Origin of the sequence: uncultured Ruegeria sp., assembly GCF_947500045.1 — a bacterium.
In the GTDB taxonomy this organism is placed as follows: Bacteria; Pseudomonadota; Alphaproteobacteria; order Rhodobacterales; family Rhodobacteraceae; genus Ruegeria.
The window spans coordinates 228,735-279,513 of record NZ_CANMQQ010000005.1 but is presented as its reverse complement, the minus strand read 5'-3'; the positions used below and the strand labels follow the sequence as shown (position 1 = coordinate 279,513).

General features: G+C 56.3%; 51 protein-coding genes and 3 tRNA genes (1 of these 54 running past the window's edge). 21 read left to right on the top strand and 33 right to left on the bottom strand.

Annotated features, from left to right (window positions below; all coding sequences use genetic code 11):
* Nucleotides 1-77, bottom strand: a tRNA-Asp gene (locus Q1B46_RS11385).
* A gap of 52 nt (nt 78-129) precedes the next feature.
* A tRNA-Asp gene (locus tag Q1B46_RS11380) sits at nt 130-206 on the bottom strand.
* A 213-nt stretch (nt 207-419) separates the two neighbouring features.
* Here Q1B46_RS11380 and Q1B46_RS11375 point away from each other — a divergent pair.
* Together Q1B46_RS11375 and Q1B46_RS11370 are read left to right on the top strand one after the other, a co-directional pair.
* Nucleotides 420-494: transfer RNA gene (locus Q1B46_RS11375), tRNA-Val, on the top strand.
* 127 nt (nt 495-621) lie between these two features.
* Nucleotides 622-2,208 (top strand): APC family permease, encoded by a 1,587-nt coding sequence (locus Q1B46_RS11370; RefSeq protein ID WP_299948007.1) that lies wholly within the window; start codon nt 622-624, stop codon nt 2,206-2,208.
* A 56-nt stretch (nt 2,209-2,264) separates the two neighbouring features.
* Here Q1B46_RS11370 and lon read toward each other — a convergent pair whose 3' ends face one another.
* From lon to Q1B46_RS11350, 4 genes are all read right to left on the bottom strand, one after another.
* Entirely contained in the window at nt 2,265-4,673 is a 2,409-nt protein-coding gene (lon, locus tag Q1B46_RS11365) for an endopeptidase La (protein ID WP_299948005.1), read from the bottom strand.
* Between the two features lie 233 nt (nt 4,674-4,906).
* The gene (locus tag Q1B46_RS11360) at nt 4,907-5,317 is read right to left on the bottom strand and encodes a DUF6636 domain-containing protein (RefSeq protein ID WP_299948003.1); all 411 of its coding nucleotides are present in this window, start codon (nt 5,315-5,317) and stop codon (nt 4,907-4,909) included.
* 92 nt (nt 5,318-5,409) lie between these two features.
* The gene (gene tgt / locus Q1B46_RS11355; RefSeq protein WP_299948001.1) at nt 5,410-6,540 is read right to left on the bottom strand and encodes a tRNA guanosine(34) transglycosylase Tgt; all 1,131 of its coding nucleotides are present in this window, start codon (nt 6,538-6,540) and stop codon (nt 5,410-5,412) included.
* A 63-nt stretch (nt 6,541-6,603) separates the two neighbouring features.
* Nucleotides 6,604-7,515, bottom strand: a complete 912-nt coding sequence (locus Q1B46_RS11350; protein WP_299947999.1) for a nucleoside hydrolase — start codon at nt 7,513-7,515, stop codon at nt 6,604-6,606.
* Nucleotides 7,516-7,689: 174 nt separating this feature from the next.
* Here Q1B46_RS11350 and Q1B46_RS11345 point away from each other — a divergent pair, with 174 nt between their 5' ends.
* From Q1B46_RS11345 to Q1B46_RS11335, 3 genes are all read left to right on the top strand, one after another.
* Entirely contained in the window at nt 7,690-8,580 is an 891-nt protein-coding gene (locus tag Q1B46_RS11345; protein ID WP_299947997.1) for an SPFH domain-containing protein, read from the top strand.
* Entirely contained in the window at nt 8,580-8,858 is a 279-nt protein-coding gene (locus tag Q1B46_RS11340) for a hypothetical protein (RefSeq protein ID WP_299663548.1), read from the top strand. Before Q1B46_RS11345 ends, Q1B46_RS11340 begins: the two co-directional genes overlap by 1 nt.
* Before the next feature lie 96 nt (nt 8,859-8,954).
* On the top strand, nt 8,955-9,317 hold the full coding sequence (locus Q1B46_RS11335) for an SUF system Fe-S cluster assembly protein (RefSeq protein ID WP_299663547.1): 363 nt from the start codon (nt 8,955-8,957) through the stop codon (nt 9,315-9,317).
* A gap of 219 nt (nt 9,318-9,536) precedes the next feature.
* Here the strand turns inward: Q1B46_RS11335 and Q1B46_RS11330 are convergent, their stop codons facing one another.
* Nucleotides 9,537-9,863, bottom strand: a complete 327-nt coding sequence (locus Q1B46_RS11330; protein WP_299947995.1) for a hypothetical protein — start codon at nt 9,861-9,863, stop codon at nt 9,537-9,539.
* Between the two features lie 174 nt (nt 9,864-10,037).
* Here Q1B46_RS11330 and Q1B46_RS11325 point away from each other — a divergent pair, with 174 nt between their 5' ends.
* A complete protein-coding gene (locus Q1B46_RS11325) occupies nt 10,038-10,403 on the top strand; it encodes an iron-sulfur cluster assembly accessory protein (RefSeq protein ID WP_299663543.1) in 366 nt (121 codons plus the stop codon).
* Here Q1B46_RS11325 and Q1B46_RS11320 read toward each other — a convergent pair.
* Complete coding sequence (locus Q1B46_RS11320; protein WP_299947994.1) at nt 10,400-11,314, bottom strand: 2-oxoglutarate and iron-dependent oxygenase domain-containing protein; 915 nt, start codon at nt 11,312-11,314, stop codon at nt 10,400-10,402. The two genes, Q1B46_RS11325 and Q1B46_RS11320, sit on opposite strands and share 4 nt — an antisense overlap.
* A 121-nt stretch (nt 11,315-11,435) precedes the next feature.
* Here Q1B46_RS11320 and tpiA point away from each other — a divergent pair, with 121 nt between their 5' ends.
* Complete coding sequence (gene tpiA, locus Q1B46_RS11315; RefSeq protein ID WP_299947993.1) at nt 11,436-12,185, top strand: triose-phosphate isomerase; 750 nt, start codon at nt 11,436-11,438, stop codon at nt 12,183-12,185.
* A gap of 6 nt (nt 12,186-12,191) precedes the next feature.
* Here tpiA and Q1B46_RS11310 read toward each other — a convergent pair whose 3' ends face one another.
* The 6 genes from Q1B46_RS11310 to Q1B46_RS11285 form a co-directional block, all read right to left on the bottom strand.
* Nucleotides 12,192-12,503, bottom strand: coding sequence for a multidrug efflux SMR transporter (locus Q1B46_RS11310; RefSeq protein WP_299947992.1), 312 nt, complete (start codon nt 12,501-12,503; stop codon nt 12,192-12,194).
* A 159-nt stretch (nt 12,504-12,662) separates the two neighbouring features.
* A complete protein-coding gene (locus Q1B46_RS11305) occupies nt 12,663-14,039 on the bottom strand; it encodes a TRAP transporter large permease (RefSeq protein ID WP_299947991.1) in 1,377 nt (458 codons plus the stop codon).
* The gene (locus Q1B46_RS11300) at nt 14,039-14,716 is read right to left on the bottom strand and encodes a TRAP transporter small permease (protein ID WP_299947990.1); all 678 of its coding nucleotides are present in this window, start codon (nt 14,714-14,716) and stop codon (nt 14,039-14,041) included. Before Q1B46_RS11300 ends, Q1B46_RS11305 begins: the two co-directional genes overlap by 1 nt.
* A 114-nt stretch (nt 14,717-14,830) precedes the next feature.
* Nucleotides 14,831-15,832 (bottom strand): DctP family TRAP transporter solute-binding subunit, encoded by a 1,002-nt coding sequence (locus Q1B46_RS11295; protein WP_299947989.1) that lies wholly within the window; start codon nt 15,830-15,832, stop codon nt 14,831-14,833.
* 369 nt (nt 15,833-16,201) lie between these two features.
* Entirely contained in the window at nt 16,202-17,431 is a 1,230-nt protein-coding gene (locus Q1B46_RS11290; RefSeq protein WP_299947988.1) for a sigma-54 dependent transcriptional regulator, read from the bottom strand.
* Nucleotides 17,428-19,209, bottom strand: a complete 1,782-nt coding sequence (locus Q1B46_RS11285; protein WP_299947987.1) for an ATP-binding protein — start codon at nt 19,207-19,209, stop codon at nt 17,428-17,430. Before Q1B46_RS11285 ends, Q1B46_RS11290 begins: the two co-directional genes overlap by 4 nt.
* Between Q1B46_RS11285 and Q1B46_RS11280 the strand changes: the two genes are divergently transcribed.
* Complete coding sequence (locus tag Q1B46_RS11280; protein ID WP_299947986.1) at nt 19,208-20,389, top strand: cytochrome P450; 1,182 nt, start codon at nt 19,208-19,210, stop codon at nt 20,387-20,389. The genes Q1B46_RS11285 and Q1B46_RS11280 overlap by 2 nt on opposite strands.
* 120 nt (nt 20,390-20,509) lie before the next feature.
* Here the strand turns inward: Q1B46_RS11280 and Q1B46_RS11275 are convergent, their stop codons facing one another.
* A complete protein-coding gene (locus tag Q1B46_RS11275; RefSeq protein ID WP_299947985.1) occupies nt 20,510-20,989 on the bottom strand; it encodes an Lrp/AsnC family transcriptional regulator in 480 nt (159 codons plus the stop codon).
* Between the two features lie 245 nt (nt 20,990-21,234).
* On the opposite strand from Q1B46_RS11275, the gene Q1B46_RS11270 reads away from it, so the two are divergent.
* The 6 genes from Q1B46_RS11270 to infC all read left to right on the top strand — a co-directional run bounded on the left by Q1B46_RS11270 (nt 21,235) and on the right by infC (nt 26,082).
* On the top strand, nt 21,235-21,549 hold the full coding sequence (locus Q1B46_RS11270) for a DUF2849 domain-containing protein (RefSeq protein ID WP_299947984.1): 315 nt from the start codon (nt 21,235-21,237) through the stop codon (nt 21,547-21,549).
* Between the two features lie 66 nt (nt 21,550-21,615).
* Nucleotides 21,616-23,280: a nitrite/sulfite reductase gene (locus tag Q1B46_RS11265; protein WP_299947983.1), complete on the top strand. Its 1,665-nt coding sequence runs from the start codon at nt 21,616-21,618 to the stop codon at nt 23,278-23,280.
* The gene (locus Q1B46_RS11260; protein ID WP_299947982.1) at nt 23,270-24,031 is read left to right on the top strand and encodes a phosphoadenylyl-sulfate reductase; all 762 of its coding nucleotides are present in this window, start codon (nt 23,270-23,272) and stop codon (nt 24,029-24,031) included. The genes Q1B46_RS11265 and Q1B46_RS11260 overlap by 11 nt, the downstream gene beginning before the upstream one ends.
* Nucleotides 24,028-24,435, top strand: a complete 408-nt coding sequence (locus tag Q1B46_RS11255; protein ID WP_299663518.1) for a DUF934 domain-containing protein — start codon at nt 24,028-24,030, stop codon at nt 24,433-24,435. The genes Q1B46_RS11260 and Q1B46_RS11255 overlap by 4 nt, the downstream gene beginning before the upstream one ends.
* A 106-nt stretch (nt 24,436-24,541) precedes the next feature.
* On the top strand, nt 24,542-25,375 hold the full coding sequence (locus Q1B46_RS11250; protein WP_299947981.1) for a ferredoxin--NADP reductase: 834 nt from the start codon (nt 24,542-24,544) through the stop codon (nt 25,373-25,375).
* A gap of 158 nt (nt 25,376-25,533) precedes the next feature.
* A complete protein-coding gene (gene infC / locus Q1B46_RS11245) occupies nt 25,534-26,082 on the top strand; it encodes a translation initiation factor IF-3 (RefSeq protein ID WP_366871503.1) in 549 nt (182 codons plus the stop codon).
* A 74-nt stretch (nt 26,083-26,156) separates the two neighbouring features.
* Here the strand turns inward: infC and Q1B46_RS11240 are convergent, their stop codons facing one another.
* The gene (locus Q1B46_RS11240; RefSeq protein ID WP_299947979.1) at nt 26,157-27,473 is read right to left on the bottom strand and encodes an aspartate aminotransferase family protein; all 1,317 of its coding nucleotides are present in this window, start codon (nt 27,471-27,473) and stop codon (nt 26,157-26,159) included.
* Nucleotides 27,470-28,231: a 3-keto-5-aminohexanoate cleavage protein gene (locus Q1B46_RS11235; RefSeq protein ID WP_299947978.1), complete on the bottom strand. Its 762-nt coding sequence runs from the start codon at nt 28,229-28,231 to the stop codon at nt 27,470-27,472. The genes Q1B46_RS11240 and Q1B46_RS11235 overlap by 4 nt, the downstream gene beginning before the upstream one ends.
* Nucleotides 28,232-28,339: 108 nt before the next feature.
* On the opposite strand from Q1B46_RS11235, the gene Q1B46_RS11230 reads away from it, so the two are divergent.
* Nucleotides 28,340-29,239: a MurR/RpiR family transcriptional regulator gene (locus tag Q1B46_RS11230; RefSeq protein ID WP_299947977.1), complete on the top strand. Its 900-nt coding sequence runs from the start codon at nt 28,340-28,342 to the stop codon at nt 29,237-29,239.
* Between the two features lie 46 nt (nt 29,240-29,285).
* Here the strand turns inward: Q1B46_RS11230 and Q1B46_RS11225 are convergent, their stop codons facing one another.
* From Q1B46_RS11225 to Q1B46_RS11205, 5 genes are all read right to left on the bottom strand, one after another.
* Nucleotides 29,286-30,077 carry a xanthine dehydrogenase family protein subunit M gene (locus Q1B46_RS11225; RefSeq protein WP_299947976.1) on the bottom strand — a complete coding sequence of 264 codons (792 nt, stop codon included), beginning with the start codon at nt 30,075-30,077 and terminating at the stop codon, nt 29,286-29,288.
* Between the two features lie 95 nt (nt 30,078-30,172).
* Entirely contained in the window at nt 30,173-32,533 is a 2,361-nt protein-coding gene (locus tag Q1B46_RS11220; protein ID WP_299947975.1) for a xanthine dehydrogenase family protein molybdopterin-binding subunit, read from the bottom strand.
* Nucleotides 32,534-32,584: 51 nt separating this feature from the next.
* Nucleotides 32,585-33,070, bottom strand: coding sequence for a (2Fe-2S)-binding protein (locus Q1B46_RS11215; protein ID WP_299947973.1), 486 nt, complete (start codon nt 33,068-33,070; stop codon nt 32,585-32,587).
* A gap of 154 nt (nt 33,071-33,224) precedes the next feature.
* A complete protein-coding gene (locus Q1B46_RS11210) occupies nt 33,225-34,226 on the bottom strand; it encodes a molybdopterin-binding protein (RefSeq protein WP_299947971.1) in 1,002 nt (333 codons plus the stop codon).
* Nucleotides 34,223-35,191 (bottom strand): XdhC family protein, encoded by a 969-nt coding sequence (locus tag Q1B46_RS11205; RefSeq protein ID WP_299947969.1) that lies wholly within the window; start codon nt 35,189-35,191, stop codon nt 34,223-34,225. The genes Q1B46_RS11210 and Q1B46_RS11205 overlap by 4 nt, the downstream gene beginning before the upstream one ends.
* Before the next feature lie 206 nt (nt 35,192-35,397).
* Between Q1B46_RS11205 and Q1B46_RS11200 the strand changes: the two genes are divergently transcribed.
* Complete coding sequence (locus tag Q1B46_RS11200; protein ID WP_299947967.1) at nt 35,398-35,898, top strand: hypothetical protein; 501 nt, start codon at nt 35,398-35,400, stop codon at nt 35,896-35,898.
* 3 nt (nt 35,899-35,901) lie between these two features.
* On the opposite strand, the gene Q1B46_RS11195 is transcribed toward Q1B46_RS11200, so the two are convergent.
* From Q1B46_RS11195 to Q1B46_RS11185, 3 genes are read right to left on the bottom strand one after another with little or no spacing between them, the layout of a single operon-like run.
* The gene (locus Q1B46_RS11195; protein WP_299947965.1) at nt 35,902-37,158 is read right to left on the bottom strand and encodes a VWA domain-containing protein; all 1,257 of its coding nucleotides are present in this window, start codon (nt 37,156-37,158) and stop codon (nt 35,902-35,904) included.
* Nucleotides 37,158-37,682, bottom strand: a complete 525-nt coding sequence (locus tag Q1B46_RS11190; protein ID WP_299947963.1) for a hypothetical protein — start codon at nt 37,680-37,682, stop codon at nt 37,158-37,160. The genes Q1B46_RS11195 and Q1B46_RS11190 overlap by 1 nt, the downstream gene beginning before the upstream one ends.
* Nucleotides 37,679-38,587: a MoxR family ATPase gene (locus Q1B46_RS11185; protein WP_299947961.1), complete on the bottom strand. Its 909-nt coding sequence runs from the start codon at nt 38,585-38,587 to the stop codon at nt 37,679-37,681. Before Q1B46_RS11185 ends, Q1B46_RS11190 begins: the two co-directional genes overlap by 4 nt.
* 146 nt (nt 38,588-38,733) lie before the next feature.
* Here Q1B46_RS11185 and pyrC point away from each other — a divergent pair, with 146 nt between their 5' ends.
* Nucleotides 38,734-39,771, top strand: a complete 1,038-nt coding sequence (gene pyrC / locus Q1B46_RS11180) for a dihydroorotase (protein ID WP_299947959.1) — start codon at nt 38,734-38,736, stop codon at nt 39,769-39,771.
* On the opposite strand, the gene Q1B46_RS11175 is transcribed toward pyrC, so the two are convergent.
* Complete coding sequence (locus tag Q1B46_RS11175) at nt 39,768-41,063, bottom strand: MmgE/PrpD family protein (protein WP_299947957.1); 1,296 nt, start codon at nt 41,061-41,063, stop codon at nt 39,768-39,770. The genes pyrC and Q1B46_RS11175 overlap by 4 nt on opposite strands.
* A gap of 38 nt (nt 41,064-41,101) precedes the next feature.
* Nucleotides 41,102-41,545 (bottom strand): type II toxin-antitoxin system RatA family toxin, encoded by a 444-nt coding sequence (locus Q1B46_RS11170; protein WP_299663488.1) that lies wholly within the window; start codon nt 41,543-41,545, stop codon nt 41,102-41,104.
* A gap of 72 nt (nt 41,546-41,617) precedes the next feature.
* Between Q1B46_RS11170 and hpt the strand changes: the two genes are divergently transcribed.
* A complete protein-coding gene (gene hpt / locus Q1B46_RS11165; RefSeq protein ID WP_299663486.1) occupies nt 41,618-42,160 on the top strand; it encodes a hypoxanthine phosphoribosyltransferase in 543 nt (180 codons plus the stop codon).
* Between the two features lie 168 nt (nt 42,161-42,328).
* On the opposite strand, the gene Q1B46_RS11160 is transcribed toward hpt, so the two are convergent.
* Together Q1B46_RS11160 and lipA are read right to left on the bottom strand one after the other, a co-directional pair.
* Nucleotides 42,329-43,474 carry an amidohydrolase gene (locus Q1B46_RS11160; RefSeq protein WP_299947954.1) on the bottom strand — a complete coding sequence of 382 codons (1,146 nt, stop codon included), beginning with the start codon at nt 43,472-43,474 and terminating at the stop codon, nt 42,329-42,331.
* The gene (gene lipA / locus Q1B46_RS11155) at nt 43,471-44,421 is read right to left on the bottom strand and encodes a lipoyl synthase (RefSeq protein WP_299947952.1); all 951 of its coding nucleotides are present in this window, start codon (nt 44,419-44,421) and stop codon (nt 43,471-43,473) included. Before lipA ends, Q1B46_RS11160 begins: the two co-directional genes overlap by 4 nt.
* Nucleotides 44,422-44,685: 264 nt before the next feature.
* Here lipA and Q1B46_RS11150 point away from each other — a divergent pair, with 264 nt between their 5' ends.
* Complete coding sequence (locus Q1B46_RS11150; RefSeq protein WP_299947950.1) at nt 44,686-45,234, top strand: peroxiredoxin; 549 nt, start codon at nt 44,686-44,688, stop codon at nt 45,232-45,234.
* Nucleotides 45,235-45,286: 52 nt separating this feature from the next.
* Here Q1B46_RS11150 and Q1B46_RS11145 read toward each other — a convergent pair whose 3' ends face one another.
* Both Q1B46_RS11145 and Q1B46_RS11140 read right to left on the bottom strand, forming a co-directional pair.
* The gene (locus Q1B46_RS11145) at nt 45,287-46,210 is read right to left on the bottom strand and encodes a hydrogen peroxide-inducible genes activator (protein WP_299947948.1); all 924 of its coding nucleotides are present in this window, start codon (nt 46,208-46,210) and stop codon (nt 45,287-45,289) included.
* 59 nt (nt 46,211-46,269) lie between these two features.
* Nucleotides 46,270-47,367, bottom strand: coding sequence for a DUF6456 domain-containing protein (locus tag Q1B46_RS11140; RefSeq protein ID WP_299947946.1), 1,098 nt, complete (start codon nt 47,365-47,367; stop codon nt 46,270-46,272).
* A gap of 241 nt (nt 47,368-47,608) precedes the next feature.
* Here Q1B46_RS11140 and Q1B46_RS11135 point away from each other — a divergent pair, with 241 nt between their 5' ends.
* Complete coding sequence (locus tag Q1B46_RS11135) at nt 47,609-47,908, top strand: DUF6477 family protein (RefSeq protein ID WP_299947944.1); 300 nt, start codon at nt 47,609-47,611, stop codon at nt 47,906-47,908.
* On the opposite strand, the gene Q1B46_RS11130 is transcribed toward Q1B46_RS11135, so the two are convergent.
* Both Q1B46_RS11130 and Q1B46_RS11125 read right to left on the bottom strand, forming a co-directional pair.
* Nucleotides 47,909-49,453 (bottom strand): trimethylamine methyltransferase family protein, encoded by a 1,545-nt coding sequence (locus tag Q1B46_RS11130; RefSeq protein WP_299947942.1) that lies wholly within the window; start codon nt 49,451-49,453, stop codon nt 47,909-47,911.
* Between the two features lie 133 nt (nt 49,454-49,586).
* On the bottom strand, nt 49,587-50,027 hold the full coding sequence (locus tag Q1B46_RS11125; protein ID WP_299947940.1) for a GNAT family N-acetyltransferase: 441 nt from the start codon (nt 50,025-50,027) through the stop codon (nt 49,587-49,589).
* Between the two features lie 91 nt (nt 50,028-50,118).
* Here Q1B46_RS11125 and guaA point away from each other — a divergent pair, with 91 nt between their 5' ends.
* Nucleotides 50,119-50,779 carry the 5' end (the start) of a glutamine-hydrolyzing GMP synthase gene (guaA, locus tag Q1B46_RS11120; RefSeq protein WP_299947938.1) on the top strand. Its footprint extends 899 nt past the window's final position, so the window shows 661 of its 1,560 coding nt (coding positions 1-661); it begins with the start codon at nt 50,119-50,121; its stop codon lies off the right edge, out of view.

Genomic DNA, 50,779 nt, shown 5'->3' with positions numbered 1-50,779 from the left:
TGGCGCGGTTGACGGGGCTCGAACCCGCGACCCCCGGCGTGACAGGCCGGTACTCTAACCAACTGAGCTACAACCGCGCATTTAGGGTCTATGTGCGATCCGTTCACCTGGACCAAAGGCTGACAGTGATGGCGCGGTTGACGGGGCTCGAACCCGCGACCCCCGGCGTGACAGGCCGGTACTCTAACCAACTGAGCTACAACCGCCCACTGCCCATTCATCTCTGAATGTTGGGGTGTATTATGGCTACGGCTGATCAGGGTCAAGCGGCGTTTGCAAGTTTTTTGCCTAATCGCGAATTTTTCCAATGCCGTCAACTTTGAACATGGCAATAGCATCAGAGAAATCTTTCAACATCCCTGACGAACAGCGATTTATGCTTGCGAACAAAACTTGGGTTCTATAACAGCGCCCGTCATGGGTGATTAGCTCAGTGGTAGAGCGCTTCGTTCACATCGAAGATGTCAGGAGTTCAAATCTCTTATCACCCACCATTCCCCTTCCTCAGACCCAACGCCTTCTAACGCTTTGAAACTACAAAGCTTGCCAGCCCGCGTTTCGGCTGCGTATCGTTCGTACATCTGCCGTGTGATCAACCGGCGCTGAAGCACGGGGTTTCGCATGGCCAAATTGAAACGGGATATTGGCCTTGTTGGCCTGACCTTCATTTCGGTCGGTGGAATTATTGGTTCCGGCTGGTTGTTCGGACCGCTTCTCGCTGTTCAACACGCGGGACCTGCTGCAATCCTGTCGTGGATCATTGGCGCGGTGGCCATGTTCATCCTTGCGATAACCTTCGCCGAAATTTCAGCAATGCTACCAATTCCCGGAGGGATCGCTCGGGTCCCCCAATTTTCGCACGGGAACATCGTTTCGATGGCAATGGGGTGGACGGCTTGGATTGGGTACAACACCACCGCCCCGATTGAGGTCGAAGCAATGCTGAAATACCTCGGGCCTTATGCTCCGTGGCTGCACACAGCTGACACGGGCGGCTTGACCGGCGCAGGTATCGCCGTGGCGCTATTTTTCATGTTGTTGTTCGTGGTCATTAACGCGCTGGGTGTAAAATTCTTCACGCAAGTCAACGCGGCTCTGACATGGGCTAAAATTGCCATTCCCATCGTGCTGTCAGTTTTGCTAATCGCAAGTCGATTTAACACCGGGAATTTCACCCAACCGGGTGGTTTTGCGCCGTACGGCTTGCAGGGTATCATGGCGGCCGTTTCGACCGGGGGCGTCATCTTTTCCTTCATCGGTTTTCGCCATGTGGTCGATATGGCTGGTGAGGTTCGAAATCCCAAGGTAGCCATTCCTGCGGCGCTGGTGCTGTCCATCATACTGTGTGCAGCCATCTATGTCGGATTGCAGGTCGCGTTTATCGGCGCGCTTGATCCGGAGATGCTAAAGAACGGTTGGGCAAATCTGAATTTCAGCGGCCAGGGGCCACTGGACGGGGTCATCCTATCGGTTGGGATCGTCTGGTTCCTAAGTGTTTTGAACATAGGCTCGGTTATCGGACCTTTCGGCAACGGTTTGGTGTCGACCGGCTCGAACGCACGTATCGCGCTGGCTTTGTCACAAAACGGATTCCTGCCAAAGCGCCTGCAAATGCTGTCCTCATTCGGGGTGCCTCTTTGGGCCTTGGCTCTGAACTTTCTGATCGGAGTTCTGTTCCTTCTCACGATCCCGTTCACCACCGTTATTGCCCTGAATGGTGCCGCAATCGTGGTGTCTTTTGCCGTTGGGCCAATCGCAGTTGTTTGCCTGCGTCGGCTGATGCCGGACCACCCGCGCTCGATTCGTATCCCCTTCGTCAACGTGGTGGCCATCACAGCCTTCGCTGTCGCTACCCTCATCGTCTATTGGAGCGGATGGGACACCGTTTGGCGGCTTGGCATAGCGTTAATCGTCGGGTTTGTTCTTCTTCTGGCTCGGTTCCACAATCGGCTGGACGAAATGGACGTGACCGAGGCCCTGTGGCTGGTTCCCTATTTCGGTGGGATCGGCGTGATCTCGTTCCTGGGCCAGTTCGGAGAAGGTGCGCTAAAGCAAATCCCCTTTGGTTGGGATATTTTGCTGTGCGTCCTGTTCTCAGCCGTCATTTTCGGCCTTGCGGTCCGATCCTCCCTGTCCAACAAAAAGTTTCAGACTTACATCGCCGAGGAAGAGGTACTGGACCCGAAGAAACCCGTTATCGGCTTCTGAAAAAGAAAAAGGCGGGGAAATACCCGCCTTTTTCTTTGTCTATTGCAGAACGCGTATTAGTGCGTCGTAGCTGACGGGCTCTTGCTTTCAGTGGCCTTCGCAGCGGCGGCAGCGGCCTCTTCGGCGGCCTCATCCCACTCAATCGCTTCCGGTGCACGCACAAGCGCCTCTTTGAGGACCTCGGACACGTGCTCGACCGGAATGATCTTCAGGCCTTCTTTCACGTTGTCTGGAATCTCGGCCAGATCCTTTTCGTTCTCTTCCGGGATCAGAACCGTCTTGATGCCGCCGCGCAGGGCTGCCAGCAGTTTCTCTTTCAGTCCACCAATCGGCATCGCATTTCCGCGCAACGAAACCTCACCGGTCATCGCAATGTCCTTGCGAACCGGAATACCGGTCAGCACGGATACGATCGAGGTCACCATAGCCAGACCAGCCGATGGCCCGTCCTTCGGAGTCGCACCATCCGGCACGTGGACGTGTATGTCCAACGCGTCAAACTTAGGCGGTTTCACCCCGATCTGTGGCGAAATTGACCGCACATAAGACGACGCTGCATCGATGGATTCCTTCATCACATCGCCCAGCTTTCCGGTGGTCTTCATCCGGCCCTTGCCCGGCAGTTTCAGCGCCTCGATATGCAGCAGATCACCACCGACCGATGTCCACGCCAGACCGGTGACAACACCAACCTGATCGTCCTGTTCAGCCAGGCCATAGCGGAACTTGGGCACGCCCAGAAACTCATCCAGATTGTCTGGCGTCACCGTTACCGATTCAGCTTGTTTCTTGATGATCTTGGTCAGCGACTTCCGCGCCACCTTGGCGATCTCACGTTCAAGGTTCCGCACACCGGCTTCACGCGTGTACGTGCGGATGATCGATTGCAGCGCCTCATCGGTCAGCTCAAACTCTTTGTCTTTCAAACCGTGGTTCTTGACCTGCTTGGCGATCAGATGCTGTTTGGCGATCTCGCTTTTTTCGTCCTCGGTGTAACCGGCCAGCGGAATGATCTCCATCCGATCCAGCAACGGCCCAGGCATGTTGTAGCTGTTCGATGTAGTCAGGAACATCACGTTCGACAGGTCATATTCCACTTCCAGATAGTGGTCCATGAACGTGCTGTTCTGTTCCGGGTCCAACACCTCAAGCATCGCCGAAGCCGGGTCACCACGGAAGTCCTGCCCCATCTTGTCGATCTCATCGAGCAGGATCAGCGGATTCGTGGTCTTTGCCTTCTTCAGCGCCTGAATGATCTTGCCGGGCATCGAGCCAATATAGGTCCGACGGTGGCCCCTGATCTCGGATTCATCACGTACGCCGCCCAGCGAGATGCGGATAAACTCACGGCCCGTCGCACGCGCGACAGACTTGCCAAGCGAGGTTTTACCAACACCCGGAGGGCCGACAAGGCACATGATCGGGCCTTTCAGCTTTTTCGAGCGCTGCTGTACCGCCAGATACTCAACGATCCGCTCCTTGACCTTCTCAAGGCCATAGTGATCAGCATCCAGAATAGCCTGCGCGCGTCCCAGATCCTTTTTGACACGGGATTTGGTGCCCCATGGCAGCGACAGGATCCAGTCCAGATAGTTGCGCACAACAGTGGCCTCAGCCGACATGGGCGACATGTTCTTGAGCTTCTTCAGCTCGCCTTCAACTTTCTCGTGCGCCTCTTTCGACAGCTTGGTCTCGGCGATCTTAGCTTCCAGTTCGGCAACTTCGTTGCTGCCATCTTCGCCGTCGCCAAGCTCCTTCTGAATGGCCTTCATCTGCTCATTCAGATAGTACTCACGCTGCGTCTTCTCCATCTGAGATTTGACGCGGGTCTTGATCTTTTTCTCGACCTGCAGAACCGACATCTCGCCCTGCATCAGACCATAGACTTTCTCAAGCCGCTCGCTGACGCTGAGGGTTTCCAGCAGTTCCTGCTTTTGTTCAACCTCAATGCCCAGGTGACCTGACACCAGATCAGCCAGTTTGGCGGGCTCGGTGGTTTCCCCCACTGCGGCCAGCGCCTCTTCTGGGATGTTCTTGCGCACTTTTGCATAACGCTCGAACTCATCCGCGACTGTGCGCAACAGCGCTTCGGTCGTTGTCACATCGCCCGGCATTTCGGTTAGATATTCGGCCCGCGCTTCGAAAAACTGATCGTTTTCAAGGAATTCCGTGATCTGCACACGTGCCTGCCCCTCAACCAGCACCTTCACGGTGCCATCGGGCAGCTTCAACAGTTGCAGTACATTGGCCAAAACGCCCGCACGGTAGATCCCATCAATTTCGGGATCATCCTCACCGGGATCGATCTGGCTGGACAACAGAATTTGCTTGTCATCCTGCATTACCTCTTCCAGCGCGCGGACCGATTTGTCACGGCCCACGAACAGCGGCACAATCATGTGTGGGAATACCACAATATCGCGCAGCGGCAGGACGGGGTATGAGGAATTCAGAGGCTCTTGCATGCTCTATCCTTATCATTGGCAAGACGGCACCAGTCCCTGTTTCAGGCAACCTTTGGCCATCTCCTGTCTTGGACGATAAAGGTGGGGCACCTGTTCCCCCATTTCAACCTCACCGCCGTTTGTCGTGATGCAGCATGAACCGTTGATTTGGGGACTTCAAGGCGTCCGGCAGACATATCCACCGATTTTAACTGCTCACAGCGGCAAGACGCATGATTAATCATCAACGCGGATCAGAAAATCCTCTGTTTGGCGCGTGACAAAAAGAAGCCGTGGCCGACCTCATTTTTACATTCCAACCCTTTTTTCGTGGAATGGCAGACAAATCCGCCAAACCTTCCCGTAATGCCATAGTCGGCCCGGTCAAAACCGTCGCGATTCAGACTTACCGGCTGGCACAGCATGCGAACCGCACCCGTGTTGGTCATGAAAAAATCATGCCCCCAATCAGACCGGCAATCCGCTGGTCGCGGCAAAGCGGGCGCGCCGTTACGCTCGATAATGGTGCATGACAGGTCCGAGTCACCGGCCCCTTCTCCGACAACACACTGGATGTTCTCGGACGGGGTCTCAAACGTCCAGACATCCGCAAGCGATGGCGATGCACAAAGTACTATTGCGAAAAAAACAAACAAACGAGGCATAGAATCCTCCTGAACAAAACAGATGAAATTGGTAAAAATAATGGGAACAGTTTAGCAGAAAATGCTGTAGTTGTCACCGGCGTGGCCACAATCTAGAGTGGCTCGATATCGCCTTGTTCCCGTTGCGCGTGGAAATGCGCTTGCCAATCGGCAAATGTACCGTCCGTGATCGCATCCCGCATGCCCTGCATGATTTCCTGAAAATAGTGCAGGTTATGCCAGGTCAGCAGCATGCCCGAGATCATCTCGTTCGAGCGGAACACATGATGCAGATAGGCACGGGAATAGCTTGAGCACGCCGGGCATGTGCACTGTTCATCCAGTGGTCGCGGATCATCAGCATGGCGCGCATTTTTGATGTTAACGACCCCATGCCGCGTGAAAACCTGCCCTGTGCGGCCCGAACGCGACGGCAGAACGCAATCCATCATGTCCACACCACGGGCAACTGCTCCAACGATGTCGTCGGGCTTGCCGACACCCATCAGATAACGCGGTTTGTCTGTGGGCAGAAAATCAGGCGCGTAGTCGAGGCAGCTGAACATGCCTTCCTGCCCCTCACCCACGGCCAATCCGCCAATGGCATAGCCCTCAAAGCCGATCTGTGTCAGCGACTTGGCGCTTTCTTCGCGCAAATCCTGCTCAAGCCCGCCCTGCATGATGCCGAACAGCGCATACCCCGGGCGATCCCCGAACGCATCCCGGGATCGTTCAGCCCATCGCATCGAAAGGCGCATGGATTCGGCAATCCGGTCGCGATCTGCCGGAAGTGCGGGGCATTCATCAAAACACATGACGATATCCGACCCCAGCAGGCGCTGAATTTCCATTGAGCGTTCCGGAGTTAGCTCATGCCTTGACCCGTCAATGTGAGATTTGAATGTCACGCCCTTTTCGGTCAGATTGCGCAACCCCGCCAACGACATCACCTGAAACCCACCCGAGTCGGTCAGGATAGGGCGTTCCCAATTCATGAACTTGTGCAAACCACCCAGCCGATCAATCCGCTCGGCCGTTGGGCGCAGCATCAGGTGGTAGGTATTGCCCAAAAGGATATCCGCACCAGTTGCACGCACGCTTTCGGGCATCATCGCTTTTACCGTCGCAGCCGTGCCAACGGGCATAAACGCAGGCGTGCGCACCGCACCGCGCGGCGTGTTGATCACGCCGGTACGGGCCTTGCCATCGGTGGCTTTCAGGTCAAACGAAAAACGGTCAGTCATTTTTGGGCCTCGGGTCGCGGAACCGGGCAGGCTTTGCCCGATCTGCAGGTGCAATGCAAGCCGTCAGGGCAGCGAAGCAACCCGCTGGGTAAACAAGCGCACAACCCCTGCTCCATCCACGTCGCGGCATACGCGCACCGGAGGCCGCATTGGATCAACCCGTGTGGCACCGATTTCGGGCCCATCAAGCACCACGTGCAAACCTGTTTCGACCATCTCGAACATCGGTTCATGCGTACAGGCGATCACAGCGGTCGAGTCGTGCAAACCGCATCCTTCCAGTCCGCCGATCTCTTTGTAGAATTTCAGATAAAACCGGGAGATGTCGCACAGAAAACCACCCATTTCTGGGGATTTCTGGGCCAAATTTTCGAAATCTGCGGTCTCGTACAGGGTTTTCAGCGTGACATCCAAACCGACGAGAACAGTGGGCAGAGGCGCGGCAAATACTTCATTTGCGGCTTTGGCATCATGGTAGATATTTGCCTCGGCATGTTCGGTAATATTGCCAGGGCAGAACACCGCCCCTCCCATGATAACTAGATTAGCCAGATTGCCCGCAAATTCCGGGTCCAGTTTGATTGCATCCGCAATGTTAGTCAGCGGACCAATGGCACAAATGACCAGTTCTCCGCGATGCTTGCGCGCCATCTCGACAAGAAACTCTGCCGCCGGCTGCACGTGGTTCTCTCCGATCTGGGGGATTTCGGTTATATCACCAAATCCTTCAGGCCCATGCACATGTTCAGACGGCGCGTGGCGATCTTCACCGCGTGCAAATGGCGCACCTTCTGCGACCGGAATTTTCAAGCCCAGTTTATCGACCAGAAAACGTGCATTCCGGCTGGATTGATGGACATGCGTATTGCCGAAGATGGTCGTCAGGCCAATCAACTCAATATCGGGCGCGGCGGCGGCATAAGCGATGGCCATCGCATCATCGATGCCGGGATCAGTATCAATTATCAGTTTCATCCGTGCCCGATACCGCAAACATCACGGGATGCAAAGCGGTCACAGGCCGAAAATTACACACCGCATTAACAGTTTCAAAGATTTGCATTCCTGTCCGCTCAATCCATACCAGAGTTGAAATCGGGCGACTCAATCCCTAAATGTATACCATAGTACACAAAAATGAGGACAGTTATGACAGAAGACCAGATTATCGGACTACTTACATCAAACATCATTTATCTGCTGGCGGCAGCGCTTATCGCGATTGTCATTTTCAAGGGCATCAAGATCGTGCCCCAATCCGAGAAATACGTCATTGAAAGGTTCGGACGCCTGCATTCCGTACTTGGACCGGGAATAAACTTTATTGTTCCTTTTCTTGACGTTGCGCGCCACAAGATATCCATTCTTGAGCGTCAGTTGCCGAATGCGACCCAAGATGCAATCACCAAGGACAATGTTCTGGTGCAGATCGATACATCGGTGTTCTACCGCATTCTGGAGCCTGAAAAGACCGTTTATCGTATCCGCGATGTAGACGGCGCGATTGCAACAACAGTTGCTGGTATCGTCCGTGCCGAGATCGGTAAGATGGATCTGGATGAGGTGCAGTCGAACCGCGCGCAACTGATTGATCGCATTCAGGAAAGCGTTGAAACCGCGGTCGATGACTGGGGCATCGAAGTAACCCGCGCCGAGATTTTGGACGTGAATCTTGATCAGGCCACACGCGACGCGATGTTGCAGCAGCTGAACGCCGAACGTGCGCGCCGCGCGCAAGTGACTGAAGCTGAAGGCCAAAAGCGCGCAGTGGAACTGAACGCCGATGCCGAGCTTTACGCCGCGGAACAGACCGCCAAAGCCCGCCGTATTCAGTCCGACGCCGAAGCCTACGCGACCCAAGTCGTGGCAAAAGCCATTCAAGACAATGGACTGGAAGCAGCACAATATCAGGTGGCGTTGAAACAGGTCGAGGCGTTGAACGCTTTGGGCAATGGTACAGGTTCGCAGACCATCGTCGTTCCCGCAAATGCGCTTGAAGCTTTCGGCAATGCCTTTAACATGCTGAAAGGAGGGAAATGATGGCCGATCCTTTCTGGCTAACTTGGTGGATTTGGCTGGCCGGAGCACTCGCTCTGGCCATTCTCGAGGTCGCCCTGCCCGGATTTATCTTTTTGGGCTTTGCCATCGGCGCGGCCATCACTGGCCTGGCTTTGCTGATCCCCGGACTAGCGCCATCCCTGCCAGTTTTGCTGTTGATCTTCGCGGTTCTGTCACTGATTGCATGGCTGGTTCTGCGCCGAATGTTTGCTTTGCCGCACGGACAGGTCAAAACCTTCAACCATGATATCAACGAGTGATCTTGCGCTGGCGCTCGTCATGGGCGCCACGGCCCCTCTGGACGCTGCTTGGCGGATTCCCTATATAAATTCTCAGGTAACAGACCCGAGGCATCAATGACCCACCCCAGCGAACAGTTTGAAGGCAGCCCTCTCATCGCACCTTCAACCATCGAGCACCCTTTGTACGAACCCGTGGTGGACGCGTGCCGGACGGTCTTTGACCCCGAGATTCCGGTCAATATCTATGATCTGGGCCTGATTTACACGATCGACATCAACACCGAGAACGCGGTCAAAGTCATCATGACCCTGACAGCGCCCGGCTGCCCGGTTGCCGGAGAGATGCCGGGTTGGATCATGGAAGCGATCGAACCAGTTGCCGGAGTCAAAGAGGTGGACGTCGAACTGACCTGGGAACCGCCCTGGGGTATGGAAATGATGTCAGACGAAGCCCGGCTTGAGCTTGGGTTCATGTAACGCGCTTCTATCCACACGTTTTTTGCAGTTTGTCATGAAACGGTTGTGAAACCGTAACCGTTCCGTTTGGATTTTGACACAAAGCACTGGCACCATTGCCGCATAGGCGCAGGCAATCCCCGCTGCGCCTGCGTTCCGGGCAAGAAACCGATTGCCGTCCCCATTGATCTGGCCTGGACTTTAGGCCGCCCTTGCCCGAGGGCGGTCTTTTTACGAACCTTACTTAACGCCGCAGGTGGATTTGATTTCGGCAGCTCTGGCATCCAACTGTTTGACGTAGTCGCCAGACAACATTTCAAGATGCTTGTTTTCGGTCCCGGTAACCAAACCCAGCAGCGCCCCCGCTGGCAGGATCGCAAACACACTTTCGGCCTGCTGGTCTTCCGCGTGTTTTTTCTCGGCAGCAATCGCACGTAGATCACCTGGGGCCGTGGCGCAGTTCACTGGGTGCCGTTTCGCATCATCTGCGGCCATTGCCGAACCAATAAGGGCAACGAAAAGCACACTCACCACCGCACCACCTCTAATCAAGCTCTGTGCAACCATTGATCCCTACCTCATTTGAAAATTCGACTGTGATTTTGGACTATGACAGCACGCTAATACCTCGTGGCCCTGTATTACAACCCAGCTCGACTACAGCTTTTGTACGCACACTCCCTTGAGCCCGGCGCGTGTCGGCCTTAGATTAGACCCAACGCGCGAATACGGAGCCCACCCATGTTTGGCATTCCCGGCAAACAAGCCGTGACCATAACACCCAAAGCCGCCGAACAGATTGTTCGGCTGATGAAATCTGGCAGTCATGCTGGTCTGCGCATTGGCGTCAAGAAAGGCGGCTGCGCAGGTATGGAATATACCATGGACTATGTTGATGAGGCCGATCCGAATGATGAGGTGGTCGACCAGGATGGCGCATGTGTGATGATTGCACCTATGGCGCAGATGTTCCTGTTCGGAACCGAGATCGATTATGAGGTCTCGCTGCTGGAATCAGGATTCAAGTTCCGCAACCCCAATGTGGTCGATGCCTGCGGATGTGGAGAATCGATCAAATTCGACGATACCCTAGCGACGCAGCGTTAAGACGCTGCGTTCAAGTGTAGATACGTCTCGTTAAACCGTTGTGTCAGATGCTCACCTGCCCGGATCACTTTACCTGATGCCGGCGGCGCGACATTCGTGTCAAAAGAGGGATTGAAGAACAGCGGAACTGATATCCTTTCGTCCGAGCTGCCTTTGACCCTGTGTTCGGTCGCTTTGACCTCTCCTTCGGTCCAGAACTCAAGCATTTCGCCGAAATTGATGATGAACTGCCCCGGTGCCGCGTTCACGGCCTGCCAATCACCACTTGGCATTCGAACCTCCAGACCGGGCGTGCCGTCAGTGGCCAACAAAGTCAGGCAGCCATAGTCCGTGTGTGCCCCGATGCCGAAATCATTTTCCCCTGCCCAATCAGGACGTTGCGGATAGAAGTTGCCACGCAACAGCGCCATCGGCGTTTCAAAGGCTGCATCGAAACTTTTGGCCTCGCGCCCGATGGCGACGGCAATCGCACGTAAAACCCGTATAGCGACGGCACAGGCGTCAGCGTAATAGGTCTGGATTGTCTCCCGAAACGCATCAGCCCCTTCGGGCCATAGGTTTGGGGCATATACGCTTAGCCCGCATCCTGCATAGGGATCATCGACCTGCAGTTCATAGCCGCAATCAAAGACCTCTTTGTAATCCGGGTTCGCCTTGGGGTCGACCTGTTCCGAGCCTGACGCGCCCCAGCCACGGTTGGCACCAGTAGTGGCCATATCGACGCTCTGCTTGATTTTGTCAGGCTGTAGAAAGAACGTGCGATAAGTGTCGATCACCTGTCGTACCCGGTCTGCATTGAGCCCGGTGTTGGAAATCGTCAGGAATCCAATCTGGCCGACGGCATCTTTCAGCTTTTTCATTTCTGCCGGATCGCACTGATCCAGCTTGGCGAGGTTAAGGTTATCGATCATGCCGTCCTCTGAGTTATCGCGCGCAATGTGTCCGCACGCCTCGCAGTCTTCAACCGGAATTGTCAGCCCTGCCTGCGGGTGATATCCGGGGTGGATAACGCATAAAATTGGAGGGACAGCAATGCGGCGCAAGTTAGCGGCAGGCAACTGGAAAATGAATGGAACCGGAGTTGCGCTGAGCGAGCTTAAAGACCTAAGCGCTTTGCATCCGACATCCCCCGTTGAAATCCTGATCTGCCCACCTGCCACATTGCTCCATCGTGCCGCAAACACGGTTGAAAGTTCAGAAATTACGATCGGTGGACAGGATTGCCACGCGGCACTTTCGGGCGCACACACCGGTGACCTGAGTGCCGAGATGCTGCTGGATGCCGGCGCAAACGCGGTGATTCTGGGCCATTCCGAGCGTCGCGAAGACCATGACGAGCAGAATGAAGACGTTCGCGCCAAGGCGCGCATCGCAATGGATGCGGGCATGAAGGCGATCATCTGTGTCGGTGAAAGTCTTGAACAGCGTGAGGCCGCAAACACGCTGGACATCATTGGCGGCCAGATGTCAGGCTCGATCCCAGATCAAGCGACGGGTGAGAACCTGATTGTCGCCTACGAACCGATCTGGGCCATCGGCACTGGCAAGGTCCCTACCCTCGAAGAAATCGGAGAAGTCCATGATTTCATCCGTGCACGCCTTGAACGGCGCTTTGGTGAGGGTGTGGGGCGCTCGGTCCGCTTGCTTTATGGTGGTTCGGTCAAACCCAGCAACGCGGCAGAAATTTTCGGAGTTTCCAATGTCGATGGCGCTTTGGTTGGGGGCGCAAGCCTGAAAGCCCAAGATTTTTCGGGCATCATCCGCGCGCTTGAAGAGGCCTGAGCACACTCAGGCCAATTTCATAACAACCAGACCAGACACAATCAGGACCGCTGCGAAAACCCGCATCGGCGTCAGCGCTTCACCAAGGAACAAAATCCCGACGGTGAACGCACCAACCGCGCCAATCCCCGTCCAAATGGTATACGCAGTACCCAACGGCAGATCGCGCATGGCCAGCGCAAGCAGGCCAAAGGAGCCGACCATCGAAACTCCCATGATCGCCGCTGGCCAAAACCGTGTGAAACCAGCGGTCTGTTTCATTGCCACCGCCCAGACAATCTCAAGCAGGCCAGCGAACAACAGAAAAATCCAGGGCATAAGAACACCTCACCTTGGGTTCGGGTCGTCCCGAGTAATCATCCATGACGGCGAGGTCGTCCTCTGCCCGTAACATAAGAGAAATTTTGCCCAAGACAAGCTGCCAAAGAAAAACCGGGCGGATTATGCCGCCCGGTCCTGTTGATCGATATGTCTGATCTAGTTGGTAATGATCTCTGGACCCATGAAGGTATTGGGCAGGAAAGTGGATATCCAGGGGATATACGTCACCATGATCAGGAAGACGAAGAGAACGGCCAAGAACGGCAACGCCGCTTTCACTACGCTCATCATCGGCATACCTGCCACACCTGAGGTCACGAACAGGTTCAAACCGACCGGCGGCGTGATCATCCCGATCTCCATATTCACCACCATGATGATGCCCAGATGGATCGGATCGATCCCAAGCTCAATCGCAATCGGGAAGACCAGAGGTGCCACGATCACCAGCAGACCCGAGGGCTCCATGAACTGACCGCCGATCAGCAGGATCACATTGACCACGATCAGGAAGGTTACCGGCCCCAGACCCGCTGACAACATAGCACTGGCGATATGCTGCGGAACCTGTTCGTCGGTCAGAACATGTTTCAGGATCAACGCGTTGGCGATCACGAACAGCAAGGTGACGGTGAGTTTCCCCGCCTCAAACAACGTGTGCTTTGTGTCTGGGTGAACAAAAGCTGTGATCAGCGCATAGGGCTTCTTCAGCAGTGAGATATTCTGAGCATCGCCTTCTGTGCTGAGCGGCCCCATATCCTTGTAAACAAAGCTCGCGATCAGGAAGGCATAGATGGCGGCAACCGCCGCAGCCTCGGTCGGTGTAAAGATACCGCCATAGATCCCGCCCAGAATGATCACGATCAGAAACAGGCCCCAACCAGCTTCGCGCGCCGAGGTGAAGACCTCGCCCCAACCTTTCCAGTCGCCTTTAGGAAGATTCTTAACCTTGGCCATGACATAGATCGTGATCATCAGCATCAGACCCGCCATCAGGCCGGGGATGACGCCCGCAAGGAACATACGTCCGACCGAAACCTCGACGGCCGCGGCATAGACCACCATCACGATTGATGGCGGGATCAGAATGCCCAGCGTACCAGCGTTACAGATCACACCGGCGGCGAATTCCTTGGAATAGCCCACCTGACGCATTCCGGCGATGACAATCGAACCGATGGCTACAACAGTCGCTGGCGACGATCCTGAAAGCGCGGCAAACAACATACAGGCAAAGACACCCGCTATTGCCAATCCGCCCGGCAAATGCCCCACACAGGCGATCGAGAATCGGATGATCCGCCGCGCCACCCCGCCTGTCGTCATAAAGGATGACGCGAGGATAAAGAACGGGATCGCAAGAAGGGTAAAGTGCCCCTCGAACGCCTCGAACAGCGTTCCCGCGACCGATGCCAGCGAGCTATCGGAATAGATCAGCAGGAACAGCGTCGAGCTGAGGCCCAGGGAAACCGCAATTGGCACACCGATCAGCAGCAGGCCGATAACCATCGAAAAGAGAAGAATAACATCCATCAGTCATGCTCCCCTTGCTGAGCGCGAACTTCTTCGATCTCGTCCTCGACCTCGTGGCTGGCAACAAGGCGGTCGGTTTCACCGCGCCAGATTTGCACGGCGACTTGCGAAAAACGGATCACCAGCAAAAGCATAGAGACAGGCAGCACCAGATACGGCACGACCTTGGGCAGTTTTTCATACCCTTCGCCATAGTTGATCAAATCCTCAAGAAACCGCAGCGGTGCGACCATGGGAATGTCGTCAACCTCGTAAAAGCTCTGGCTGCGCGCGCTCATGTCAAACCCGGTCGGGAACCAGCGGCCCGAAGTCGGCGGCAGATCCGCAAACACGGCCCAGTAGTCATACGAACCTTTGAGCAAGAGCAGTGAAAACACCAGACAGCAGCCGACTGCAATCAGCGCCAAGATGCGGCGCGGCGCGGGGGCCAACATGTTCAAAATCGCATCCACACCCAAATGGGCATGTTTCTTCACCGCATAAGACGCGCCCATAAGGACCAGCCAACCAAAGGCAAATACCGTCAATTCCAATGCCCAAAGAATGTTAGAGTTAAACACGAACCGCGCGATCACGTTGGCAAAGGTGACGATGGTCATCAGGCCCAACAGGCACGCGATCATGGTTTCTTCGATATGGTCGACCAGCCCGCCTTGGCCGGGTTTCGCACCAGACATCTCTCTGTCCCCGCATTTTTAATGAGATTTGAGGGAGTGTGGCGGGCCATCAAGGCCCGCCCAGCCAGCGCGTCCATAACTCCCCAGTCCCCGGACGCGCGGCTTGTTCCGGGATCAGAACCCGGCGTTGATCGCCTGTGCGGCGTCAATCTTGTCTTGGCCGACATCACCTGAGAACTGATCCCAGACCGGCTTCATCGCATCAACCCAAGCCTGACGCTGCTCGGGGTTCAGGTCACGAATGATCCCGCCCGCATCTGTGATCGAGGCTTTGGCAGCTTCGTTCACGTTAAAGGCTTCCTTGTTCCGGGTCTCGGTCACTTCGGTCAAAATCGTCACGAACTGATCGCGCACTTCCGGGTCCAGGCTGTCCAGCCAGTCAACCGAGGTAACGACGAGATAATCAATGATACCGTGGTTGGTCTCGGTGATACCGTCCTGCACCTCGAAGAACTTCTTGCCGTAGATATTCGACCAGGTGTTCTCTTGCCCGTCCACAACACCCTGCTGTAACGCACCATAAACTTCCGAGAACGCCATCTTCTGCGGGCTGCCACCGATTGCTTCCATCTGCGCCACCAGCACGTCCGAGGACTGGACGCGGAACTTCAGACCATCGGCATCCGACGGATCCACCAGAGGTTTGTTCGCCGACATCTGCTTCATACCGTTGTGCCAGAACGCCAGCCCCTGCAGGCCACGGCGCTGCATGCTGTCCTTCATCGCCTGGCCGTCGGCGGAAGCCTGGAACGCATCCACAGCTTCGATGTTCTTGAACATGAACGGCAGGTCAAACAAGCGGAACTGCTTGGTGAACTTCTCGAACTTTGACAGCGACGGCGCTGCCAGCTGCACATCACCTTGCAGCATCGCCTCTAGCACCTTGTCATCGTTATAGAGGGTCGAGTTCGGATAGACCTCCATGCACATCACACCGTTCATCTCGTCATTGACGCGTTGCTCTAGCAGCGAGGCAGCGATACCCTTGGGGTGCTTGTCAGTGTTTGTTACATGCGCGAACTTGACGACAATCTCGCCATCTTCGCAGGCTGCCATACCAGCGGTTGCCGTGACGGACAGTGCAATTGCCGTGGCTGCCGTTGTTAGGAATTTCATCAGTCATTTCCTCCCAGACTTCTCTTAAACTTCCATCGGGCGCCCGATCAGCGCCGTATGTTGCGAAGTGAACCGAATCGGAACTTTACTCTCAATACTTTGTTCACTTATAACTATGAGAGATATTTTATTATTTAATTCAACGACCTAAGGGCCGTCAGACATCAAACTCCTGCAACACGATTGATGCCTTGTGCGGTTTTCCGCACATCCTCGAGCCGCCCTGTGCGGGTTTTCGCACAATTTCCGAATCGAATCGGGCGATTCGAACTTACCCGCATCGTACAACCGCAGCCCGCCTTGGCGGGCTGCCCGGCCCAACGGTTTTGACGGTATGAAAATACCGGGGAAACTGGCGAGAGTATTTCGCTACCGGCGGTAATCTTCGGGCCGAATGCGGTAGCGCGCCAGCTTGTCGTAGAACGTCTTGCGCGGCAGTTTCAACGATTTGGCCGCCTCTGCAGCTTTGCCATTATGACGTCCAAGCGCCGCTATCAGCAATGACCGTTCAACCCGCGCCAACTGTTCGCTCAACCCCTGATCTGCAGCCTGTGCAACCTCTTCCGGCATCCCCAGCACAAACCGCATCGCAGCAGACATCAAAGAGCGCGCATTGCCCGGCCAATCCTGCGCCATCAGCGCGGCCAGATGCTGCGGTGTGATCTCAGGCTCTGCAATGCCGGCCTGCTCTGCCGCTTGCGCCACATAGCGGCGAAATATGATCGGTATGTCCTCGGGGCGCTCGGATAACGCAGGGATTCGGACCCGCATCACATCCAGCCGATAAAAAAGATCGGCATTAAACTGCCCTTGTGTGGAAAGCGCTGAAAGATCAGCGGTCGTTCCCGCAATGATCCGGGCATCGGTCCCCTGCTCCATCAATTCCATTGCAGCGTATTGAGTGGCATCCGACATTGCTGAAACTTCATCGAGGAACAGCGAACCGCCCGTTGCATCCTCGCACATGCGCTGCAGGTCTTCGGGGCTCAGGCTGGAGGCAGGCCTTTTTACAAACGGCCCCTGCCCGACCGGAGACATCAAGTGAACAACCTCCGCAACCTTGGAAATACCGCTGCCAGCTGGTCCGGTTACCAGCACTTCAGCATGCTTCAGGGCGACATTACGCACACGCTCACGCAATATCTCGGCTTGCTCTGACAAACCAAACAGCATGCGGGCCGCTGGATCACCCCGCTCAAGCTCGCGCCGTTGTTCCCGGTCGTGCAAAACCTCTGATCGGGCAACACTGGCGCGTTCCAATACGGCAAGGAGATCAGCCGCTGCGCAGGGTTTTTCCAGAAAATCAAATGCCCCTTGCCCCATGGCCTGCACAGCCATCGGTATGTCGCCTTCGCCGGTCAAAAGTACCACCGGCAACTCGGGGTCAATTTCGCGCGCGTAAGCAAGCAGATGAAATCCATCCCGCCCCGGCATCCGAATATCCGAGATGATCACCCCATCAAACTCACGATGGATATGATCTTTGGCTGCAACGAAGGATCCGGCGGTAACAGCTTCGAAATCTGCCAATTCGAGCGTCTGCGCCAGCGCCTCACGCACAGCAGCGTCATCGTCAACCAAAAGCACTTTGCGGATCATGCTGCTTGATCCTCTTCAAAAGGTTCCAGCTCGACCGTGAATTCTGCACCGTCGTCCGTGTTGGCGCCGCGAATATCGCCACCAAAGCTCTGAACCAGACCATAAGAGATTGACAAACCAAGACCCATCCCTTCCGAGGTGCCAACCGTTTTCGTGGTGTAGAAAGGTTCGAATACGCGATCCGGATCTTCGATGCCCGGGCCGGTGTCTCGAACCGAAACACGAATGGGTTGCCCCTCTGCAACGGCTATGGATATCCTGCGAATGGGCCGGTTGGCCATAGCATCCGCCGCATTGTTGATAAGGTTGACAAAAACCTGCACCAATCGCACTTCGCCTCCCCAAGCGTAGACTGCGGTGGTCGGCGGTTTCCATTCCAGCTCAATACATTCATCGCGCAACCTGGCCTCAGTCAGTTCTGTGGCGGTGTTCAGGACCTGCACAAGATCAACGCGACCCATCGGTTCGCTTTCATTTCTGGCGAATGCACGCAGGTTCTTGATGATTCGCGCCATGCGCGCGGCCATATCGGAAATACGGCCCAGATTTTCACCGGCTTTCTGGTCCTTACCGCGCTCCAAAAATTCAGAACCATTGTCAGCGAATTGCCTTATTGCCATCAAAGGTTGGTTCAGCTCATGGCTAATCCCCGCCGACATCTTGCCCAATGCACTCAATTTGCCAGCCTGAACCAGATCGGCCTGAGCCTGCTTGAGCGCCGCCTCGGCGTCCTGCCTCTCCACGACTTCGCGACGCAACGCAGAGTTCGCTGCGGTCAAGGCACGTGTTCGTTGCGCAACACGGCTTTCCAACACGGCGTTGGCATCCGCCAACGTCCGCCGACGTTCCGAAGCTAAAAACAGCAGCGCGCCAAACGCAAAACAGATCGCCGCAACGGCTGCAGCCTGCAATCCCGCCAAACGGCGGGCGGGGGCGACGTCGACCAGCATTTCGGCAGTCATCGCAATTACGGGCAGATCAAGTGTCAAATGCAAGGCACGGCGCGGAAGGTAGCGCCCCCAATTCAAACTCCAAACCTCATGGCCTGCCACCATGGTCGACGCAAAATCAACGGTCTTACCCTCAGGCAACACCAGACCCTGCTGGCCGACGCCCCGACGCCATAACAACAAATCTGAACGGTTCGAAATAAAAACAACCCCTTCGGCATCGATGAAAAACACCGCATCAGTGCTGCCGCGCCAAGTCTGTTCCACATCCTGCACATCCGCCAAGACCATAAGCACGCCCTGAATTTGGCCGAAGTCACCAAACGCCGGAGCGGCATAAGAATAGATACGATCACCACTCGCTTCTTCGACACCATGCGCACTGCCTAACGCGCCCTGCATGGCGCGCTGAAAAGCGGGATGTGCGGACAAATTGCGCGGCGTCACAGGTTGTGCAGATACCAGAACCCGACCAATTGCATCCAGATACATCACGTTAACCGCAGCCGTCTTGTCAGCCACGTCTAGCAACACTTTCTGGGCTGTCCGCTTCTGAGCCAGGCCTTCAAGCGTTTGCAATGCTGGATGGTCTGCTACTAAGGCGGCCACTTCCTGATAGACCTGCATCTGCGTGCTCAACCGGTCGGCCGCCAATTCCAGATCAGCCTCGGCCTTTTCGCTCAGCTGTGACAAGGCCTGACGATAGCCATACGTCCAGACCCCCGCCGACAGCAATCCGACTGCACATAAAAAACCTGCAATGATCCAAACCCGTTGCATGTCTAGGGTCTTGCATTCAGCGACGCCCATGGCAAGTGTGCACCACATGAAGACGCTGTCCCAATCCCCGATCGACCCGGCATTCGTGCAAAACCCCTATCCATTTTATGACAGCGCTCGCCGGAAGGGCGATCTGTTCTATTGGGAAGATTACAGCCTGGTCGCTGCTGTTTCACACAAAGCGGTGCATACGCTTTTGCGTGATCGGCGTTTCGGACGCGAAGTCCCCGCGGAGCTTGCTCAACCGGGCCATCAACATCTTGCACCCTGGCTTGCGGTCGAAGCGCATTCGATGCTAGAACTCGAACCGCCCCGGCACACACGACTGCGATCGTTGGTCCTGCGGGCCTTCACATCCCGTGCGATCACCGCGCTGCAACCTTCGATCGAACAGATGTGCCACGATTTGATTGATGAATTCCCTGACGGTCCTTTCGATCTGCTACAGGCCTACTGCACGCAGGTTCCCGTTATCACGATCTGCCGCTTGCTGGGCGTTCCGGAAGAAATGGCCCCACACCTTCTGCATTGGTCGCACGCAATGGTCGCGATGTATCAGGCAAACCGCACCCGCCAGACCGAAGATGACGCCGTCCGCGCCACGCAAGAATTCACTTCCTATCTTGAAAGCTACATCGAAAAACGCCGCAGCGACCCACGCGACGATCTGATCACCCGATTGATCGTGGCAGAAGAAGATGGCGAGAAGCTTTCGCGCGAAGAGTTGATCACAACCTGCATTCTCTTGCTGAACGCTGGTCACGAAGCGACGGTTCACGCCATCGGCAACGGTGTAAAAACGATCCTAACCACAAGAACTCAACACTGTGTCACGTCTCCAGACACCATCGATGGCGTCGTCGAGGAAATACTGCGCATCGACCCACCGCTCCACATGTTCCGAAGGTTTGCTTATGAAGACGTCGAAATCTTTGGGCACCGCTTCGCCCGTGGCGATGAAGTTGCGCTGCTGCTTGGGGCTGCCAATCGCGACCCTGCCATCTGGCCCCGGCCTGACACATTCGATCCTGTGCGAGATATCAGCGCCAACACCAGCTTTGGTGGCGGCCTTCATTTCTGCGTGGGTGCCCCATTGGCGCGCCTCGAGATGCGGATCGCGCTTCCGGTTCTCTTCCAACGATGCCCAAATCTAAGGCTTTCGGATGCCCCTCAATACTCGGGCAGCTACCACTTTCATGGCTTGACCAAGCTCATGATCGTAACCTGACACCACATTCCTCACGTAATACCAACCGATCAATGAAACCCGGATCCGTTCTTCATCTGGCTAATAATACCTCGGGGGAGCCGCCCCTGGGCGACGGGGGCAGCGCCCCCCTAATTTACTTCACTCTGCCCCAACTGCTTTCAGAGGCAGCATCGTGGTCGACTTGATCTCTTCCATCGACAGCAGGGCCGTGACGTTATGCACCCGCACCTCTGAGATCAGCGCTTGGTAAAACGCATCATAGGCACGTGCATTCTTGACCCGAACTTTCAGGATATAGTCAATGTCGCCCGCCAGCCGATGCGCTTCCTGCACTTCCGGTCGATCGCGCAGCGCTTTCAGGAACTTCTGCTGCCACTCAGCTTCATGCTCGGATGTGCGGATCAGCACAAAGAATGTGGCCTCAAACCCCAGCGCCTCAGCATCCAGCAACACCGTCTGCTGGCCAACGACCCCGGCGCCTTTCAACTTGCGAATGCGATTCCAAACAGGTGTCTTTGAACTCCCTACACGAGCCGCAATTTCGTCAAGTGACTGGCTGGCATCCCGTTGTAGCTCGGCTAGAATTTTCCGATCTGTGTCGTCTATCCGCACCGACATTCCAATATTCCTTCCATTTCAGGACAAAAGCTTCGATCGCAATACTCATTAGAACATATGTTCTTATTTAACGCCGCATATAGCGACATGTTGGGAATATTTCCTATATTGGCATTCAAGTCAATCAAGTCACGAGATGATCCGATGCAGGTCTTACAATCAAATGAACACACTCATAAGCCTGGCTTTATCAGCGCCGCACGCCGCCTGCAGACCGTCTCGGTTTTCAACAAGGAGTTTGCCTGATGGCCCGCGCTTTTTCCCCCAAAGTCGTCACCGCCAATGACTTGCTTGAAGGCGATGTGATCTACCAGACCGAAGATGACCGCTGGTCGCGTGAGCTGTCCGAGGCCGAGCTGATCACAGACGAAGCCCACGCTCAGGTTCGGCTGCTGGATGCCTCACGTCAGGCCAACAAGATCGTTGGCGCTTATCTCGCTGACGCCATTGCTGGTAACAACGGCCCCGAACCCACCCATTTTCGAGAGGATTTCCGCCGGACTGGCCCGTCCAACTATGCCCATGGCAAACAGGAAACCTCCCCGCAGCCCCGGACCTGACCTCTGGCCCACCTCTCTCCCCTTCAAGGCCCCAAGGTTCGGGGCTGCAATTAAGGACAGCTAATCATGTATCGCTACTCCGAGTTCGACACAGCATTTTTGGCAGAACGTAACGCCCAGTTCCGGGCGCAGGTTGAGCGTCGGATCGACGGCTCGCTGACCGAGGATGAATTCAAACCCCTGCGCCTGATGAATGGCCTGTATCTACAGCTGCACGCCTACATGCTGCGGGTCGCCATTCCGTACGGCACGCTGAGCAGCGCGCAGATGCGCCAACTGGCCCTGCTGGCCGAGAAGTGGGACAAAGGCTATGGCCATTTCACCACCCGCCAGAACATCCAGTACAACTGGCCCAAGCTGAACGACGTGCCGGATATGCTGGACGCGCTGGCCGAAGTTGGCATGCACGCCATCCAAACCTCGGGCAACACTATCCGTAACGTGACCGCTGACCATTTCGCCGGTGCGGCGGCGGATGAGGTTGCTGACCCGCGTCCATACGCGGAATTGCTGCGCCAGTGGTCAACCGACCACCCCGAGTTCCAGTTCATGCCGCGCAAGTTCAAGATCGCAATCACCGGGTCGGAAAACGACCGGGCGGTGATCAAAGCACATGACATCGGTCTGCAACTGGTTGAGCGTGACGGCGTTCTGGGTGCACGCGTGATTGTCGGCGGCGGTCTGGGCCGCACCCCGATGATTGGCAAAGAGCTGTCCGAGTTTGTTGCCTTCGACGACCTGCTGGCTTACCTGGAGGCCACCGTTTCCGTGTGGAACCAAATCGGTCGCCGCGACAACAAGTACAAGGCGCGCATCAAGATCACCGTGCATGAGCATGGCATCGACGCCATCCGTGCCAAGGTAAACGAGCGTTTCTTGCAGGTCCGCCCTCAATTTAAAGGCGCGGATATGAACCTGTTGGAAGAGATCAAGGGCCACTTTGCTGCCCCGGCCTTCCGTGACGGTTCGGTTGCCTCGTTCGAAGGCGCCTATACCAACGATCCGGTCTTCCGGTCGTGGGTTGATACCAACATCGCGCCGCACAAAAATGCGGACCACGCGATTGTCACAATCTCGATCAAGAAGCACGGCCAGACGCCGGGTGATGCAACTGCCGAACAGATGCGCGTGATGGCCGATCTGGCCGAAGAGTTTGCCTATGACGAGCTGCGCATCAGCCATGAGCAAAACGTGATTCTGCCGCATGTCCACAAATCGGACCTGCCCGCGATCCATGCGAAGCTGAAAGAGTACGAACTGGCCACCGCCAATATCGGCCTGATCAGCGATATCATCGCCTGCCCCGGCATGGACTATTGCGCGCTGGCAACGGCCCGTTCGATCCCGGTTGCGCAGGAAATCGCGACCCGGTTTGAAGACATGAAGCTAGAGCATGATATCGGCCACCTGAAGATCAAGATATCGGGCTGCATCAATGCCTGTGGTCACCACCATGTCGGCCATATCGGCATTTTGGGTTTGGACCGTGCTGGTGTCGAAAACTACCAGATCACTCTGGGTGGTGACGCGACAGAGACTGCGGCCGTTGGTGACCGCACGGGTCCCGGCTTTGCCTATGATGAGATCGTTCCGGCCGTCGAACGCATCGTCGAAGCCTATCTGGAACTGCGTAACAGGGACGAGGAGACTTTCCTCGAAACCTATCGTCGTATCGGCATGGCGCCTTTCAAAGCTGTGCTTTACCCCGAGGCGCAGGCAAATGCCGCTTGATCTGATCCAGACGGAACTGGGATGCAACCGGCGCGAGTTGACAGAACAAGTCGACGCGCTGAACACCCGGTTCCGCCACCACAGTGCCCATGACGTGATGCACGGCGCGATCGAAGAGATTGATAAGCTCGCGCTTGTATCCAGCTTTGGGGCTGAATCTGTGGTGTTGCTGCATATGGCTGCCGTGGTCGATAAGGCCACGCCGGTTCTATTCATCGACACGCAGATGTTGTTTGCAGAAACGCTGGAATACCAATACGAAGTCAGCGAGCGTTTGGGGCTTACCAATGTCAAAATCATCCATGCGGATGAGGAAGATATCAAACGCGACGACCCCTATGGGGCGTTACATCTGCGTGATACGGATGCCTGCTGCAACCTGCGCAAGACTTTTCCGCTGCAACAGGCACTGACTGGATATTGCGGCTGGATATCCGGGCGTAAGCGATTTCAGTCCGGGACGCGCGCGGCACTTGAATTCTTCGAAGTCGAGGACAGCACCGGACGGATTAAGGTCAACCCGCTGGCCCACTGGGCACCCGAAGACGTGCGCACCTATATGGACGAAAACAACCTGCCCCGGCATCCGCTTGTGGCCAAGGGGTACCCGTCGATTGGCTGTGCCCCCTGCACCTCGCCAGTCAAAGAGGGCGAAGACCCGCGCGCCGGACGCTGGCGCGAGCAGAACAAGGAAGAATGCGGCATCCATTTTGTCGACGGTAAGATGGTGCGCGTTGGAGAGAAAACATGAATGTAATCGTAAATGACCAAGGCTTTTCGCCCGAGGACTGGACCGACGGCTTTGTCACGTTGGACGACGCCGCCAACGACGTAGTTGCCCTTGACGTAAGCTCGGACACCGACCCGGATGAATTGATCGACCGTCTGGGCAGCGCTCGGATGGTTCGTGTCGATTTCCCGTCTTCAGCAGATGGGCGCGGATTTACCATTGCGCGGGTACTGCGGCTGAAAGGCTATACCGGTCGCCTCCGCGCCAAAGGCCATGTGCTGGCAGATCAATACGCCATGGCCCGCCGCAGCGGGTTCGATGAGGTTGAAATCGATCACAGCCTTGCCGCACGTCAGCCCGAAGATCAGTGGTTGGCACGCGCCAACTGGCAAGATAACAACTATCAGGCCCGCCTGCGCGGCTAACTCGCCATCGCCAGCCTGAGATACCACAGGGGCAATCTGCCCCCTTTTCCTGACTTGGATCAAAGATTAAACGGAGATACCGGTTTAGCAGACCGGTAGTGAAACGATGACAGAGATGAAACCCGTGAGTGAAGCAACCGCCGTAAAGGCCCCCGTCCTGCCTGATGCCCAGACCGTGACCGAGGTCAAGCATTGGACCGACAGCCTGTTCTCGTTCAAGGTGTCGCGCCCCGCCTCGCTGCGCTTCCGCTCGGGCGAGTTCGTTATGATCGGCCTGCTGGGCGACAATGGCAAACCTTTGCTGCGGGCTTATTCGATTGCCTCGCCGTCGTGGGACGAAGAGCTGGAGTTCTACTCGATCAAGGTTCAGGATGGCCCGCTGACCTCGAAACTGCAGCACATCAAACCAGGTGAACAGATCATCTTGCGGCCCAAGCCCGTTGGAACGCTGGTCCATGACGCATTGCTGCCCGGCAAGCGCCTCTGGTTCTTTGCCACCGGCACCGGTTTTGCCCCGTTCGCATCGCTGCTGCGTGAACCGCAAACCTATGAAGATTACGATGAAGTCATCATCACACATACCTGCCGCGACGTGGCAGATTTGGCGTATGGTCGTGAGTTGATCGAGAATATCCGCCAGGACGAATTGCTGGCTGAACTGATCGGCGAAGGGTTTGCGGACAAGATCCGCTATTACCCGACCACAACACGGGAAGAGAGCCCAAAGATGGGCCGCATCACCGAACTGCTGAAAGATGGCACCGTATTTAGTGATCTCGGCATCGATGGTGGTATCAAGCCCGAAACCGACCGCGCCATGGTTTGCGGCAGCCTTGCGTTCAACCATGACATCAAGGCGATCCTTGAAGACTTTGGTTTGCGCGAAGGTGCCAATTCGGAACCCAAGGAATTCGTGATCGAAAAGGCCTTTGTGGGCTGAATACATATCGCGCTCGGGCATTTTAGCGCCCGAGCAACCCAATTCCTGCCAGATACCCGGAATTTTCCGGCTGGCTGGTACTTATGCCGCTTGAAACGCTTCTCAGCCCGGTCTAAATTCCGGGCTTGAAATTCTGCAATCATCAAAGGAATGAACCCATAGCCCGCAGACCTCACAACGCGCCGCCCCAGCGAGATACCGGCCCGCGCGTCAATGATAAGATCCGTGCCTCCGAAATTCGCCTGATTGGCGCCGAAGGTGAAAACGTGGGGGTGGTTCAGCCCGCGAGAGCCATGCAAATGGCCGCCGATGTCGGCCTCGATCTGGTTGAGATTTCGCCCAACGCGAACCCGCCGGTCTGCAAAATTATGGATTTTGGCAAGTTCAAGTACGAACAGCAAAAGCGCGAAAGCGAAGCTCGCAAGAAGCAAAAGATCATCGAGGTGAAAGAGGTCAAATTCCGGCCTAACACCGATACGCATGACTATGACGTCAAGATGCGCAACGTGTTCAAGTTTCTTGAGAACGGCGACAAGGTCAAAGTCACCCTGCGTTTCCGTGGCCGCGAAATGGCGCACCAGAATCTGGGGCGCGAGCTGCTGGAACGTGTGGCCGAAGACACCAAGGGAATCGGTAAGGTCGAAAACTTTCCAAAAATGGAAGGTCGTCAGATGATCATGCTGATCGGCCCGCTGCCTCAGAAATAATTGAATTCTGATAGAATTAAGAAAGCCCCTCGATTATCGCAGGGGCTTTTTTTGTTGTCGGTCGCTCTGTGCGATCAGATCACCGTGGAAATCGCCCGATCCAGTTTGTCGACAAGCTCAACCAGTTGCCCCTCTTCAATGATAAAGGGCGGTGCCAGCAGGATATGATCGCCGTTACGACCATCACGAGAGCCGGACATCGGGTAACATATCAGCCCCTCTGACATGGCCGCCTTTTTGATTTTCCCCGCCACCCCGCGCGATGGGTCGAACGGTGTTTTCGTGTCCCGGTCAGATACCAGTTCAATGCCACGAAACAGACCCCGCCCACGGATGTCCCCAATATTGGGGTGCTGACCAAATCTGCTTTCTAACATGCTTTGTAGTCTGTCACCCATCACGCCTGCGCGGGCTGACAGGTCACGAGTTGTGAGCTCCTGCACCACAGCCAAGGCCGCCGCAGTCGCAACCGGATGTCCGATATAGGTATGGCCATGTTGAAAGAAGCCAGACCCATCCCGGATCGCATCATAGATCCGATCCGAACACAGCATCGCTCCGATCGGTTGATACCCGGCCCCCAACCCTTTGGCGATGCACAGGATATCCGGCGCCACCCCGTCATGATCGCAGGCAAACAAATGCCCCGTACGACCCATGCCACACATCACTTCATCAAGGATCAGCAGAACACCATATTGATCGCAAATATCGCGGATGCGCTTGAAATACCCGTCGACGGCTGCAACAGCCCCTAGGGTCGCACCGACCACAGGCTCTGCCATGAACGCCATCACTGTCTCGGGCCCGAGACGCAGGATTTCTGCCTCTAACTCGTTCGCAACGCGCTGACAGTAATCAAAACTGCTCTCACCCTCCGGCTTTTCAGCGTATTCATAACAGGGCGCAATGTGCGTCATCTCGATCAGCATGGGGGCAAACTGTGCCCGCCGCCATTCGTTGCCGCCAGCTGACAGCGCCCCCAACGTATTACCGTGATAGCTTTGTCGACGTGCAATCACGTGACGACGCTCGGGCTGGCCGGTTTCCAAATAGTATTGCCGCGCCAGCTTGATCGCGGCCTCGGTCGCCTCGGATCCGCCCGATACAAAATACACACGATCCAAATCGCCTGGGGCATGTTCGATCAACAAATCCGCCAATGCCTCGGCCGGTTCCGAGGTCATGAAGCCTGTATGCGCAAATGCGATCTGCGCCACCTGATCTTGCACAGCTTTGACCACTGCAGCGTTGGAATGGCCAAGGCACGATACCGCCGCGTCCCCACAATCCAGATAGCGACGACCGGTTGAATCGATCAGATAACACCCATCTCCGCCAGCGGCGATCGGCAACTCGGACTTTGTGTGGCGTGGAAATACATGGTTCATGTTGCAGTCCTTTTCAGAAGATCAATCAACGCCGCGACAGATGCGGCATTGTCGGCCCATCCCCGACCATCCGGTCCCGCAAGGCTGTTCTCAAAACCCACTCGGACACCTCCGCCAAGCTGCGCAGCCTTTTGCAGGCATGCATGCTCCTGCGCGCCAAATGCGCAGACCATCCATGGATCGGTCGTTTCCGGAAAGACATCCAAATCTTTCGGCGTCGATTCCTGCGCTGTCGCATAGCGACCCAGAACATATAGCCGTTCGACCTGATCGGTTCTTACGATCCCATTCTTTTGCCAATGGCTCAGCAACTCGGCATCAGTTGCATCATAGAAGATATGCTGAACGCGCGTCCCTCGATCTGCACATAATTCATAGACCCTTGGTGCAAGTTCTGGCGACCGGGCGATCTCGCGCACTGAAATCGACGCCCATTCGGGGCCGACCTGTTTCAAGCATTCAAACTGAGCCTGAACGTCGAAAACACCGGCGGCTTCCGTTGTAATCTGAATATCCATCTGAGGCACCGCAAGTCGCAGCTCTGCAATTGTCTCACAGTACAAACCCGCGTCCAATGAATGTTGCCCGGCCTGATCGCGCACATGCAAATGAACGCCATCCGCCCCCGCCACGCTGCACGCTTTCGCGGTCCCAATGATCTCGTCCATTGTGACCGGCAAAGCGGGATGATCCCGATACCCTTTGCGTGCTCCATTTGGCGCCACCAATACATAGGGCAGCACTTTGCTTTCCATCATCCCGGAACAACCTTCTGAATTTAAGCCACGTGTCCAATATGATCCGAATTGACCAGGTTTGATACGTTTTCAATTTGCTTTCTGCATAACATTTGTTTTTCTTTCACCATGCAACACACCCCGACCCAACTGACCCAGATTCTGCGCCGCGATATCGACACCCTGCCTCAACAGATGCAGGCCGCTGCAAAATACATAATCGACCATCCTGGCGACTTCGGGCTCGACCCGGTTCGTGTGACAGCTGACAAAATCGGTGTAAGCTCAAACGTCCTAGTGCGTCTGGCATACCGTTTGGGCTTTGACAGTTTTGAAGCGTTCCGAACGCCTTTCCGCCAAACCCTTGTCACTGACCGCGAGGATCAGCTTGGGCAGGACTGGCTGGACCGCATGAAATCAAGGGACGACTTCAGCGCAGCGCAAGCGGGGTTCGCGCAAAACGAACTGAATGTCGTAACCCGGTCCCTACGGCTGACTGATCCCACTGTGATGAAGCAAGTCACGAACACCATGATTTCTGCGAAACACTGTTTCATTACAGCGACCCGGGCCAGCTATGCCTTGGCCTATTATTTTCACTATGCGGGACGAATGGCGCATCCCGGCTTTCAACTGATCCCCCGGCACATGGGGTCAGCCGTCGATGATCTGCTCGAGGCCGATGCAGCAGACTGTCTGTTCGCCATCACCGTCCACCCCTATTCCTCTGACACCATCCAATCCATGCGGTTTGCGCGCAAACGCGGCATGCGGATCGTGCTGTTGTCGGATAGCGAGGTCATAGCCCCCGGTGTTGATCCCGACATCGTGCTGCCCGTCAGCACCCGCACGCAACATCACTTTTCCAGCTTCTCTGGCGCAATGACCGTGCTCGAATGCCTGCTCGGCCATCTTTTTGCTGCAGGCGGGTCAGCAGCACGCGACCGCGTGGATCGCTATCAGACGGCCAGGGAAGATACAGGAGCGTACTGGCGCCCAGCAAAGCCCCCGAGAGTACGCAAAAAATAAAGCCCCGGTTCTTCACCGGGGCTCCAAATGCTGACCGTTGGCAGGATTAACTACAGGCTTCTATGGCGCGTTTCGTCATCACACCGACCAAATGCGCACGGTATTCTTTGCTGCCGTGCAGATCGCCAATCATGTTCGCAGGATTGATGTGCAGCCCCATCAAAGCGTCCGGGCGGAACTCTTTGTTCAGTGCTTCCTCGGCTTCGGACCAGCGGAACACGCCATCTTCGCTTGCACCGGTGACGGCGACCCTTACGCCATCGGCAAATCGGGCAAGATAAACTCCGACCAGCGCGAAACGTGACGCAGGCTGCAAAAACTTCTGATAACTTGCCGCTTGAGGCACCGGAAAACGCACCGAGGTGATGATCTCACCCTCCTCCAGCACTGTGGTAAACATGCCCTGAAAGAAGTCATCAGCTGCAATCTGGCGAGTGTTCGTGACGATCGTTGCACCCGATCCCAGCACACAGGCTGGATAGCAGGCTGCCGGGTCGTTGTTGGCAACTGAACCACCAATGGTACCGCGATTGCGCACCGCCGGATCGCCGATTTGACCAGCCACAGCCGCCAGTGCCGGATAGCTGCCAGCAGCTTCTACCGCCACGCGCGCATGGGTCGTTGCACCACCAATGGCCACCGAACCATCATCCTCAATGCAAACACCCTGCATCTCGGCGATGCCGCTCACCGACACCAGCTTGGATGGCGCTGCCAAACGTTGCTTCATCGTGGGGATCAGGGTCTGTCCGCCCCCCAACGCCTGCGCGTCCTCGCTCGCCAATGCAGCAACTGCATCTGCTATGGTCGAGGGTTTCTCAAACTCGAAACTGTACATTCCGTTTTTCCTTTCCGAAGAACGCGGATCCGCCCTTCATCTGGCTAAAAATATCTCGGGGAGCGCGAGGGGCTGGCCCCTCGCACCCCGACCTCTCAACCGTGCATCGCCGTCCAGACACGCGATGGGCTCATCGGCATGTCGATGTGATCGACAGCCTTGCCACCCGAATTCAGTGCATCCAACACCGCGTTGACCACAGCAGGTGGCGACCCGATGGCTCCAGCCTCGCCGCAACCTTTTACCCCCAACGGGTTGTGCGTACATGGGGTCTGGCTGGAATGGTCAACCGCATAGAACGGCAGATCATCGGCCCGCGGCATCGCGTAGTCCATGTAGGACGCGCTCAGCAACTGGCCGTTCTCATCATAAGCGCAATTTTCCAGCAGCGCCTGACCGATCCCTTGACCGATACCGCCATGCACCTGACCATCCACAATCATCGGGTTCACGATGTTGCCAAAGTCATCTGCAGCGGTGAAGGCTTCGATCGTGACCTGCCCGGTTTCGGGGTCCACCTCGACCTCGCAAGCGTATGCCCCAGCCGGGAAAGTAAAGTTGGCCGGATCATAGAACGCGGTCTCCTCAAGCCCCGGCTCAACTTCCAACGGGAAGTTGTGCGGCACATAAGCCGTCAGGGTCACATCGCCCCAGGCCACCGACTTGTCGGTGCCTGCAACGCTGAACTGGCCGTCCTTCAGCTCGATATCCGCCTCAGACGCTTCCAGCAGGTGGGCCGCAATCTTCTTGGCTTTGTCGATCACCTTCTCGGTCGCCTTGACCATCGCCGACCCGCAAACCGCCAGCGAGCGCGAGCCATAGGTGCCCATGCCAAACGGGATTTTCGAGGTGTCGCCATGCACGATCTCGACCATCGACTCATCGATACCGATCATGTCGGCCACAACCTGCGGGAAGGCGGTCTCGTGGCCTTGCCCGTGGCTGTGCGCACCTACCATGACGCTGATCGAACCGGTTGCGTTCACCCGTACCGTCGCGGCATCATAAAGCCCTGCCCGGGCCCCCAGCATGCCGACGATATTCGACGGCGCGATGCCGCAGGCCTCGATATAGCAGTTGATGCCCAAGCCCCGCAGCTTGCCTTTGGCCTCACTGGCCGAGCGACGCGCGGCAAAGCCTGCCAGATCAGCAGCGGCTTCCAGCTTGTCCATCGTCCCGTTGTAATCCCCGGTGTCATAGGTCAGCGCCACCGGTGTGTCATACGGGAACTGGGTGATGAAGTTCTGGCGCCGCAGGGCGATCGGATCAACGCCCAACTCACGAGCTGCTTTGTCGATGACACGCTCCAATTGGTACGTCGCCTCTGGTCGGCCCGCACCGCGATAGGCATCGACTGGCACTGTATTGGTGAACATTGCCTTCACGTTCACCTGAATGACCGGTGTTTTGTAATTGCCCGCCATCAGAGTGCCATGCAACCAGGTCGGGACCGAGCTGGAGAAGGTCGAAAGATAAGCTCCAAGATTCGCGTAGGTGTTGGTGCGCAGACCGACAAAGTTATTTTCCGCATCCAGCGCCAGCTCAATCGTTGAGACATGGTCGCGGCCATGGGCATCTGACATGAACGCCTCGGACCGGCTGGACGTCCACTTTACCGGACGGTTGCAGGCCTTGGCGGCGAAGGTACAAAACGCCTCTTCCGCATAGTGGAAGATCTTGGTGCCAAATCCACCGCCAACATCAGGCGCAACCACACGTACCTTGTGCTCGGGCAGGCCCAGAACAAAGGCGCACATCAGCAATCGGATCACATGCGGGTTCTGCGAAGTTGTATATAGCGTGTAGTCCTCGGTCCCGCGGCTGTACTCTGCCACGGCTACGCGCGGCTCCATCGGGTTGGCGACCAGACGATTGTTGACCAGATCCAGCGTGGTCACGTGCGCCGCATTGGCAAAGACCTCATTGACCTTGTCATTGTCCTCTTCGCCCAGATGCCAGTCGTAACAGATGTTGTTCTTCAGGTCGTCATGAATAAGCGTTGCGCCTTCTTGCGCCGCAGCTTTCATATTCATAACTGCCGGCAATTCCGCGATATCCACCTCAATTGCTTCGGCAGCATCGCGGGCTTGTTCAAGGCTATCCGCGACAACAGCAGCAATAGGGTCGCCCACGTGGCGCACCTTGCCCTGTGCCAGAATCGGATGCGGAGGCTCTTGCATCGGGGCGCCATGACGGTCGGTCACTTCCCAACCGCAAGGCATTCCGCCCACGCCTTCAAAGTCCTTGCCGGTGAAAACCTTCACCACGCCCGGCATGCCCTCGGCTGCAGATGTGTCGATACTGTTGATCCGCCCATGCGCGATGTCGGACCTAAGGAAATGTACATAGGCTTGGCCATGTACGTTGATGTCGTCGGTGTAATTGCCTGCTCCGGTCAGAAAGCGTACGTCTTCACGCCGCTTGGAACTGGCTCCGATGCCACTGTCTTTGGGCATTGCTTGTTCTCCTCACTGGAAAAGAATTTTCGTCGAAAATTCTTACCCGCCTCACTCGGCGGCGATGCTGGAAACGTCTTGGCCCGATGCGGCCATGATCGCCTTGACGATGTTGTGATAACCCGTGCAGCGGCACAGATTGCCTTCAAGGTACTTGCGGATTTCCCCCTCGGTCGGGCGCGGGTTATCCTTGAGCAAGGCCGCCGCGCTCATCACCATGCCCGGCGTACAGAACCCGCATTGCAATCCGTGATGATCCTGAAAGGCCTGCTGTATAACGTTCAGTGTGCCATCTTCGGCAGCCTGCCCCTCGATCGTTCCGACATCTGCGCCGTCCGCCTCAAGGGCCAGCATGTTGCAAGACTTGATCGCCTCGCCGTTCACATGGACCACGCAGGCGCCGCACTGTGCCGTGTCACATCCGACATGCGTTCCGGTCAGCGACAGTTGATCCCGCAAAAAGCTGGACAGCAATGTCCTGCCTTCAACGTCACCGCTAACGGCTTTCCCGTTCACGGTCATTGAGACCTGTGTCATGAGATCCTCCCAATTTAGTGTTTTTACTTTGCCCCGAGTTAAACACGGGAAATTTTGTTTGAGAACAAAAATATTTGCCCGTTTTTTCCGCAACTTCTTTACTTAACAGTCAGAGCATGACGCGCTTGCCCAAAAGGGCAAAAATGCCGTTGCGTCACTTTCCTTTTGCGGCGCGAGGTTGCGGGCGCGTCGGGATTTCTTTCAACAACCCACCGACACCCATCGCTGCGATATCAGCGCCTGTTGTTTCGATCCCACAGGCGACGCGGGATAACACCCAGTCCGCCCCGTTCAGCGCCGGTGAACGCGCGCATCCGGGCAAACCAATGATCGGGCGATCACCGGATGACCCCAAGAACAGCAGGTTCCCCGGATCAACCGGCATCCCAAACCGGTCAACGTTCCCCCCTGCAGCCCGCACAGAGGCTGGCGCCACATCGTTTTCATCTGAGGTAGCCGATCCGGTCAAAATCATGACAATCTCGCCACCAATGGACGACAGCGATGCTGTAAGATCGTCCATCCGATGCGGCACGACCTGAACCTCGGACAGGTCCATCCCCAATGCCTCGACCCGGTTGCGTATTGCGGCGATACCTTTCTCATTCGAAGGCCCCCCAGCAATTTCAGTGACCACAAGACTAGCGTTCGTATATTTCGGCACCGAAAGTCGAATGGCATCCTGCGCCTGTTGGGTCGCATTTCGAACATCAGAAAGAGGCACCGCATATGAGATCACCTTGATCGTCGCCACCATGCCGCCTGCCGTCATCTGTTGGTATTGCGGCACTGTCGCGACGGTGATCATCGGATTGACCTGATTGAACCTTTGCAGGGCATCGGTATCCAAAACCACAACCCCCGGTCCGTCAGCCAACAGATTGACCCTTCCGGTAAACGCCTCGGTTACACGCAGATTTGCCTGTGCAGGGTCCGGGACAAGGGCCGCGGCGAGCATCGCCGCCGCGTCATCTTCATGGCTATCACCGGGGCCTAATCGGGCGACCGTCACCTCGGTGAGACCGGCTTGCTGCAATTCGGCGATATGTTCTGGCGTCAGCGTAACGCCCTTCCGCAACTTTCGCTCACCCGCTTTGACTGAATGGGCAAGGATCGCCCCGCTGGCCTCACAAAGGGCGACTGGACCGAATTTCACGCCTTGCCCCTCAGAACAGCCGTCATTTGCGCCAGAATGGCCACCGCAATCTCGGACGGGCTGGCCGCTCCGATATCGAGCCCGACCGGCCCGTGAATGCGTGAAATCTGGTCGTCAGTGAACCCCGCCTGTTTCATCCGATCTACGCGTTTCGCGTGGGTGCGCTTGGACCCAAGAGCACCGATATAGAAGACGTTGGCCGACAGCGCAGCCTGTAGTGCAGGATCGTCCAGCTTGGGGTCGTGCGTCAACAGCACGAGCGCTGTTCGCGCGTCCAACCCCAGCTTGGACACAGCCTCATCCGGCCAATCCGTCAGAATGGTCTCTCCGGGAAAACGGGCATCCGAAGCAAACGCATCACGCGGGTCGACAATGGCCGGGTCGTAGCCTGCGATCCGTGCCATCGGCACCAGCGCCTGGGCGATATGCACGGCTCCAACCACTATTAACCGCAGCGGAGGATTGTGAATGGCAACAAAGGTTTGACCATCTTCTTCGAACCCGGACCGGTCCATGCGCAACCTCTCGGCATAGGCAGTGCGGCGCAGCGCGCGATGACCGGTTTCGACATTGACTTCGTAAGCCAGCGGCTCCCGTTGCGCCCGTGCTGCGACCAGTTCGGCCAGCATCGGTTCGGGCAGGACCGTGCCAATTGGTTCAACCAGAACACGGATTGTGCCGCCGCAAGCCAAACCCACGGCAAAGGCATCATCATCGCTGACACCAAACTCCAGCAGCCGCGCTTCGCCTTCTTCGATGGCTTCCAACGCCTCGACAATCACCGCGCCTTCCACGCAGCCGCCAGAAACCGAGCCCTCGATCCGACCGTCGCCCGAGATAACCAATTGCGCACCGACACGGCGCGGCGCGCTGCCCCAGGTCTCGACCACAGTGGCCAGTGCCGCGCCTTTCCCGGCCCGATGCCATTTCAGTGCAGTTTCCGGGCTGCTATCGAATCGTTCCATTGAGACCTCCGGCCTTGCTTCGGTTCAACATAGTCAGCTTTAGGACAATGAAAAGCAGTCAGAGGTCGAGTTTCCCGGCGCTATCAAGCCGATTTTAAATTCATATTCACAAACGATTGAATGTTTTCGAGCCACCTTCTAGGCTGCCTTCAATTCCGGGTGCCGCCCAGAATTACCCCTGCATATTTCAAAGCGGAGACAAACAGTTGAAACGCATTCTTACACTGGGAACGGCGATCAGCCTGCTGGCTGCCAGCGCCGGTTGGGCTGATACATTTCTGAAGTACGGCGAAGTCGAGGGCTGGAAGGTCTTCATCGATCAGGACAAGAAATCGTGTCTGATCGAAGCGGTCGACGATGATGAAAACGTCGTACAGATGGGGCTGACTGAAGATCGTGGTGTCGGTTACGTGGGCGTTTTCACCAAGGCCGAGACCAACATCAAGAAAGGCGAGAAAGAAGCCGTCGCCATCCTCATAGGCGACAATATTTATGTCGGTGAGGCCACCGGCATGAAGGGCAATATCACCAAAGGATATTCGGGTGGATACGTTCTGTCAGACGACCCGCAATTCGCCGACGATCTTGCCAAGAAAAAGGTCATGATCGTATTCCCGGAAAAAGAATTTGCCTTCACGGTCGATCTGACCGGCACGTACAAGGCCATGGAAATGGCCCGTAATTGCAATGAAGAGCAGCTGTCGTAACGGCTAGTCAGAAAGTGCGGCCATCAACCGCGCTTTCTGTCCCTGATCATCTGGCTGCGAAATCACAGTGGCCAGATCTTCCAGCGAAGCAATAGAATGCCCTGCGCGGAAGCTGTCGACATGTGGGAGCATAGTCGCCACACCTTGTGCCTTCGGCGCAAACCCGTCCCAGCGCAGCAGAGGGTTCAGCCAAATCAAGCGCCGGGATGACAGTTGCAGGCGTTCGATTTCTTTCTCTAACACCTCTGGATCGCCCCGCTCCAGGCCATCAGTGATCAGCAGAACCACCGCACCCTGCCCCATGACACGCCGTGACCAGTCGCGGTTGAATTGATGCAGGCACTCTCCGATCCGGGTTCCCCCCTCCCAATCCTGCGCCTCGGCCCCGGCTGCAGTCAGCGCTGCGTCAACGTCACGTTGATGCAGATGGCGGGTGATATTGGTGAGCCGGGTGCCGAACGTAAACGCGTGCACTTTGGCCCACCCAGCCCCCTTGGCATTCGAAACCGTGTGCAGAAAATGCAGGATGATCCGGCTGTACTGGCTCATCGAGCCCGAGATATCGCAAAGCGCTACCAAATTCGGCCAACGTGGCTTGGGCTGCAGGCGCGCGATGTCGCGCAATTCACCACCCTGACGCATGGAAGACCTGAGGGTTCGGGCCCGATCAATACGGTGGCCCAAATGGCTGGCTTGACCACGTCGGGATTCGATTGGTTTAACCGGCAAGGTCAGATGCGAAAGAATGCGCTTGGCTTTGGCGATTTCAGAAGTGCTCATCTGTTCGAAATCAAGATTGCGCAGGCGTTCTTCGGATGACGCGGTCTGGGTCGCATCAATCTCAATCTCGCTTTCTTCTTCCTGTTCGACCATTTCGGGCAGGTCTCGTTCAAACCCGTCCAGCAGAGCCTCGGCGGCACGCTTTTCTGCGGCATCGGCTTTGCGCTCTTCTTGCACACCGCGAATGGCAGGCAGCATCATCGACATCATGTGTTCGAGGTAGCGCGGATCGCGCCAGTAGAGACGAAAGACCTGCGAAAAGACAGTTCGGTGTTCTGGCCGGTTCACGAAACAGGCATGAAGCGTCCAGTAGAAATCGCGTTTCTCAGTGAATCCTGCCGCCTGTACAGCACGGATCGCATCGATCACACGCCCTGTTCCAATCGGCAAACCCGCCTTGCGCAGCGCACGCGCAAAATGCGTGATATTTTGCGCCAATTTGGGGTTGTCAGGAATATCCAGCGGGAGTTGTTCGGCCATTAGACAGCCTTCCAAGCCCAGATTCCAATTCCCAATGGTAAAACCAAACTCCAAAGAACAACGTAGAACCAAGCGTAAATCGTATCACCCAAAACAAATCGTCTGAGCTTTCTGGTTTCGGAAGACAATAATTCTATTTGTTTTTCAAACACATCCGCCTTTCCTTCATCGGCGATTGACTTCAGATTCTCCCAATCCTTAAGGTACATCTCTAGTTTTGAAACTAAAGTCGTTCTACCCCCAAAGAGAATTTGAACCTCAGTAGATTTGAGCGCTACATTCCAGTTTCTAAGGCTCAGAAAATCCCCAAACCATTGAACAACATGCGAAACTAGGACGATAAATAGAACTGATTTAATTACACCTTCAGTCTGATTAAGTTCTAACCGGATGCCTAAAACAGTGACTTCTGAAATATCAATTTCTAAGTAGTGTACCAAGAGTATGGCTACACCTAACGACAAAAGAACCCTCATTGAAGATCTTGTTGCACGACTAATAATATCAACGCCACCTAGCCTCATGCGGGTTCTAGCGTACCTTTAGCTTCATCCAACAAGCGCTTGGCCTCGGACCCTTGCAGCTTTTGGATGTCATCCTGGTATTTCAGAATGGCGCCCAACGTGTCGCCGATCACCTCGGGGCTGAGGTTGATAACGTCAAGCGCCAGCAAGCATTTGGCCCAATCGATGGTTTCAGCGACACCCGGTTTCTTGAACAGGTCTTCGGTGCGCAGGCGCTGAACAAAGGCCACCACCTCACGGCTTAAGGCCTCGGCCGCCTCGGGTGCACGCGTGTGCAGGATTTCAATCTCGCGGGCAAAATCGGGGTAGTCGACCCAATGATAGAGGCAGCGGCGTTTTAGTGCGTCGTGTACTTCGCGGGTTCGGTTCGATGTAACAATCACTATGGGCGGCTCGGGCGCCTTGATGGTCCCAAGTTCGGGGATGGTGACCTGAAAGTCGCTGAGCGCTTCCAGCAGGAAAGCCTCAAAAGGTTCGTCGGTCCGATCCAACTCATCAATCAACAGAACCGGTGCCCCATTTTCGTCCGGGCGCATGGCCTGCAGCAACGGGCGTTCAATCAGGTAATCATCCGAAAACAACTCGGTCTGCAGCGCACCCCGATCAGCGCCACCTGATGCTTCGGCGGTACGGATGGCCACCATCTGAGCGGGAAAGTTCCATTCATATACGGCAGAGGAGGCATCAAGCCCTTCGTAACACTGCAATCGGATCAGGCGGCGCCCCAATCCGGCAGCCAGGGCCTTGGCGATCTCGGTCTTTCCCACGCCCGCTTCACCCTCCAGAAACAGAGGCCGCCCGAGTTTCAGCGAAAGAAACACGACCGTCGCCAGAGCCCGGCCACAGACATACCCCTCAGAGCCCAACAGGTCCTGTACGGCATCAATGGAATTCGGCTGTGTCATGAGCGCCCCTTTTTCCCTCCGGCCAACAGGTCACGACCGCATGCGAAGGTCAAGACCACTATCCGTCAGAGACTTACGACGATCCTTTGCGTTGACAAGGGCAAGAGGGTCTTTCACCACCCCAGCGCCTGTGTTAGCCGGGAGCCATGACCCATTCCTTGACGATCCGCCGCCCCGATGACTGGCATTTGCATCTGCGCGATGGCGCAATGTTGCAAGCCGTTCTGCCTGAAACCGCGCGCCATTTCGCCCGCGCAATCATTATGCCAAATCTGGTTCCGCCCGTCGTAACCGGCAGTCAGGCGGCTGCCTATCGGGACCGCATTCTGGCTGCCCTGCCGGATGATATGACGTTCGAGCCGTTGATGACGCTCTATCTGACCGAAGACACGGACCCTGCCGATGTGGCCGCCGCCCATGCCAGCGGATTGGTCAAGGCCGTCAAGCTGTACCCCGCCGGCGCGACGACCAACTCCTCGTCTGGCGTTCACAATTTCGACAAGGTGCGCGCGGTGCTAGAGAAGATGGCCGAGATCGGTCTTCCGCTGTGCGTACATGGCGAGGTTACAAATGCCGATATCGATATCTTTGATCGCGAAGCCGTATTCATCGACCGCGTTCTTGATCCGATCCGCAAGACAACGCCTGGGCTGCGCGTTGTGATGGAGCACATCACAACGTCAAATGGCGTGAACTATGTGAAATCGCATGACAAGGATTTGGGCGCGACCATTACGACGCATCACCTGATCATCAACCGCAACCACATATTGGTTGGCGGCATCAAACCGCATTACTACTGCCTTCCGGTTGCGAAACGTGAGGAACATCGGCTGGCCCTTCTGACCGCTGCAACATCAGGCGATGCGCGTTTCTTCCTTGGCACGGACAGCGCGCCGCATACGGATGCCAACAAGGAAATGGCTTGTGGGTGCGCCGGTTGCTTCACGGCAACGAATACCATGTCTTTGCTGGCCGAAATGTTTGAACGCGCAGAGGCGTTGGACAAGCTTGAGGCGTTTACCTCGATCAACGGTCCTGCATTCTATCGCCTGCCTGTGAACGAAGACACCATTACGCTGACCAAAGGTGAAGAGGTCGTCTATCCCACCAAAATCGAAAGTGGTGACGGCCCTGTCACCGTATTCGACCCCGGATTCCCGCTGCATTGGCGGGTCGCTTAATCTGCTAACCTTTCAGCCAAATCCGCTGCGCGCCCACCGGTGCGCAGCATCGACCAGATCGCGTCTGCTTCGTCCCCACCGATGAGTTTCGATGCTTTGTCCCTGACCCGATCTTCACGATCTGAAAGCGACATTGGGGCCAACAGATCATGGCTGGCCTCGCGACGTGCGCCATCTCGGCGCAACAGGGAGAGGTGGGCCTGAGTTTCAGACAGGCTTTCATCTGCCTCGACGATGATCCGATCCCGCAGGGATTGAAGCCGTGGATCGGCGCAGATCTTGTCGGAATAGCTGCCCGGCAGCGCCGTATCAAATCCCATCGCCTGCATTGCAATCACCGTGCGATAGGAGAACTTTGCGCCCAAACCACTGTTTGGTTGCAGCTGATTGCAGACACTCATCCAGCGAGGGTGGGTTTTCACTTTGATTTCAGCCACTTCCGGTTCGGCGATATCGAGATCACGCGCCGCCTCAAGCGCCGCGTGCAGACCGTGGCAACACGCGTGAAACTTGTGACTGACGCTTTCGAACAACCATTCATCCCCCAACCCATCAAGTGCGTCAGAGATTTCGTCCGACCCTAGATGTGTCGCTCCAAACCCGAAGGGACCCTCCAGCGCATCAGAACCGGGCTGAAATCCATTGCGGATCAGCTGTGCCGCCTCAACTCCGTTCGAGGCCGCAAGCCCTGCGTTATAGGGTTTGCCCATGGTCCCGAACTGCGATTTTTGCCCCGATGCACGTGTGGCCGTCAGGCCCAGCACATCACGCATCTGTCTCGCGTCAAACGCCATGATCCGCCCCGCAGCGACCGCAGCCCCAAACGCACCCGCCGTGGCGGTCTGGTGAAACCCGGCCTGATAATGACCTCGTCCCAGCCACAAGCCCATGCGGATCGACAGCTCCATCCCGACCAGCGCGGCTTCTAGCATATCCACCAGCGGTCGATCCTCCCACGCCGCAAGCGCAAGTGCCGCCGGAAAAACTGCAACCGAGGGATGGCCGATATGGGCAAAATGCGTATCGTCATAATCAAGGGCATGGGACACTGTACCGTTTACCAGCGCTGCTGCGCGCAGCGGAGCGTCGCCACCACCGAACAACCGGGCCTGCGTCGCGCCGCTTTCGGCCAGAACCATCTGGCGGACAATGCGGGAAACGGGTTCATCAACCCCTGCCCGCCCAACAGCAAACCAATCCAAAGCGGAGAGAGATGTTACAATACGGGCCTGCGCCGTGGTCGTCACAGGGCCAGCAGCAAACTCAGCAAGGCTAGATGTCAAATCAGTCATAACGCGCAGTCTAGCGCGCGCCGCCGGGGCGTAAAGCCTCAGCCGTAAAGGACTGCGGCGCGTTGTTCGAATGCGCGGACGATACGGTGCATGGCTTCGTTGAACACCACACCGATGATGCCTTGCAGAACTGCATTCTTGAACTCGAAATCAACGTGAAACGAGACGTTGCACCCCTGATCGGTATCTTCAAATTGCCAGTCCGAACGCATGTATTTGAAAGGACCATCCAAATATTCGGTATCAATCCGTTTCTGCGCATCAAACAGCGTAACGCGGCTGCCAAAGCGTTCACGAAACACCTTAAATGATATCACCAGCTCCGCCTCCATCACCCTGCCTTCGCCAGCAGCATATGTGCGGCGGATGCGGGCTGCGGCGCACCATGGCAAGAACTCGGGGTAATTTGCCACGTCCGCAACCAGATCATACATCTGCTGAGCGGTGTAAGGCAGCGGTCGTGTCTCGGAATGAGTTGGCATGGCGTCCGGTATTAACTGGTGACAATGGCGCGTGATTTCGTATGTTGCGCGCCAAAGATCAAGGGGGCAGTGATGAGCCAGCGCGCATATGTGATAGATGAGATGATCTCGGCCAAGGCAATTGCCGCACGGATCGAAGAGCTTTGCCGGGAAATAACCGCAGAGTTTGGCGGCACCGACAAACTGATCGTCGTGGGCCTGCTGCGGGGCAGTTTCGTCTTCATCGCTGATCTGGTGCGCGAACTGGATCTTCCCATTGAGGTCGACTTTCTTGAAGCTTCATCATATGGAGATTCGATGGAAAGCAGCCGAGAAGTGCGTATTCTCAAAGACTTGCGAGGCGCAATTGAAGGACGTGATGTGCTGGTGGTCGAAGATATCGTGGATACTGGCCACACCCTGAACCACGTCACCAAACTGCTTCAAAGCCGCACGCCGCATCGATTGAAATCCATCGCTCTGTTGGACAAACCAAGCCGGCGTGAGGTCGATTTTCGCTCGGACTGGATCGGGTTTGAAATTCCTGATGAATTTGTCGTGGGCTATGGCATCGATTATGCACAGCGCAACCGCAACCTGCCATTTATCGGCAAGGTTCGGTTTATCGAAGATTAGGACGGATGAATTTGCGCCACTTCCTTCGCATGTCGCAATGGGCGCGAAACCCGCCGTCAGAACATCGGGTGAAACTGGTATTTGGCACGATACTGATCTGTCTGGCGATTGCTGGTATTGAGTACATGGGATGGTGGCCCGATTGGGCAGAAAGCCACCCCAGAAAACCTAAGCCCTAAGCGTTTGTTCGATCGCAGCCAGAAAAATCTCGGTCCCGATCGGGATCAGGGCATCAGGAAAATCGTAATCTGGATTGTGCAGCTGAGGGTGATCCCGCCCTGCACCCAGCCAGAACATGGCAGTTTTTGCACTTTTGCCGAACTGCCCGAAATCTTCCGAAAACCTTTGTGGGGTCGGAACCAATTTGCAAGGTAAGTCGCGGGCCCGGCAGGCCTCGGACACGACCTGCACGGCTTCAGCGGAGTTTGTACAGGCCTCGAATATGTCGTCATACGTGATTTCGACATTCAGGCCCTGAGCCTTTGCGCCTGCACTTACAAGCTGTTCGGCCTCGTGGATCAGGCCGGTCATGCGTGTATCCGAGACCGTGCGCAAGGTCACCCAAAGCTCGGCCATACCGGGTGCCACACCAAAGGTGGCTTCGCCCAAACGCGCATGGGTTACTGTTGCTAGCGCAAAATCCGTATCCAGCGCCCCGCCTCGCCCAAGTGCCGCCAACGCAGGCATAAGCTCTGCCAATGCACCGGCGGGTGACACCCCATCCTGAGGGGCCGCCGCGTGAGAGGTTTTGCCCGTCAATACAACCCGCATCCCACGTGATGCGCAATTGGCCGGGCCCGAGCACACCTCAACCGCGCCCAATTCCAACCCCGGCAGATTGTGCAGAGAAAACACATAATCCGGTGCAATATTCGCGAATTTAGGATCCGCGCGATAGGCCATGGCACCCTGCCCGGTTTCTTCGGCGGGTTGAAAGATTAGTACGACGCGCCCGTTGGGCGGACGTTTGTCCCCAAGAACAAAGGCCACGCCAAGCACCATCGCCATATGGCCATCGTGCCCGCATAGATGCCCTTTGCCGGGATACTGCGACGCGTATCTGGCGCTTGAGATTTCTTGGATCGGCAAACCATCCAACTCACATCGGATACCAACGGTAGGTCCAGGTTGGCCACTGTCGTAAATCGCCGCAACACCATGACCGCCAATTCCGGTCAGAACCGCATCGGGACCACATGCTTGTAAAAGGTTGGATATGCTTGCCGCAGTCCCGCGCTCTTTTCCCGAAATCTCGGGTACCTGATGCAGCTCGTGCCGTTTTTCGGTCAGCCAAGACTGCAGCTCGGGTTTCATACCTGATTTAGCTTCTTTTGCCGAGCCTCGCGCAAGCGCGCAAAGTCATCACCTGCGTGGTATGACGAGCGGGTCAATGGCGTTGCTGAGACCATCAGGAAGCCTTTGCCAAAGGCTGCTTTTTCATAGGCCGCGAATTCTTCAGGGGTGACAAAACGATCGATGCCATGGTGTTTAGGCGTCGGCTGCAGGTACTGACCGATGGTCAGAAAATCGATATCCGCCGCGCGCATGTCGTCCATGACCTGCCGGACCTGCGTTTCATCTTCACCCAACCCGACCATGATGCCGGATTTGGTGAAGATCGACGGATCCATCTCTTTGACCCGCTGCAGTAGACGCAACGAATGGAAGTACCGCGCACCGGGGCGAACCTGGGTATAAAGACCGGGCACCGTTTCGAGATTGTGATTGAAGACATCTGGCTTGGCTTCAACAACGGCCTCAAGAACCGAAGGATCACATTTCAGGAAATCTGGCGTCAGAATCTCGATCGTGGTCTTGGGCGACCGATGCCGAACTGCGCGGATGGTTTGTGCAAAATGATCTGCCCCACCATCCAACAGATCATCCCGGTCTACTGACGTGATAACGACATGGTTCAAGCCCAGCTTTTGCACCGCATGAGCCACACGCCCGGGTTCAAATGCATCCAAAGTATCCGGCTTACCCGTGGCGATGTTGCAGAAGGTACAACCGCGCGTACAGATTTCGCCCATGATCATCATGGTTGCGTGGCCCTGGCTCCAGCATTCGCCCACATTGGGGCATCCGGCCTCTTCGCAGACAGTGACCAGATTGTTGTCGCGCATGATTTTGTGGGTTTCTGCATACCCTTTGCCACCCGGGGCTTTGACCCGAATCCAACTGGGTTTGCGCGGGGCGGCATTGTCAGGTCGATGTGCCTTTTCAGGATGTCTTTGTTCGGGAATTTTCAGATCACGCACAGCTGGTTTTCCTGACTTTGGGTCAACTCGTTTAGCACCTAACATAAACTGACTTTATTGGTTAGGCCAGCGGTGCATAGCCGCTATGCGGCTCGACTTTGCGCCTGCAGCATAAGCGATAAAACAGTCAGATATTATTCCACCTTTTCAAGTGGATTAACTGGGAAAAAGATATATCGCAATCGCAGCGTATCTCTTATTGAAGCCGGTCTGGAATCGTTCTAACTCTCGCATCAATCACATGTGAATCACAGGAGTTTGATGATGAAAACCGGCGCAAAACTGCCTGAAGTAACCTTCCACACCCGCGTCCGCGATGAGGCAATCGAAGGCCCCAACCCATTCCGCTGGGAAGACAAGACAACCGCTGATTACTTTGCGGGCAAGCGCGTCATCCTGTTCTCGCTGCCCGGTGCGTTCACTCCGACGTGCTCGACCTACCAATTGCCCGGCTTTGAGAATAGCCACGCCGATTTCGCGGCCAAAGGTATCGATGCGATCTACTGCATGTCGGTGAATGACAGCTTTGTCATGAACAAATGGGCGGCAGAACAGGGGCTGACAAACGTCGAAGTTATTCCTGACGGTTCAGGTGAGTTCACCCGCAAGATGGGCATGCTGGTCGACAAGGACAATCTGGGTTTTGGCATGCGCTCGTGGCGCTATGCAGCCATCGTCAATGACGGTGTAGTTGAAGCGTGGTTCGAAGAGCCCGGCCTGATGGATAACTGCCCCGAGGACCCCTATGGTGTGTCGTCTCCGGAAAATCTCGTGAAACATCTGGACGAAGCGCGCGAACCGGCGTTGGCCTGATCTACTTGATTGCACTTGTTTCTAGGCTCGCCATCTCGGCGGGCCTTTTTTGTCACACGCGGGTTTTTGCGACCACCTCTTCACCGACTTGCCGGATCACTTGTGCCAAACGGTCAAACCACTCTTCGCTTTGGGTCGAGGCGCGGCGCACCAGCCCAATTGTCCGCGCCGGTTGCGGCGCGCCAAATCGCAGCAATCGCAATCCCGGCACCGCACTCGTCTCGGCCTGCGCCGCCAGTTCGGGCATCAGGGTCAGGCCGAACCCTTCGGCGACCAAGCGAGACAACGTGGCCAGCGATGACGCACCCATGTTGATCTGACCACTGGTGCGATCCTGGCCGCAGACCTCAAGCGCCTGATCGGTCAGGCAGTGCCCATCTTCCAACAGCATCAACTGTGCGGTCTTCAGGTCAACTGGCCGCAATGCATCCGGGCTGACTGTTAACCGATTCAACCGAGTCTGGCTTCCCGCCAACAAAAACCGGTCTTCGAACAACGGCGCTTCATGGAATGTTCCGCTGCCAAGTGGCAATGCCAGGACCGCCGCATCAATGTCACCCAAGCGCAGCATTGATAGCAATCGCTCGGTCGGCGCCTCACGAATTTGTACCCTCAACGAGACATCCGAAGCCCGCAGCCCGGCCAGTACACCCGGCAGCAGATACGGCGCGACGGTTGGTATAATACCGATCGACAGAGAGCGATGGCCACCGGAATGATCACGGGCGAACTGATCCAGGCGATCTGCCGCATTCAGAACGCGTTGCGCATATTCCAGAACATCACGCCCAAGCGGCGTCAGCAGGATGTCACGGGCCTGCCGTTCAAACAACGGCCCACCCATGGTGTCTTCCAGCGCCTTGATCTGAACCGAGAGCGCAGGCTGCGAAACATGGCAGGCCTGTGCCCCACGCCCAAAATTGCGTTGCTCAGCTACGGCGCGGAAATACTGCAGTTGTCGGATGGTGAAATTCATAACCCCTGATTATCATTTGCGGCCCGCTACACAAGGCCACTATATGATGCAGGTGTCGGTTAGCCGATCATGCGATCCTGCTCTGCCTGATCCTGATAGTGCCGTTTCAACCGCTGCAAGGCGATGCGCAGAACTATCTTGCCTGAGCGTGCGGACCAGCCCATGCGCTTTTCGGCCAGTTCCAGCCCTTCAAGGTAACAACAACAGCGCAATGCGACATCGCTTAACCCTGGCCCCAGATCAGACAACGCCCGTGTCACGCGATCCCGAGCCCCGGAATGGCCCTGCCCTACATGAGAATCCGCTGCAAAGTCTCCGCGCCCACCGCACGTCAAAAAGCGATTCCAGTTCTGAGTGACCTGCGGTCCTAGCTGCGCAAGCTCAAAATCCTCACGCAAACGCTCTCCTGCGCCGACCAAAGTTTCATCGAGGAATGGCTTCCCATCCCGGTCCCGACGGCGCGCCAGCGCGATCAGTGGGCTTTCGACCGTGCTGTAACGAACTTTGGGCTGGTTCGGCGCATTTGTTCCCATGGCCGCAGGTTTAAACGAAGCTGGGGCTTCCGCCATACCAAATTCATTTTGGGTGCGCGCCCGGTTCTCCGCATCAGCGATGAGGTGGCTTAGCGCCGTGCGACCCGAAGTCGAAATTCGATATCGCGAGATGCGCCCCGGATTGTCGCAGGTAATCCAATCATTCAAAGCCAGCGCCTGTGCAGTCCGGCAATCAACGACTGCTGTTTTGGTGGTTCCACTTTCGCCGTTGTCCCGAACCACAACGGCCTTATCCATATCCTCGGCCACTGCAAGAACAGCTCCGGATTCGCACAAACGTCTTAGAACACGCAGCGCCTCGCGCTCGAATTCAGCGTTCTGGGCCTCAGGCTGGTTTGCAGCAGGCGTTACGATGGCAAAAGTCGGCGCCTGTTGGTCGGATGGCGAAAAATGCGATCGGGCAAGCGATTGTAGCGCGGCATCTACCAGCGGATCATCGCGGCGCATTTCAACCCGTCGGATCTGTCGCAAGATGGTCGAGGCATGGCACCCCGCTGCCCGCGCGATATCCCGAATGGACCGTCCAGATTCAGTATGGTCCAGATATCGTTGCGCCCCCTCGGGAACCCATGCCGGAACGGTGAAAGCCACGCTGTTTTCCATATTTCTTCGCCCTTGTCGACAAAACAAACTGACAGTTTTAGCCGTCGGATTCTTAGTTAACCAAATCTAACTAGAGGTGCTTTCGTTACTCGTTCGTTAATCACAGACAGCTCAGAGCAGAATTGATTCAAAAAGATAAACAGTGGTGAAACCATAGTTCGGGGCGATCCACGTCAAGGCAACACCCGCTTAGGTTGTGTCACATTTTCGGCACCGAAACCGAATGCAAAGGAATGCTGCCGTGCAGGACCTGACGACCATGATCACCACACTCCGCCGCCCTCGATTGCTGGCCCGTGCCGCCAAGATCGGGGCGCGGGACTATAATCGCGACCGCCACCTGCAGCGCCTTCTTGGATATGGATCAATACCTGGCACAGGCGCAGCACTGATCCGACTTTTAGAACTGGAGCGGGAAATCAACGCACAACGCATCGAAGAAGACGCAGCCTATTCACTGGTGCGTCATCTGGATTTACTGATTGCATTGAATGGCGAGGCGCAACTGTATCAGGCCAGTCGCGCCGCGCAGTATCAGTGATCAGGTGAAGGCATCCGGCATGGATGCTTTCTTTTCAGCGACATACGCGTCCAAAGCCGCCTTTACATCCGGATCAAGCTGCGGCTGCTGGTAGTTGGCCAGCAGATGTTCAACCCGCGCCGACGCAAGCGTCTGTGTATCGCGGGCGCCCTCTTCTTCCCAGGTCTCAAACGGTTTGTAGTCCAGCAAGTCGGACTTCCAGAACGCTTCCTTGAAGTTCGCCTGCGTGTGGGCGCAGCCTAGATAATGGCCTCCGGGACCGACCTCGCGAATGGCATCCATCGCCTGCGCATCTTCGTCATAGGTTACACCTTTGGCCAGACCGTGCAAAACACCCAGCTGGTCGGCGTCCATGACAAACTTTTCGAAATCCGCGACCAAACCGCCTTCGAGCCAACCGCAGGAGTGCAGCATGAAATTCACACCTGACAGCAGCCCCATATTCAGAGAGTTCGCGGTCTCATAGGCTGCCTGCGCATCGGGTAGCTTCGAGCCGCAGAAAGAACCAGCCGAACGGAACGGCAAACCCAGACGGCGTGCCAGCTGACCCGCCCCGTAGGTCACATTGGACGCCTCAGGTGTCCCGAATGTTGGCGCACCCGAATTCATGTCGATCGACGAAACGAAGGCACCAAAAATCGCCGGGGCACCCGGACGGATGATCTGGCTGTAAGCCACACCCGCCATTACCTCGGCCAGAACCTGAGTCAACGTACCAGCAACCGAAACCGGAGCCATGGCCCCGCCGACGATAAAGGGTGAGATGATGCAGGCCTGATTGTTTTTTGCGTAGACCTCAAGTGAGCCCATCATCACATCATCAAATGTCATCGGTGAGTTGATGTTGGTCAGCGAGGTCATGACGGTATTGTTCTGCACGAACTCCTTGCCGAACAGAATCTCGCACATCTCGACCGAATCCTGTGCCCGGCTGGGATCAGTGACCGACCCCATGAACGGCTTGTCCGACAGGGTCATATGCGCCATCAGCATATCCAGGTGGCGTTTGTTCACCGGAATATCCGTCGGCTCACAGACAGTGCCGCCCGAATGATGCAGCCACTTGGACATATAGCCCAGTTTCACGAACTTGTTGAAATCGTCCATGGTCGCATAGCGGCGTCCACCTTGCGCATCACGCACAAAGGGCGGGCCATAGACCGGGGCCAGCACCAGGTTTCGGCCGCCAATCACCACTGATTTCGCGGGGTCGCGGGCGTGCTGAGTGAACTCGCTGGGGGCGGTCTTGATCAACTCGCGTGCCAGGCCACGCGGCAGGCGCACACGTTCGCCATTGACGTCGGCACCGGCATCGCGCCAACGCTCCAGCGCGGCTGGATTGTCAACGAAATTCACACCGATCTCGGCCAATACGGTTTCCGCATTGGCTTCGATGATTTCCAGTGCCTCTTCGTTCAAGACCTCGAAATTCGGAATGTTGCGTTCGATGTATTTCGCGGTTTCGATCTTGACCGCCGTACGCTCGGCCCGACGGGCGGCACCACCGCCCCCTCGTGCCCTGCGCCGGGTGTTTGCCTCTGCCATGAGAAAATCCCGTTGAATGGTTGGTTTGATAAGCGTGTTACATCAACGACCAACGTCGCCAGAGGTAGATTACGGCGCTATCGGGGAAAAAGCGACATGCACTCCGATAACCGGGCAACAGCTGTAATCAACATCAAGACAGATGCTTTTCCATAAGTATCGTATTGCCAGTTGCATCGACCTCACGCCAACCCAGATGGAGATACATCGCGCGGGTACCCGACATCAGGCGATGGGTGCTCAGCCGCAGGATCGACAAATCGGATTCATCGGCGAAGGCCTCGGCTGCATCAAGCAACTGACGCGCAACCCCACGACCTTGTGCCTCCGAAGAAACACCTAGGTTGAATATCTTCACCGCGTCCGGCAGCCGGTCAAACACGATGACACCCAACAGCTGCGCAGCTGCTTCGGCAATCACAACCTGACGCAATCTGATATCGTCTTGAATCCCGCTTGTTACGTCGGGCAAATCAGCGATCTCCTGCATGGACGCCGCATAGGCACTGCCGAGACATGTTCGAATAGCGTCGGCATCGTCCAACACCGCCACCCTGATGCTTAGCGCCTGCATATCGCACATCCCCCAGAACAAACCAGATTCACACGGGTTATTTGACGTCATAGCGCTTGCACAAGCAAGGTATGCGACCTAATAGCCAGTCATGACACAAGCATCCCACGACCGCCTTCTGATCATCGACTTCGGCAGCCAGGTGACACAGCTTATCGCCCGCCGCCTGCGCGAACTGAACGTCTATTGCGAAATCCACCCCTACCAGAATGTCACGATGGAGGTTGTGCGCGATTTTGCGCCTCGCGCCGTGATCTTTTCCGGTGGTCCGGACAGCGTAACACGCGAAGGCTCGCCGCGCGTTCCGCAGGAAATTTTTGATTACGGCGTTCCCATCTTGGGCATTTGTTATGGCCAACAGGTGATGATGCATCAACTGGGCGGCAAGGTCGAAAGCGGCCACGGTACCGCAGAGTTCGGTCGCGCTTTTGTCACGCCTCAGGACAAGCTCGACATCCTGGACGGCTGGTTTGCCGACGGGGACGAACAGGTCTGGATGAGTCACGGCGACCACGTCAGCGAAATCGCACCGGGTTTTGAGGTCTTTGGTACCTCGCCCAACGCGCCCTTTGCCATCACCGCTGATCCGTCGCGCCATTTCTATGCGGTGCAGTTCCACCCCGAGGTGCACCACACACCCAAAGGCGCAAAACTCTACGAGAACTTTGTCAAACTGGCCGGGTTCAAGGGCGACTGGACCATGGGCGCCTATCGCGAACAGATGATCGCGACAATCCGCGAACAGGTCGGAG

Bases quoted from the DNA above. Each gene is read 5' to 3' on its own strand.
- Q1B46_RS11195 (WP_299947965.1), bottom strand. From the start codon at position 37,158: ATGGCCGAACAACTCCCGCTGGATATTCCTGACAACCCCAAATTGGCG.
- Q1B46_RS11185 (WP_299947961.1), bottom strand. From the start codon at position 38,587: ATGACACAGCCGAATTCCATTGATGCCGTACAGGACCTGTTGGGCTCT.
- Q1B46_RS11170 (WP_299663488.1), bottom strand. From the start codon at position 41,545: ATGCCAACTCATTCCGAGACACGACCGCTGCCTTACACCGCTCAGCAG.
- Q1B46_RS11130 (WP_299947942.1), bottom strand. From the start codon at position 49,453: ATGGCAGAGGCAAACACCCGGCGCAGGGCACGAGGGGGCGGTGGTGCC.
- Q1B46_RS11350 (WP_299947999.1), bottom strand. From the start codon at position 7,515: ATGAAACTGATAATTGATACTGATCCCGGCATCGATGATGCGATGGCC.
- Q1B46_RS11190 (WP_299947963.1), bottom strand. From the start codon at position 37,682: ATGAGGCTAGGTGGCGTTGATATTATTAGTCGTGCAACAAGATCTTCA.
- Q1B46_RS11300 (WP_299947990.1), bottom strand. From the start codon at position 14,716: ATGTCTGGTGCGAAACCCGGCCAAGGCGGGCTGGTCGACCATATCGAA.
- pyrC (WP_299947959.1), top strand. From the start codon at position 38,734: ATGACCCATTCCTTGACGATCCGCCGCCCCGATGACTGGCATTTGCAT.
- hpt (WP_299663486.1), top strand. From the start codon at position 41,618: ATGAGCCAGCGCGCATATGTGATAGATGAGATGATCTCGGCCAAGGCA.
- Q1B46_RS11175 (WP_299947957.1), bottom strand. From the start codon at position 41,063: ATGACTGATTTGACATCTAGCCTTGCTGAGTTTGCTGCTGGCCCTGTG.
- Q1B46_RS11310 (WP_299947992.1), bottom strand. From the start codon at position 12,503: ATGCCCTGGATTTTTCTGTTGTTCGCTGGCCTGCTTGAGATTGTCTGG.
- Q1B46_RS11265 (WP_299947983.1), top strand. From the start codon at position 21,616: ATGTATCGCTACTCCGAGTTCGACACAGCATTTTTGGCAGAACGTAAC.
- Q1B46_RS11255 (WP_299663518.1), top strand. From the start codon at position 24,028: ATGAATGTAATCGTAAATGACCAAGGCTTTTCGCCCGAGGACTGGACC.
- Q1B46_RS11250 (WP_299947981.1), top strand. From the start codon at position 24,542: ATGACAGAGATGAAACCCGTGAGTGAAGCAACCGCCGTAAAGGCCCCC.
- Q1B46_RS11160 (WP_299947954.1), bottom strand. From the start codon at position 43,474: ATGAAACCCGAGCTGCAGTCTTGGCTGACCGAAAAACGGCACGAGCTG.
- Q1B46_RS11285 (WP_299947987.1), bottom strand. From the start codon at position 19,209: ATGTGGTGCACACTTGCCATGGGCGTCGCTGAATGCAAGACCCTAGAC.
- Q1B46_RS11230 (WP_299947977.1), top strand. From the start codon at position 28,340: ATGCAACACACCCCGACCCAACTGACCCAGATTCTGCGCCGCGATATC.
- tpiA (WP_299947993.1), top strand. From the start codon at position 11,436: ATGCGGCGCAAGTTAGCGGCAGGCAACTGGAAAATGAATGGAACCGGA.
- Q1B46_RS11370 (WP_299948007.1), top strand. From the start codon at position 622: ATGGCCAAATTGAAACGGGATATTGGCCTTGTTGGCCTGACCTTCATT.
- Q1B46_RS11240 (WP_299947979.1), bottom strand. From the start codon at position 27,473: ATGAACCATGTATTTCCACGCCACACAAAGTCCGAGTTGCCGATCGCC.
- Q1B46_RS11330 (WP_299947995.1), bottom strand. From the start codon at position 9,863: ATGGTTGCACAGAGCTTGATTAGAGGTGGTGCGGTGGTGAGTGTGCTT.
- Q1B46_RS11140 (WP_299947946.1), bottom strand. From the start codon at position 47,367: ATGGAAAACAGCGTGGCTTTCACCGTTCCGGCATGGGTTCCCGAGGGG.
- Q1B46_RS11280 (WP_299947986.1), top strand. From the start codon at position 19,208: ATGAAGACGCTGTCCCAATCCCCGATCGACCCGGCATTCGTGCAAAAC.
- Q1B46_RS11260 (WP_299947982.1), top strand. From the start codon at position 23,270: ATGCCGCTTGATCTGATCCAGACGGAACTGGGATGCAACCGGCGCGAG.
- Q1B46_RS11220 (WP_299947975.1), bottom strand. From the start codon at position 32,533: ATGCCCAAAGACAGTGGCATCGGAGCCAGTTCCAAGCGGCGTGAAGAC.
- Q1B46_RS11125 (WP_299947940.1), bottom strand. From the start codon at position 50,027: ATGCAGGCGCTAAGCATCAGGGTGGCGGTGTTGGACGATGCCGACGCT.
- Q1B46_RS11335 (WP_299663547.1), top strand. From the start codon at position 8,955: ATGACCCACCCCAGCGAACAGTTTGAAGGCAGCCCTCTCATCGCACCT.
- Q1B46_RS11305 (WP_299947991.1), bottom strand. From the start codon at position 14,039: ATGGATGTTATTCTTCTCTTTTCGATGGTTATCGGCCTGCTGCTGATC.
- Q1B46_RS11270 (WP_299947984.1), top strand. From the start codon at position 21,235: ATGGCCCGCGCTTTTTCCCCCAAAGTCGTCACCGCCAATGACTTGCTT.
- Q1B46_RS11290 (WP_299947988.1), bottom strand. From the start codon at position 17,431: ATGATCCGCAAAGTGCTTTTGGTTGACGATGACGCTGCTGTGCGTGAG.
- Q1B46_RS11150 (WP_299947950.1), top strand. From the start codon at position 44,686: ATGAAAACCGGCGCAAAACTGCCTGAAGTAACCTTCCACACCCGCGTC.
- lon (WP_299948005.1), bottom strand. From the start codon at position 4,673: ATGCAAGAGCCTCTGAATTCCTCATACCCCGTCCTGCCGCTGCGCGAT.
- Q1B46_RS11325 (WP_299663543.1), top strand. From the start codon at position 10,038: ATGTTTGGCATTCCCGGCAAACAAGCCGTGACCATAACACCCAAAGCC.
- tgt (WP_299948001.1), bottom strand. From the start codon at position 6,540: ATGACTGACCGTTTTTCGTTTGACCTGAAAGCCACCGATGGCAAGGCC.
- Q1B46_RS11235 (WP_299947978.1), bottom strand. From the start codon at position 28,231: ATGATGGAAAGCAAAGTGCTGCCCTATGTATTGGTGGCGCCAAATGGA.
- Q1B46_RS11320 (WP_299947994.1), bottom strand. From the start codon at position 11,314: ATGATCGATAACCTTAACCTCGCCAAGCTGGATCAGTGCGATCCGGCA.
- Q1B46_RS11215 (WP_299947973.1), bottom strand. From the start codon at position 33,070: ATGACACAGGTCTCAATGACCGTGAACGGGAAAGCCGTTAGCGGTGAC.
- Q1B46_RS11340 (WP_299663548.1), top strand. From the start codon at position 8,580: ATGGCCGATCCTTTCTGGCTAACTTGGTGGATTTGGCTGGCCGGAGCA.
- Q1B46_RS11295 (WP_299947989.1), bottom strand. From the start codon at position 15,832: ATGAAATTCCTAACAACGGCAGCCACGGCAATTGCACTGTCCGTCACG.
- Q1B46_RS11205 (WP_299947969.1), bottom strand. From the start codon at position 35,191: ATGGAACGATTCGATAGCAGCCCGGAAACTGCACTGAAATGGCATCGG.
- Q1B46_RS11275 (WP_299947985.1), bottom strand. From the start codon at position 20,989: ATGTCGGTGCGGATAGACGACACAGATCGGAAAATTCTAGCCGAGCTA.
- Q1B46_RS11360 (WP_299948003.1), bottom strand. From the start codon at position 5,317: ATGCCTCGTTTGTTTGTTTTTTTCGCAATAGTACTTTGTGCATCGCCA.
- Q1B46_RS11225 (WP_299947976.1), bottom strand. From the start codon at position 30,077: ATGTACAGTTTCGAGTTTGAGAAACCCTCGACCATAGCAGATGCAGTT.
- Q1B46_RS11345 (WP_299947997.1), top strand. From the start codon at position 7,690: ATGACAGAAGACCAGATTATCGGACTACTTACATCAAACATCATTTAT.
- Q1B46_RS11145 (WP_299947948.1), bottom strand. From the start codon at position 46,210: ATGAATTTCACCATCCGACAACTGCAGTATTTCCGCGCCGTAGCTGAG.